This window comes from Shewanella corallii, from assembly GCF_023349125.1.
Classification (GTDB): domain Bacteria; phylum Pseudomonadota; class Gammaproteobacteria; order Enterobacterales; family Shewanellaceae; genus Shewanella; species Shewanella corallii.
In genome coordinates this window covers 1-56,111 of sequence record NZ_JAKIKT010000004.1, presented here as the reverse complement: position 1 = coordinate 56,111, position 56,111 = coordinate 1, and the positions used below count along the sequence as shown (strand labels likewise).

General features: G+C 51.2%; 60 protein-coding genes and 1 tRNA gene (1 of these 61 running past the window's edge). 40 read left to right on the top strand and 21 right to left on the bottom strand.

All coding sequences use genetic code 11. The features are described from left to right. The 6 genes in view from lptB to L2725_RS11745 are tightly spaced (at most 19 nt apart) and all read right to left on the bottom strand, a layout consistent with a single transcriptional unit that may run on beyond the window. Positions 1–220, bottom strand: the start of a protein-coding gene (gene lptB, locus L2725_RS11770) for an LPS export ABC transporter ATP-binding protein (RefSeq protein WP_115137191.1). 512 nt of this gene lie to the left of the window's left edge; only the first 220 of its 732 coding nucleotides appear in the window; its start codon is at positions 218–220; the stop codon falls past the left edge of the window. Next, entirely contained in the window at positions 217–774 is a 558-nt protein-coding gene (gene lptA, locus L2725_RS11765) for a lipopolysaccharide transport periplasmic protein LptA (protein WP_249249126.1), read from the bottom strand. The genes lptB and lptA overlap by 4 nt, the downstream gene beginning before the upstream one ends. Further along, positions 761–1,321 carry an LPS export ABC transporter periplasmic protein LptC gene (gene lptC / locus L2725_RS11760; protein WP_249249124.1) on the bottom strand — a complete coding sequence of 187 codons (561 nt, stop codon included), beginning with the start codon at positions 1,319–1,321 and terminating at the stop codon, positions 761–763. The genes lptA and lptC overlap by 14 nt, the downstream gene beginning before the upstream one ends. Continuing rightward, positions 1,318–1,866: a 3-deoxy-manno-octulosonate-8-phosphatase KdsC gene (gene kdsC, locus L2725_RS11755; RefSeq protein ID WP_249249123.1), complete on the bottom strand. Its 549-nt coding sequence runs from the start codon at positions 1,864–1,866 to the stop codon at positions 1,318–1,320. Before kdsC ends, lptC begins: the two co-directional genes overlap by 4 nt. 2 nt (positions 1,867–1,868) lie before the next feature. Beyond that, the gene (locus L2725_RS11750; RefSeq protein WP_115137187.1) at positions 1,869–2,846 is read right to left on the bottom strand and encodes a KpsF/GutQ family sugar-phosphate isomerase; all 978 of its coding nucleotides are present in this window, start codon (positions 2,844–2,846) and stop codon (positions 1,869–1,871) included. A 19-nt stretch (positions 2,847–2,865) separates the two neighbouring features. Then, positions 2,866–3,828, bottom strand: a complete 963-nt coding sequence (locus L2725_RS11745) for a calcium/sodium antiporter (protein ID WP_248936663.1) — start codon at positions 3,826–3,828, stop codon at positions 2,866–2,868. Between the two features lie 210 nt (positions 3,829–4,038). Between L2725_RS11745 and mlaF the strand changes: the two genes are divergently transcribed. From mlaF to L2725_RS11705, 8 genes are all read left to right on the top strand, one after another. After that, positions 4,039–4,854 carry a phospholipid ABC transporter ATP-binding protein MlaF gene (gene mlaF, locus L2725_RS11740; RefSeq protein WP_249249122.1) on the top strand — a complete coding sequence of 272 codons (816 nt, stop codon included), beginning with the start codon at positions 4,039–4,041 and terminating at the stop codon, positions 4,852–4,854. Continuing rightward, positions 4,841–5,623 carry a lipid asymmetry maintenance ABC transporter permease subunit MlaE gene (gene mlaE / locus L2725_RS11735; RefSeq protein ID WP_248936665.1) on the top strand — a complete coding sequence of 261 codons (783 nt, stop codon included), beginning with the start codon at positions 4,841–4,843 and terminating at the stop codon, positions 5,621–5,623. The genes mlaF and mlaE overlap by 14 nt, the downstream gene beginning before the upstream one ends. Before the next feature lie 37 nt (positions 5,624–5,660). Then, positions 5,661–6,131 (top strand): outer membrane lipid asymmetry maintenance protein MlaD, encoded by a 471-nt coding sequence (gene mlaD, locus L2725_RS11730; protein ID WP_249249121.1) that lies wholly within the window; start codon positions 5,661–5,663, stop codon positions 6,129–6,131. 12 nt (positions 6,132–6,143) lie between these two features. Then, the gene (locus L2725_RS11725) at positions 6,144–6,794 is read left to right on the top strand and encodes an MlaC/ttg2D family ABC transporter substrate-binding protein (RefSeq protein ID WP_249249120.1); all 651 of its coding nucleotides are present in this window, start codon (positions 6,144–6,146) and stop codon (positions 6,792–6,794) included. Further along, positions 6,791–7,072 (top strand): STAS domain-containing protein, encoded by a 282-nt coding sequence (locus L2725_RS11720; protein WP_248936667.1) that lies wholly within the window; start codon positions 6,791–6,793, stop codon positions 7,070–7,072. The genes L2725_RS11725 and L2725_RS11720 overlap by 4 nt, the downstream gene beginning before the upstream one ends. Positions 7,073–7,101: 29 nt before the next feature. Beyond that, positions 7,102–7,359 carry a BolA family protein gene (locus L2725_RS11715; RefSeq protein WP_115137181.1) on the top strand — a complete coding sequence of 86 codons (258 nt, stop codon included), beginning with the start codon at positions 7,102–7,104 and terminating at the stop codon, positions 7,357–7,359. A gap of 9 nt (positions 7,360–7,368) precedes the next feature. Beyond that, positions 7,369–8,628, top strand: a complete 1,260-nt coding sequence (murA, locus tag L2725_RS11710) for a UDP-N-acetylglucosamine 1-carboxyvinyltransferase (protein WP_115137180.1) — start codon at positions 7,369–7,371, stop codon at positions 8,626–8,628. A gap of 198 nt (positions 8,629–8,826) precedes the next feature. Continuing rightward, a complete protein-coding gene (locus L2725_RS11705; RefSeq protein ID WP_162807186.1) occupies positions 8,827–8,982 on the top strand; it encodes a hypothetical protein in 156 nt (51 codons plus the stop codon). 84 nt (positions 8,983–9,066) lie between these two features. Here the strand turns inward: L2725_RS11705 and degS are convergent, their stop codons facing one another. From degS to L2725_RS11690, 3 genes are all read right to left on the bottom strand, one after another. Further along, a complete protein-coding gene (gene degS / locus L2725_RS11700; RefSeq protein WP_249249119.1) occupies positions 9,067–10,149 on the bottom strand; it encodes an outer membrane-stress sensor serine endopeptidase DegS in 1,083 nt (360 codons plus the stop codon). A 99-nt stretch (positions 10,150–10,248) separates the two neighbouring features. After that, positions 10,249–11,604, bottom strand: coding sequence for a DegQ family serine endoprotease (locus tag L2725_RS11695; RefSeq protein WP_249249117.1), 1,356 nt, complete (start codon positions 11,602–11,604; stop codon positions 10,249–10,251). A 149-nt stretch (positions 11,605–11,753) separates the two neighbouring features. Next, positions 11,754–12,089, bottom strand: a complete 336-nt coding sequence (locus L2725_RS11690) for a ZapG family protein (protein ID WP_249249116.1) — start codon at positions 12,087–12,089, stop codon at positions 11,754–11,756. Between the two features lie 100 nt (positions 12,090–12,189). Between L2725_RS11690 and zapE the strand changes: the two genes are divergently transcribed. From zapE to L2725_RS11645, 9 genes are all read left to right on the top strand, one after another. Continuing rightward, a complete protein-coding gene (gene zapE, locus L2725_RS11685; protein WP_249249115.1) occupies positions 12,190–13,299 on the top strand; it encodes a cell division protein ZapE in 1,110 nt (369 codons plus the stop codon). A gap of 323 nt (positions 13,300–13,622) precedes the next feature. Further along, positions 13,623–14,054, top strand: coding sequence for a 50S ribosomal protein L13 (gene rplM, locus L2725_RS11680; RefSeq protein WP_115137176.1), 432 nt, complete (start codon positions 13,623–13,625; stop codon positions 14,052–14,054). Between the two features lie 15 nt (positions 14,055–14,069). Continuing rightward, on the top strand, positions 14,070–14,462 hold the full coding sequence (gene rpsI, locus L2725_RS11675; RefSeq protein ID WP_115137175.1) for a 30S ribosomal protein S9: 393 nt from the start codon (positions 14,070–14,072) through the stop codon (positions 14,460–14,462). Positions 14,463–14,592: 130 nt separating this feature from the next. Continuing rightward, positions 14,593–14,781: a DUF2065 domain-containing protein gene (locus tag L2725_RS11670; protein WP_249249114.1), complete on the top strand. Its 189-nt coding sequence runs from the start codon at positions 14,593–14,595 to the stop codon at positions 14,779–14,781. 66 nt (positions 14,782–14,847) lie between these two features. After that, positions 14,848–16,143, top strand: a complete 1,296-nt coding sequence (locus L2725_RS11665; RefSeq protein WP_115137173.1) for an adenylosuccinate synthase — start codon at positions 14,848–14,850, stop codon at positions 16,141–16,143. Positions 16,144–16,312: 169 nt separating this feature from the next. Next, entirely contained in the window at positions 16,313–16,933 is a 621-nt protein-coding gene (locus L2725_RS11660; RefSeq protein ID WP_249249113.1) for a tetratricopeptide repeat protein, read from the top strand. 40 nt (positions 16,934–16,973) lie between these two features. Continuing rightward, complete coding sequence (gene rnr / locus L2725_RS11655) at positions 16,974–19,421, top strand: ribonuclease R (protein WP_249249112.1); 2,448 nt, start codon at positions 16,974–16,976, stop codon at positions 19,419–19,421. 3 nt (positions 19,422–19,424) lie between these two features. Next, complete coding sequence (gene rlmB / locus L2725_RS11650) at positions 19,425–20,165, top strand: 23S rRNA (guanosine(2251)-2'-O)-methyltransferase RlmB (RefSeq protein WP_249249111.1); 741 nt, start codon at positions 19,425–19,427, stop codon at positions 20,163–20,165. Positions 20,166–20,246: 81 nt separating this feature from the next. Next, entirely contained in the window at positions 20,247–20,771 is a 525-nt protein-coding gene (locus L2725_RS11645) for a hypothetical protein (protein WP_249249110.1), read from the top strand. 17 nt (positions 20,772–20,788) lie between these two features. Here the strand turns inward: L2725_RS11645 and L2725_RS11640 are convergent, their stop codons facing one another. Then, a complete protein-coding gene (locus L2725_RS11640) occupies positions 20,789–21,535 on the bottom strand; it encodes a DUF481 domain-containing protein (protein WP_248936678.1) in 747 nt (248 codons plus the stop codon). Between the two features lie 355 nt (positions 21,536–21,890). Between L2725_RS11640 and rpsF the strand changes: the two genes are divergently transcribed. From rpsF to rplI, 4 genes are read left to right on the top strand one after another with little or no spacing between them, the layout of a single operon-like run. After that, entirely contained in the window at positions 21,891–22,292 is a 402-nt protein-coding gene (gene rpsF, locus L2725_RS11635) for a 30S ribosomal protein S6 (protein WP_115137168.1), read from the top strand. Positions 22,293–22,300: 8 nt separating this feature from the next. Then, positions 22,301–22,606 (top strand): primosomal replication protein N, encoded by a 306-nt coding sequence (gene priB, locus L2725_RS11630; RefSeq protein WP_249249109.1) that lies wholly within the window; start codon positions 22,301–22,303, stop codon positions 22,604–22,606. Positions 22,607–22,618: 12 nt separating this feature from the next. After that, positions 22,619–22,846 (top strand): 30S ribosomal protein S18, encoded by a 228-nt coding sequence (rpsR, locus tag L2725_RS11625; protein WP_025821562.1) that lies wholly within the window; start codon positions 22,619–22,621, stop codon positions 22,844–22,846. Positions 22,847–22,876: 30 nt separating this feature from the next. Continuing rightward, complete coding sequence (gene rplI, locus L2725_RS11620; RefSeq protein ID WP_115137166.1) at positions 22,877–23,329, top strand: 50S ribosomal protein L9; 453 nt, start codon at positions 22,877–22,879, stop codon at positions 23,327–23,329. A 122-nt stretch (positions 23,330–23,451) separates the two neighbouring features. Here rplI and L2725_RS11615 read toward each other — a convergent pair whose 3' ends face one another. Then, the gene (locus tag L2725_RS11615; protein ID WP_249249108.1) at positions 23,452–25,647 is read right to left on the bottom strand and encodes a S46 family peptidase; all 2,196 of its coding nucleotides are present in this window, start codon (positions 25,645–25,647) and stop codon (positions 23,452–23,454) included. A gap of 126 nt (positions 25,648–25,773) precedes the next feature. Here L2725_RS11615 and dnaB point away from each other — a divergent pair, with 126 nt between their 5' ends. The 3 genes from dnaB to L2725_RS11600 all read left to right on the top strand — a co-directional run bounded on the left by dnaB (position 25,774) and on the right by L2725_RS11600 (position 29,590). Further along, positions 25,774–27,186: a replicative DNA helicase gene (gene dnaB, locus L2725_RS11610; RefSeq protein ID WP_115137164.1), complete on the top strand. Its 1,413-nt coding sequence runs from the start codon at positions 25,774–25,776 to the stop codon at positions 27,184–27,186. A 38-nt stretch (positions 27,187–27,224) separates the two neighbouring features. Continuing rightward, positions 27,225–28,307: an alanine racemase gene (alr, locus tag L2725_RS11605; protein WP_249249107.1), complete on the top strand. Its 1,083-nt coding sequence runs from the start codon at positions 27,225–27,227 to the stop codon at positions 28,305–28,307. Between the two features lie 86 nt (positions 28,308–28,393). Next, positions 28,394–29,590 carry a BamA/TamA family outer membrane protein gene (locus L2725_RS11600; RefSeq protein ID WP_249249106.1) on the top strand — a complete coding sequence of 399 codons (1,197 nt, stop codon included), beginning with the start codon at positions 28,394–28,396 and terminating at the stop codon, positions 29,588–29,590. 5 nt (positions 29,591–29,595) lie between these two features. Here L2725_RS11600 and L2725_RS11595 read toward each other — a convergent pair whose 3' ends face one another. Continuing rightward, a complete protein-coding gene (locus L2725_RS11595) occupies positions 29,596–30,060 on the bottom strand; it encodes a chemotaxis protein CheX (protein ID WP_249249105.1) in 465 nt (154 codons plus the stop codon). A 214-nt stretch (positions 30,061–30,274) separates the two neighbouring features. On the opposite strand from L2725_RS11595, the gene dusA reads away from it, so the two are divergent. The 3 genes from dusA (at position 30,275) to L2725_RS11580 (ending at position 32,277) form a co-directional block, all read left to right on the top strand. Beyond that, the gene (dusA, locus tag L2725_RS11590) at positions 30,275–31,297 is read left to right on the top strand and encodes a tRNA dihydrouridine(20/20a) synthase DusA (RefSeq protein WP_249249104.1); all 1,023 of its coding nucleotides are present in this window, start codon (positions 30,275–30,277) and stop codon (positions 31,295–31,297) included. 208 nt (positions 31,298–31,505) lie between these two features. Next, complete coding sequence (locus L2725_RS11585) at positions 31,506–31,802, top strand: hypothetical protein (RefSeq protein WP_249249103.1); 297 nt, start codon at positions 31,506–31,508, stop codon at positions 31,800–31,802. A 127-nt stretch (positions 31,803–31,929) separates the two neighbouring features. Then, positions 31,930–32,277, top strand: coding sequence for a hypothetical protein (locus L2725_RS11580; protein WP_115137158.1), 348 nt, complete (start codon positions 31,930–31,932; stop codon positions 32,275–32,277). Between the two features lie 4 nt (positions 32,278–32,281). Here the strand turns inward: L2725_RS11580 and L2725_RS11575 are convergent, their stop codons facing one another. Then, positions 32,282–33,025 carry an enoyl-CoA hydratase gene (locus L2725_RS11575; RefSeq protein ID WP_249249101.1) on the bottom strand — a complete coding sequence of 248 codons (744 nt, stop codon included), beginning with the start codon at positions 33,023–33,025 and terminating at the stop codon, positions 32,282–32,284. Between the two features lie 32 nt (positions 33,026–33,057). On the opposite strand from L2725_RS11575, the gene L2725_RS11570 reads away from it, so the two are divergent. Genes L2725_RS11570 through L2725_RS11560 form a run of 3 tightly spaced genes read left to right on the top strand, consistent with a single transcriptional unit; the run spans position 33,058 to position 35,254 of the window. Further along, the gene (locus L2725_RS11570) at positions 33,058–33,531 is read left to right on the top strand and encodes a copper chaperone PCu(A)C (protein ID WP_249249100.1); all 474 of its coding nucleotides are present in this window, start codon (positions 33,058–33,060) and stop codon (positions 33,529–33,531) included. An 11-nt stretch (positions 33,532–33,542) separates the two neighbouring features. Next, positions 33,543–34,514, top strand: coding sequence for a DUF2333 family protein (locus L2725_RS11565; RefSeq protein WP_248936688.1), 972 nt, complete (start codon positions 33,543–33,545; stop codon positions 34,512–34,514). A 2-nt stretch (positions 34,515–34,516) separates the two neighbouring features. Then, on the top strand, positions 34,517–35,254 hold the full coding sequence (locus tag L2725_RS11560) for a TIGR04219 family outer membrane beta-barrel protein (RefSeq protein ID WP_115137154.1): 738 nt from the start codon (positions 34,517–34,519) through the stop codon (positions 35,252–35,254). Positions 35,255–35,319: 65 nt separating this feature from the next. Here L2725_RS11560 and tolC read toward each other — a convergent pair whose 3' ends face one another. Beyond that, entirely contained in the window at positions 35,320–36,654 is a 1,335-nt protein-coding gene (gene tolC / locus L2725_RS11555; RefSeq protein ID WP_115137153.1) for an outer membrane channel protein TolC, read from the bottom strand. A gap of 318 nt (positions 36,655–36,972) precedes the next feature. Here tolC and nudF point away from each other — a divergent pair, with 318 nt between their 5' ends. Genes nudF through parC form a run of 7 tightly spaced genes read left to right on the top strand, consistent with a single transcriptional unit; the run spans position 36,973 to position 44,870 of the window. Further along, positions 36,973–37,590, top strand: a complete 618-nt coding sequence (gene nudF / locus L2725_RS11550; RefSeq protein ID WP_249249098.1) for an ADP-ribose diphosphatase — start codon at positions 36,973–36,975, stop codon at positions 37,588–37,590. Continuing rightward, complete coding sequence (locus tag L2725_RS11545; protein WP_249249097.1) at positions 37,583–38,017, top strand: DUF1249 domain-containing protein; 435 nt, start codon at positions 37,583–37,585, stop codon at positions 38,015–38,017. The genes nudF and L2725_RS11545 overlap by 8 nt, the downstream gene beginning before the upstream one ends. A gap of 15 nt (positions 38,018–38,032) precedes the next feature. After that, a complete protein-coding gene (gene cpdA / locus L2725_RS11540; protein WP_249249096.1) occupies positions 38,033–38,872 on the top strand; it encodes a 3',5'-cyclic-AMP phosphodiesterase in 840 nt (279 codons plus the stop codon). A 56-nt stretch (positions 38,873–38,928) separates the two neighbouring features. Next, complete coding sequence (locus L2725_RS11535; RefSeq protein WP_249249095.1) at positions 38,929–39,531, top strand: YqiA/YcfP family alpha/beta fold hydrolase; 603 nt, start codon at positions 38,929–38,931, stop codon at positions 39,529–39,531. A 25-nt stretch (positions 39,532–39,556) separates the two neighbouring features. Continuing rightward, positions 39,557–41,443, top strand: coding sequence for a DNA topoisomerase IV subunit B (gene parE, locus L2725_RS11530; RefSeq protein WP_249249094.1), 1,887 nt, complete (start codon positions 39,557–39,559; stop codon positions 41,441–41,443). A gap of 32 nt (positions 41,444–41,475) precedes the next feature. Next, entirely contained in the window at positions 41,476–42,588 is a 1,113-nt protein-coding gene (locus tag L2725_RS11525) for a PQQ-dependent sugar dehydrogenase (RefSeq protein WP_428985286.1), read from the top strand. 14 nt (positions 42,589–42,602) lie between these two features. After that, positions 42,603–44,870: a DNA topoisomerase IV subunit A gene (parC, locus tag L2725_RS11520; RefSeq protein WP_249249093.1), complete on the top strand. Its 2,268-nt coding sequence runs from the start codon at positions 42,603–42,605 to the stop codon at positions 44,868–44,870. Positions 44,871–44,974: 104 nt separating this feature from the next. On the opposite strand, the gene L2725_RS11515 is transcribed toward parC, so the two are convergent. Further along, positions 44,975–45,166: a (2Fe-2S)-binding protein gene (locus L2725_RS11515; protein WP_115137145.1), complete on the bottom strand. Its 192-nt coding sequence runs from the start codon at positions 45,164–45,166 to the stop codon at positions 44,975–44,977. A gap of 235 nt (positions 45,167–45,401) precedes the next feature. Between L2725_RS11515 and L2725_RS11510 the strand changes: the two genes are divergently transcribed. Next, positions 45,402–46,976, top strand: a complete 1,575-nt coding sequence (locus L2725_RS11510; RefSeq protein ID WP_249249092.1) for a methyl-accepting chemotaxis protein — start codon at positions 45,402–45,404, stop codon at positions 46,974–46,976. A 200-nt stretch (positions 46,977–47,176) separates the two neighbouring features. On the opposite strand, the gene L2725_RS11505 is transcribed toward L2725_RS11510, so the two are convergent. From L2725_RS11505 to rsgA, 6 genes are all read right to left on the bottom strand, one after another. Then, complete coding sequence (locus L2725_RS11505) at positions 47,177–48,103, bottom strand: D-2-hydroxyacid dehydrogenase (protein ID WP_249249091.1); 927 nt, start codon at positions 48,101–48,103, stop codon at positions 47,177–47,179. Between the two features lie 199 nt (positions 48,104–48,302). Beyond that, entirely contained in the window at positions 48,303–48,989 is a 687-nt protein-coding gene (locus L2725_RS11500; protein ID WP_249249090.1) for a glycerophosphodiester phosphodiesterase, read from the bottom strand. Between the two features lie 16 nt (positions 48,990–49,005). Further along, complete coding sequence (locus tag L2725_RS11495) at positions 49,006–52,197, bottom strand: mechanosensitive ion channel domain-containing protein (protein ID WP_249249089.1); 3,192 nt, start codon at positions 52,195–52,197, stop codon at positions 49,006–49,008. Between the two features lie 74 nt (positions 52,198–52,271). After that, on the bottom strand, positions 52,272–53,171 hold the full coding sequence (locus L2725_RS11490; protein WP_249249088.1) for a DMT family transporter: 900 nt from the start codon (positions 53,169–53,171) through the stop codon (positions 52,272–52,274). Next, positions 53,152–54,015, bottom strand: coding sequence for an archaetidylserine decarboxylase (asd, locus tag L2725_RS11485; protein ID WP_249249087.1), 864 nt, complete (start codon positions 54,013–54,015; stop codon positions 53,152–53,154). The genes L2725_RS11490 and asd overlap by 20 nt, the downstream gene beginning before the upstream one ends. 23 nt (positions 54,016–54,038) lie before the next feature. After that, the gene (rsgA, locus tag L2725_RS11480; protein ID WP_249249086.1) at positions 54,039–55,103 is read right to left on the bottom strand and encodes a small ribosomal subunit biogenesis GTPase RsgA; all 1,065 of its coding nucleotides are present in this window, start codon (positions 55,101–55,103) and stop codon (positions 54,039–54,041) included. A 113-nt stretch (positions 55,104–55,216) separates the two neighbouring features. On the opposite strand from rsgA, the gene orn reads away from it, so the two are divergent. Both orn and L2725_RS11470 read left to right on the top strand, forming a co-directional pair. After that, positions 55,217–55,762 (top strand): oligoribonuclease, encoded by a 546-nt coding sequence (gene orn / locus L2725_RS11475; RefSeq protein ID WP_249249085.1) that lies wholly within the window; start codon positions 55,217–55,219, stop codon positions 55,760–55,762. 113 nt (positions 55,763–55,875) lie between these two features. Beyond that, positions 55,876–55,951, top strand: a tRNA-Gly gene (locus tag L2725_RS11470). Positions 55,952–56,111 lie beyond the last annotated feature (160 nt).

Genomic DNA, 56,111 nt, shown 5'->3' with positions numbered 1-56,111 from the left:
TGGGGTCAAGCGTCAGGTCATCATCGTTGATATAGATAGCACCCTTATCACTTTTCACCAGGCCAACAACCATATAAAAGGTGGTGGTCTTACCCGCGCCATTGGGGCCCAGCAGGCCGACAACCTGACCGGTTTTTACCTCCAGGCTGACATCTTTTACCACCTGACGGTTTTTGTAACTTTTTGCCAGGTGTTCGGCTTTCAGCGTCAGTTCACTCATGACTCTGGTTGCTCTTTATCTTGCTGTTGTTCGTCAGACTTCTGCTGCTCTTCCTTCACATCGTTCTGGAAGTTTTCAGGCTTAATAACAGTATGGACTCTGTCATCCGGGCTCTGATTGCCTTCAGCTTTCATCTGTTGTAGCTGAATGTCATACACAATCCGGGGAGCGGTCACTTTACTGCCGTCCTGTTCAATTTCGGCTGCGCCTACAAGGGTCAGTACCCGCTTACTGATGTTGTAGCGGATCTCATTGGCACTGGCAGTCGCAGGGCGGTCATTGTCCAGTGTCTGGGTGTAGGTGGCTGGCTTGCCAGTGGCGATCAGAATCGTTTCGCCATCGCCCTGGCTGGCGCTGAGTTCATCCGCGAGAATCTTGATGCTGCCCTGGGTGACCACTACCGGGCCGTTATAGACAACGCGCTTGTTCTTGATATCGGCTTCCTGGCTGCGGGCCGCAATGTGAACTTCCTTGGTGAGGTCGTCGGTAGCAGCAACAGCACCCAGGCTCAGGGTGCAGAGTAAGGCTGCGATAAGTCTGTTAGTTTGGTTCATAAATTCCTGTTACCTGATTCAGCAGCTCTACAGTCTGCGCATTCAGATCGGCATAGAGGCCTGTGCCTTCCACTTTGAAGTTCATTCCATCCACCTGAATCACCCGGTCGGAGCGCATGATCATGGTGTTTAGATCCAGCTGTAAGTAACTGGTTCTCAACTGCTGCAGTGGTTCATTCGGCGTTATGGCGTCGATGATAACATTATTCTGCAGGGTGACTATGTTGTCCTCTTTATCCAGAGCTCCTTCGACGGCTGAAATGCGCCAATGAGCGGTGCCATCATCCGGATATAGCAGGTACACAGGCTGAGTAAAGCGTGTCAGGTTATTGGCTTCAAAGTGCTCCATATGCTCAGCCGACACCCGGCTTTCCACATCACCTTTTTCGTTGTAGCTGACGCTCTTGAGATTGTCTGCCACGAAATCTGGCTGGACTATGCCAGAGTCTGCACTGGACTGCTGCTCACTTTTTTTCATTTGCACCTGCCAGTAAAGACCCAGCGCAATGGAAAAGAACAGCACAATGGCCAGCGTAATACGGTTCATATGCTCATCCCGTGGGCAGCGTCGAACTTATCCTGACTCATCAACAACAGATCGGTCAGCTCCCTGACCGCACCAAAGCCGCCGGATACATGAGTGATCATATCGGCATGTTGTTTTACATAGGGGTGGCCATCCGCCACACAAACCGCCAGCCCCACCTGCTGCATTACCGGCAGATCAACCATATCGTCACCTATGTAGGCAACCTGATCTGAGGTCAGATCATATTTGGCCAGCAGTTCGTTAAAAGGTTCCAGTTTGTCGTCTACACCCTGATAGATGTCACTGACGCCAAGGGCTGTCATTCTATCTTCTACCAGTTGGGACTTGCGTCCTGTGATGATGGCGATATGGAAATCTGTGGACAGCAAAGAGCGAATGCCAAAGCCATCCCGGGTGTGAAACGCCTTTAGCTCTTCCCCGCTGTTGCTCAGATAGATTCGGCCGTCAGAGAAGACTCCGTCGACATCACAGATAAGCAGTTTGATTTTGGTGGCCTTTTGCCATACTTCGTCGACCACCGGGCCGTATAAGCCTTGTCGCATGTTCAGATTACTCCAGCCTTGACCATATCCAGCATGTTCAGTGCACCCACTGGGCGCTGCTGCTCATCGATGATTATCAGGCCATTGATATTCTTTTCGTCCATCACTTTCAGCGCCTGGGCGGCGAGGACATTGCTGCCAAGCGTAACACAGTTCCTGGTCATCACCTGAGCGATAGGGGTGTTATGCAGATCGACTCTGGCATCGATCACCCGACGCAGATCGCCATCGGTAAATATACCCGCAAGCTTGCCATCATCGGCGATCACGGCTGTCATGCCCAGGCCTTTGCGGGTGATCTCATACAGGGCGTCAGTGATATGCATGGAGTCAGGTACCTGTGGCAGTTCATCACCTGAGTGCATCACGTCAGCGACTTTCAGCAGCAACTTACGACCCAGAGCCCCGCCCGGGTGAGACAGGGCAAAGTCATCTTTGGTAAAGCCTTTGGCTTGCAGGAGAGCCACCGCCAGCGCGTCGCCCAGTACCAAAGTCGCTGTGGTGCTTGAGGTCGGGGCAAGTCCCAGCGGACAGGCCTCTTCCGGTACCCCGATACACAGGTGCAGTTGGGCCAACTTTGCCATATTGGAGGCTGGCTTGCCTGTCACCGCTATCATCTTGATACCCCGACGTTTAATCACAGGCATCAGGGTCAGAATCTCAGAAGACTCTCCCGAGTTGGAGATAGCCAAAACCACGTCGTTGTCTGAAATCATCCCCAGGTCGCCATGGCTGGCTTCACCCGGGTGGACAAAAAATGATGAGGTTCCCGTGCTGGCCAGAGTCGCAGCAATCTTATTGCCGATATGACCTGACTTGCCCATCCCCATGACGATCACCTTGCCGGTGCAACTGAGGATCATGTCGCAGGCATCGGCAAACTCGTCGCTGTCGATAAACTGGTACAGGTTGTCCAGTGCCGCTTTCTCGATGTCTATTACCCGGCTACCCCATTGGCGCCAATTCTGTCTGTTTTTCATTTTGTTTTTCCGGCTGGTGTCAGGCACTTTGGAACAGCAATATCTGGTAAGCCACAAAGCTTACCAGCAGCAGAGCACCGTGCCAGCGTTGCAGTTCACGTTTGCGACCTGTTGTCAGCACCAGGATAGCCAGTGCGCTGCTGCTGGCCAGAACCATATAAAAGTCACGGGTGCTGGCTTGGGAATCTATGGCCGCCGGTGCAATCAAACCCGGGATAGCCAAAACTGCCAGTATATTAAACAGGTTGGAACCTACAATATTGCCGATGGCAAGATCGTCCTCTTTTTTCAGCACACCGGCGACGCAGGCCGCCAACTCTGGCAGTGAGGTACCCACAGCAATAATCGTCAGACCGATAATCAGATCCGACAGGCCAAACGCTTTAGCAATGCCTACGGCGCCATCCACCATAAGGTCGGCAGAAAACGGTAGAAGTACAATACCCACCAGGACCCAGAACACGGCATTCCGGGTGGGCACATCTTTGGGCACTTCGTCATCCGCCTCAGTCTCGAGTGGATCTCTTTGTTTGTTGTTCAGCGCATGCCAGATCAGATATCCCATCACGCTGAAAAAAACAGCCAGCAAAAGCAAACCGTCGTTGCGGGACAAAAAGCCATCATGGATAAGGTAACCGGCCAATACAGTGGCCGCCAGCATCAAGGGGATTTCCCGCATCAGGGTCTGGGAGCTCACTGAAATACTGCCAAGCAGCGCGGTCACACCGAGAATCAAAGTAATATTGGCCACGTTGGAGCCAAGCACATTACCGATAGCAGTATCTGTCATGCCGTTCATTGCGGCGGTTCCGGCGACAAACATTTCCGGGGCGCTGCTGCCCATGGCGACAATGGTCAGGCCGATAAGCATAGGGGGCAGGCCCAGATTGCGGGCGAATGCCGCAGCGCCATAGACAAATTTGTCTGCGCTCCATACCAGCAGGGCCAATCCAGTGGCCAATAAAAAAATGTTAAATAACATGTCCAGGTCAGGTGCTGAATGAGTTCTGGGGCGCATTGTCGCTGGATTTGCGTGAAATTTAAAGTATTGTCGCTGCAGAGCCTTGATTCAGTTGTGTATACTGCAGGGTTTCCGTACAATTTTACCCTTTACTATGCGCCGGGTGGCAGTGATCTATGCCATGAAAATAGCGGCCTTGGCGTGCATTTTTGTTGAAAACCGGATACCTGCATGACGCAACATTCCACACCTCTGGTGGAGGTCCGAAATCTCGGATTCCGGCGAGGGTCAAGAGTCATTTATGACGATATCAGTTTGACGATTCCAAGAGGCAAGGTAACTGCCATCATGGGACCCAGTGGTATCGGTAAGACAACGCTGCTTAAGTTAATCGGCGGGCAACTTGTGCCCGACAGCGGCGAGGTTCTGTTTGACGGCCAGAATGTGCACAGTGCCAGTCGCAGTCAGCTATTTGAGATGCGCAAGCGTATGAGCATGCTGTTTCAAAGCGGTGCACTCTTTACCGATATGAATGTGTTCGACAATGTGGCGTTTGCCCTGCGGGAACATACACAGTTGTCGGAAGAGATTATTCGTACTCTGGTGTTGATGAAGCTCGAGGCCGTAGGTTTGCGCGGTGCTGCGGACCTGGTGCCTAACGAACTGTCTGGCGGTATGCAGCGCAGAGCCGCTCTGGCGCGGGCCATAGCTCTTGAGCCGGAAATGGTGATGTACGATGAGCCTTTTGCTGGTCAGGACCCGATTTCCATGGGGGTGTTGGTGAAGCTCATTCGCGAACTTTCCCACGCCCTGAATCTGACTTCAGTCGTGGTATCCCATGATGTCGCTGAAGTAATGAGCATTGCTGACTATGTCTATGTGATTGCCGAGAAACAGGTGATTGCCCGTGGGACGCCGGATGAACTCCGGGGCGCCACAGATAATGCTCAGCTGATGCAATTTCTTCAGGGTGAGCCCGATGGCCCTGTGCCATTTCACTTTCCCGCAAAGGACTTTTCTGAGGAGTTGGCCAATGGGGCTGGTTGATCGTATTGCCTCCCTGGGGCGCAGCGCCATAGATATGGTGGCGGGATTGGGTCGGGCCGGACTCATGTTATGGGGCGCTGTATTCCGTGTTCCCCGCATTCGCAAAGGTACGCCGCTGCTGGTGAAGCAGATCTATGTGGTGGGTGTACAGTCCATGGTGATTGTGCTGGTATCTGGCCTGTTTATCGGCATGGTTCTGGCGCTGCAGGGGTACACCATCCTGGTGGACTTTGGCACCGAAGAGAGCCTTGGCCCTATGGTAGCGCTGAGCTTGCTTCGTGAGCTTGGACCCGTAGTGACAGCTCTGCTGTTTGCCGGTCGTGCGGGCAGTGCACTAACCGCCGAAATTGGTTTGATGAAAAGTACCGAGCAGTTGTCCAGTCTGGAGATGATGGCAATTGACCCACTCAGACAGGTTATCGCCCCCCGATTCTGGGCCGGTGTTATCAGTATGCCGCTGCTGGCACTGATGTTTACAGCCGTGGGGATTTTTGGTGGACATCTGGTAGGTGTGGAGTGGAAAGGAATCGATCACGGTTCTTTCTGGTCTATTTTGCAGGCTTCGGTCGAATGGCGTCAGGACATAGTGAATTGCCTGATTAAGAGTACCGCGTTTGCGGTGGTGGTGACCTGGATAGCGCTGTACCGTGGATATCAGGTGATCCCCAACCCGGAAGGTATCAGTCGGGCAACGACTCAGACTGTGGTGCAGTCCAGTCTGGCCGTATTGGCATTGGATTTTCTGCTGACTGCCATCATGTTTGGCTAACAGCATTCAGAGTTTCAGGAACAACAGGTAACAGCACATGTTGACAAGGAAAATAGAGATCTTGGTGGGCAGCTTTCTGCTGGTAGGTTTGGCGGCGTTTCTGCTGTTGGTGTTCAAGGTCGCCAATGTCGACGTACAATCGTCAGACAGTAGCTACCAGTTAAAAGCAACCTTCTCCAATATTGGCGGTCTGAAAGTAAGGTCACCGGTAAAAGTGGGTGGCGTGGTGGTCGGCCGTGTCAGTGACATCGAACTGGATCCCACTCTGCTGGAGCCGGTTGTCACCATGACAATCGACAAGCGTTTTAACCAGTTTCCCGAGACCTCCAGTCTGGCCATTCTGACTTCCGGCCTGCTGGGTGAGCAGTTTCTGGGTTTAACTCCGGGCTTTGTTGATGACGATATCGCCATGCTCAAGGATGGTGATGTGATTTCCGATACCCATGGAGCCCTGGTATTGGAAGACTTGATTGGACAGTTTTTATATAGCATGGGCGAAGACAAGTAGGAGAATGAATCCATGTGGAAGCGTGTGATAACAGGTATTATGGGGCTGGTGTTTATGGTCGGCTCTTACACTGTGATGGCCGACGATAAGGTCAACACTGCAGATCCTTACGCCATGATGGAAACTGTCGCCAACCAGACCTTCGACAGATTCAAGGCGGATACGGCCAAAATCGAAGCTGATAAGAACTACCTGAAAGTGGTGGTCGAAGAAGAACTGATGCCGCACGTGGATTATCGCTATGCGGGCCTGAAAGCCATGGGGCGTCATGTCCGTGCAGCAACCAAAGAGCAGCGTCAGCAGTTTGTGGAAGCTTTCCGTGCTTACTTGATTACCACCTATGCTGATGCGCTCGGCAGCTATACAGATCAAACCGTGGAGTTTGGTCCTTCGCGCCCTGTGGGTAATGCCAAGGATGTGCGGGTGTATGTGAAGATTCTCGACGCCAGCCGTCCGGAGATAAATGTCGAGTTCCGCCTGCGCAAGCAGAAAGATAACAGCTGGAAGGCCTATGACCTGAAGGCTGAAGGTATCAGTATTCTGCGTTCCAAAACCGAAGAGTTTGATGGTCTGATCCGTCAGCATGGTCTGGACAAGTTTATTGAGATGCTGAATGAAAAAGCATCTGAGCCGGTAAAAGTTGATGAGAAAGCGGCGGCATGATTGAGTTCAACGCCGAAGCCAATACCTGCAGAGTCAGTGGCACTTTGGATCAGCAGGATGTCGTCAGCCTATGGCCAGACCGGCATAAGCTGCTGAGCCCTCAGATTGACAGGCTGGACCTGTCGGCTCTGAGTTACAGTGACAGCGCAGGCATCGCATTTTTACTGGCATTGTGGCGACTGCACCGGCAGTCCGGCCACACTCTCACGCTTACGGCGCCCTCCGAGCAGGTCGCCCGACTGATTGCCCTATATGATTTACAAGCCTGCTTTGAATAGCGGGTACAAGCTCTTAAGGTAACCAATTCATGGATTGTAAAGAGATCGAAACCCTGTTGATTCAGGCTTTGTCACTGGATGAAGCCCATGTAACTTCCGATGGCAGCCACTTCAAGGTTGTTGCTGTTGGAGAATGCTTTGATGGCATGAGTCGTATCAAGCAGCAACAAGCAGTTTATGCCCCGCTGATGGAACACATTACCAGTGGCGCACTGCATGCCGTAACCATTAAAACTTTCACGCCGACTCAATGGAAACGCGAAAAAGTTTTCAACATGCCAATGTAGAGAGGCGATGTGGATAAATTAACTATTGAGGCCAATGGCGCGCTGTGTGGCGACGTGGTTATCTCCGGTGCCAAGAATGCCGCCTTGCCTATCCTGATGGCTGGTGTGCTGGCTGAAACTGAATTTGTGGTAACCAATGTGCCGCAGTTGCGTGATGTAAACACCAGCTGTGAACTGATCCGTTGTCTGGGTGCAAACGTGACCCAGTCCGATGACGGCGAAATTCGCATCGATACCAGCACACTGAACCACTACTGTGCACCCTATGAGCTGGTGAAAACCATGCGCGCCTCCATTCTGGTGCTGGGACCTTTGCTGGCCCGTTACGGTGAAGCCGATGTTTCTCTGCCAGGTGGCTGTGCCATCGGTGCCCGCCCGGTTAACCTGCATCTGCATGGTTTGGAGCAAATGGGTGCCAACATAGAGGTGAAAGAGGGCTACATCAAAGCCCGCGTTGATGGTCGTCTGAAGGGCGCCCACATCTTTATGGATATGGTTAGTGTAGGTGCTACTGAAAACCTGCTGATGGCTGCTGCTCTGGCCGATGGTGAGACCATTATCGATAACGCAGCCTGTGAGCCTGAAGTTGTCGACCTGGCAAACTGTTTGATTGCTATGGGCGCTAAAATTGAAGGTGTTGGCACCTCAACCATCAAGATTCAGGGTGTTGAGAAGCTGAATGGCTGTCACTACCGTGTGATGCCTGACCGTATTGAAACCGGGACCTTCCTGGTTGCCGGTGCGGTAACCCGTGGCAAAATCCGCTGTCTGAGTGCTGACCCATCTTCTCTGGATGCGGTACTGGCCAAGCTGGAAGATGCAGGTGCGAAAATCACCACAGGTGACGATTGGATCGAGCTGGACATGCAAGGCCAGCGACCAAAGGCAGTGAATATTAAAACTGCACCTTATCCAGCTTTCCCAACCGATATGCAGGCGCAGTTCTGCGTGTTGAACGTGTTGGCTGAAGGCACGGGTACCATCACAGAGACCATCTTTGAAAACCGCTTTATGCACGTACCTGAACTGATGCGTATGGGCGCTGAGATGGAGCTGGAAGGTAACACCTGTATTATCCGCGGCGTTGAGCGTCTGAGTGGTGCCCAAGTGATGGCAACTGACCTGCGTGCTTCCGCGAGTCTGGTAATTGCCGGTTTGATGGCAGATGGTCAGACTCTGGTAGACCGTATCTACCACCTGGATCGTGGCTATGAACATATCGAAGATAAGTTCAAAGGGCTGAACGGTAGGGTAGAAAGGGTTAAATAATCCTGTTTCCGAACTGCAAGGGCATTGGTGATTACCAGTGCCCTTTTTGTTTGGGTACCGCTTTAGACTCAAATCGGTATTGAGGGGCTGTGGAGGACGGATTTGTAACTTGGAGGATTTGGCAGTAGTCTGAAATCAAGTTCGTCGCAGATTAACAAATCTGTAACGGGCATTATCAGGAAGATCAGAGGAGGATTTATGCTGAGACTGATTTGGATACTGGTACTGCTGATGTTGGCCGCATTGACCTTTTCATCCGGTTGGATATTTTCTTCCATCGGACTCTTAATACTGGCCATTGCCACCGAAGTGGGGTTTCGCACCAAAGTACAATGGTACTCTCACCAACACTGACCCACTCAGGTGCACCAAGTCTAATAATATGAAGAAGAAACTGAGGTATGAGGCAAGCCTGATTGGCTTGCCTCAATTGTTTTATCAGTTGTAGTTAATCGGCTTTTCGCCAATGGTGACAGGTAACTGCAAGGTTTCGCCTTTGCGGATAATCGTCAGGTTGATCTCTGTACCTGGCTTGGTCTCAGCGATTCTGTCCATCAACATTTCAACGCTGGGAACATCTTCATTGTTGAACTGAGTAATCACATCTCTGGGCTGCAGGCCAGCTTTGGCGGCGGGACCATTGCGGTCTACACCTGTCACCAGAACGCCCCGAAGATCAGGCAGGTTCAGAATCTGCGCCATAACAGGCACGACGGGCTCACCTGAGATACCCAGAGCCCCGCGAATCACGCGACCATCTTTAATCAGCTTACCCATAATGCTGTGGGCCAGTTTGATTGGAATAGCAAAGTTGATACCGTGGCCGCCACCCTCGCCACCAATCTGGAATGCAGCGGTATTGATACCTATCAGTGAGCCCCGGGTGTTGATAAGCGCACCACCCGAGTTACCGGCATTAATGGCGGCGTCGGTTTGCAGGAAGTCCTGATAACCTGAGGATAGCCCGTTACGGCCCGTGGCGCTGATAATGCCCTGGGTGATGGTTTGTCCCAGGTTATAAGGATTGCCAATAGCCAACACCACATCGCCAACCTGAGCCGGGCTGTTAAGGCTCAGGGGAACCACTGGCAGATTATCACCTTCGATTTTGATGACGGCTAAATCTGTCTCAGGATCTGAGCCCACGACTTCAGAGGTGAACTTACGACCATCCTGCAGTGCAACCACAATCTCATCGGCCTTCTTAATGACGTGATAGTTGGTGAGGATATAACCCTCTTTGCTCATGAGTACGCCGGAACCCAGTCCCTGTAATGAACCTGAATTTAGTGGTCTTTGTCTGTCGATACTCAGGCTGTAGATATTCACCACCGCAGGCGCAGCGCGACGAACGGCACTGGCAAAGGAGAGATCGCTGCGTGATTCATGAGAAAAATTGAGGAACTTACCCAGTTTGGTGTCGGGCTGCGTGAGGTGATTCAGCAGCAAAAACACTCCCGCCATAAACAGGCCAAAGAAGACGGCTTTGGATAAGTAAGCTAGGGTACCTTTTAAGGTCATTGAAGAGGCCTGCAGCGGAAAAAAGTCTTGTTAGATTAGCACGTTTAACATGAAGAAACATCGGGAGCCTAGGCTCCCGAACTTGCTTGCTCCTAAGGCTTAGCCCCTTAACATCAGGTACATGGCCACATCGTCCCGAACTATCTTCAGGGCGACGGTACCACTGGCATCTTTAAGGTAATCGGTCAGAGCTTTAAGGTTAGCCACCTTGCTGCGATTAATGCCGACAATCACATCGCCCTTAAGCAGCCCGGACTGGGCTGCGGGGGAGTTGGGAGTGACTTCAGTAATCTCGACACCTTTTCCTGCATTTTCCAGTGTCGCTCCCTGAAGCATAGGGTGAACGCCACCGGCAGATGCCAGTTTGGATTGGTTTTGAGCACCCAGAGTAACTTTTACCGTCTTCTCATCTCCGTCTCTCACCAGGCCAAGCTTAACCTTGGCGCCGGCCCCAAGGGTCGCGATTTTCGCTCTCAGTTCCTGAAAAGATTTGATCTTCTTGCCATTTACACTGGTGATGATGTCACCGGCCTTAAGACCACCGTCATCAGCAGCACTGTCAGGCACCACTTCGTTGACGAAGGCGCCGTGCTGGGTTTCCAGACCAAATGCCTTTGCCAGCTTGCTGTCCAGGTCCTGACCGGATATTCCCAGTACACCACGGCGAACTTCACCATGCTCAAGGATTTGATCAACCAGGCTATGCATCATGTTGGCGGGGATAGCAAAGCCAATGCCCACGTTACCGCCTCCCGGGGCAACAATCGCTGTATTGATGCCAATAAGCTCACCATTAAGGTTGACCAGGGCGCCCCCCGAGTTGCCTGAGTTAATGGCTGCATCAGTTTGGATAAAGTTCTCCAGCATCTCTATCCCTAGGCCGCTGCGGCCCAGAGCACTGACGATGCCTGAGGTTACTGTTTGGCCCAACCCAAAGGGATTACCAATAGCAACGGCAAAGTCACCCACCCGCAGTGCATCGGAGTCGGCAGACTTGACCGCGGTCAAACCGTCGGCTTCGATCTGCAGCAGGGCAATATCTGAGTCTTCGTCACGCCCCACCAGTTTTGCAGTAAACTCACGACCATCATGAAGACCGATAAGAATTTCATCAGCGTTATCAATAACGTGATTGTTGGTGACTATGTAGCCTTCGCTGGCGTCAATGATCACCCCTGAACCCAGGCCACGGAAGGGACGCTCTCGTACCTGTTCCTGCGGTGCATTGGGGCCGAAGAAATAGCGGAACATGTCCGGCACTCTCTGTTTGGAGACATGGGTACCGGATACGGCAACGGATACGACAGCCGGGGTAGTGCGTTCAAGCATGGGCGCCAGACTGGGGAGCTGTTGCCCTTCTACTGACATGGGCAAGGCCGCGGTAGCTGTGGCAGGCATCAGACTGAGGCTGGTGCTGAGGATAGCGGCTGAAAGTAATGTAATCTTTGTTTTCATAAATAGTTGGCTCCTCAAAAGGGGTCAATATTCAAACGCAATTATTCAATTTCACCTGGAGTATGGGTTTCCAGGTCCCTATGTATCCTTCGACTTGGCTTTCCTGGCTAAGTTTCTATTTCATTGGCAGAAAGTCGTAACTTTGTGTGTCAGGACACAATTCCTTTTGCGGTCTCATCTTTGGCTGAGTGAGACTCCTGTTCAAGCTGTGGCAGCGGTTTGCTCTCATCAAGATGCAGGTGACGGACTGATTCGTTCCACTGTTGATTAACCTTATTCACCTGCTCGGCCAGCAGAGATAGTTGCTCTCCCTGTTCCTGGTACAAGTCCGCCACCGATTGCTTATACTGGCTCAATTCCAGCATCGCCTGTTCGGCCTTTTTTTCATTATCCTTACCCGAATCATTACGGGCAATAAGGGTTCGGGCTACATAACCCAATACCAGGCCCAAAATGAATGCGGCCAGCGCCAGTGTCCAATCCATAAAAATCTCCTGTCAACCTCCGACTGCGGGCAGTGACCCCAAAGTGGCAGGCGTGATACTATTTTTATACTCATATATGGACAATTTGACAGGAATTCAAGTGGATCGACTAACTCCCTGGGAGCATTATCAGGCGGACCTCAAACGTGACGACTTCAGTCATGACCCGGCACAGGAAAATGCCGTCAAAGCCCTGCAGAGGTTGTATGACGATCTGACCAGGCCCAGTGAGACTCAGTCGGTGCTGACACGCTTTAAGCAGGTGTTGGGATTCGCTAAGCCTGAGCCGGTTGTTGGTCTTTACCTTTGGGGTGGTGTTGGGCGTGGTAAAACCTACCTGATGGACACCTTCTATGATGCCCTGCCTTTTGACGACAAACTCAGAGCTCACTTTCATCGCTTTATGCACAGGGTGCATGGCGAACTGGAGTTGCTGAAAGGGACTCAGGATCCGCTGCCGAAAATCGCTACCAAGATGGCTGCGCAATATAAGGTTATCTGTTTCGACGAGTTCTTTGTGTCGGACATTACCGATGCCATGTTGCTGGGCACCTTGTTTGAAGCCCTGTTTGTCGAAGGGGTCGTACTGGTGGCCACCTCCAATATTATTCCGGATGAGCTCTACCGTAATGGTTTGCAGCGGGCCAGGTTCCTGCCGGCGATTGCGTTGATCAACAAGCACTGTGAAGTGATCAATGTGGACTCCGGAGTGGATTATCGACTCAGAACGCTTGAGCAGGCAGAGATCTATCACTTCCCGTTGGATGAGCAGGCCGATTGCAATTTACTTAAGTATTTCGACCAGTTGGCGCCTGAGTCTGAAATCTCCACCGAGCCACTGGAAATAGAGGGACGACACTTCCCTATCCGGCAGCAGGCTCAGGGGGTGCTGCTGGCGGATTTTCGTGCTCTATGTGATGGCCCGAGAAGTCAGCGGGACTATATGGAGCTGGCGCGGCTTTACCATACTGTGCTGCTCAGCGGTGTTGAACAGATGGGCGCGGCGCAAACCGGTGATGACATTGCCCGGAGATTTCTTGCGCTGGTAGACGAATTTTATGAGCGCAATGTCAAACTCATTATTTCATCAGAGGTTTCCTTGGAAGCTCTGTATACCAATGGTCAGCTGGAGTTTGAGTTCCGTCGTTGCCGATCCCGCCTCACAGAGATGCAATCTCATGACTATTTGGCACTTGAACATTTGCCATAAATCACTAGACTGCGCGATCCCGGATCAATGTTGTAGAGATCCGGGATCTCCGACAGTGAAATTGACTTGATTCCACTGGGCTGGCTCCTTCTGCAAGCCAGGCGGGGCAAGGTGTGGATATTGAGTTAACAAGTGCTAAAAAAACAGGTGATTTTTAGCTCAGTGTTGGCTATAATCCGCCACCTGCCCACGTTACTACCACCGATGAGGTGGAATTTGTAAAGCTTGCTTCTTTGCTCGAAGGGGCACAGAACGGCATTTTTCGTGTTATTTGCATTTGGCAGATAACAGGTGAGACAGAATTTAACTTTGGGTTTTTCTAAATGAAAACTACTTTTACTGCTAAGCCAGAATCTGTATCTCGTGACTGGTATGTTGTTGACGCTGAGGGTAAGACCCTGGGTCGTATCGCCACTGAAATCGCACTGCGTCTGCGTGGCAAGCACAAGGCTGAGTACACTCCACACGTGGATACCGGTGATTACATCATCGTTATCAATGCTGAGAAAGTAACTGTTACTGGCAACAAGGCCAAGGGCAAGACTTACTACTCGCACTCAGGCTTCCCAGGTGGCATCAAGCAAATCAGCTTCGAGAAGCTGCAAGCTCACAAGCCAGAAATGATCATCGAGAAAGCAGTTAAGGGTATGCTGCCAAAAGGTCCTCTGGGCCGCGCCATGTTCCGTAAGCTGAAAGTTTACGCTGGTGCCGAGCACAACCACGCTGCACAACAACCTCAAGTTCTTGATATCTAATACGGGATAAAGCAAATGGCTGCAACTCAGTACTACGGCACTGGCCGTCGCAAAACCTCTACCGCTCGCGTATTCGCGAAAACTGGTACTGGTAACATCATCGTGAACAAGCGTCCTCTGGACGTTTACTTCGGTCGTGAAACTGCTCGCATGGTTGTTCGTCAGCCACTGGAGCTGGTTGAAATGACTGAAAAGCTGGACATCTATGTAACTGTTAAGGGCGGTGGTATCACCGGTCAAGCAGGTGCTATCCGTCACGGTATCACCCGTGCTCTGATGCAACTGGATGAAGCTCTGCGTCCTTCTCTGCGCGCTGCTGGTTTCGTTACCCGTGACGCTCGTCAGGTTGAACGTAAGAAAGTTGGTCTGCGTAAAGCACGTCGTAAGCCACAGTTCTCCAAGCGTTAATTTTCGCTTCACGAGTATTTTCAAAAAACCCAGCATTATGCTGGGTTTTTTATTGGCTTTTTGATACTAAAACAGAGCTTTTGATAGTAAATTTCGTTCAACCACTGAAAACACCTGGTAGGAAAGTGATATGACCTTTGAGGTATGGATGCTGGCATTGGCGTTAGTTTTGCTGATAGAGGGCGCTGGGCCGCTGTTTTTTCCAAAAAAATGGCAGGCGTATATGAGCGAACTAGCCAAGTCAGATCAGAACCTTATTCGCCGCATTGGGGGATCTTTAGTCACCGCTGGAGTGGTACTGATGATTATTTTTTCATAAATTTATTGGCTCTTGGTCCCTTAAATCTGTTAAGATTCTGCTTTAACCGCAACCTTGCAGCAAACAATGGGCAAAAACGTAGTTGTTCTCGGCACTCAATGGGGTGACGAGGGAAAAGGTAAGATTGTCGACCTTCTCACCGAACAGGCAAAATATGTAGTTCGCTACCAGGGCGGCCACAACGCTGGTCACACTCTGGTTATCGATGGTGAAAAAACCGTTCTTCATCTCATCCCGTCCGGCATCCTGCGTGATAATGTAAAATGCATTATCGGTAACGGCGTAGTGCTGGCTCCAGATGCGCTGATGAAAGAGATCAACATGCTCAAAGAGCGTGGCGTTCCTGTAGAAGAGCGTTTGTTGATTTCTGAAGCGTGTCCTCTGATCCTGCCATTCCACTGTGCACTGGATATTGCTCGTGAAGCCGCCCGTGGTAATAACGCTATCGGTACTACCGGTCGCGGTATCGGCCCTGCTTACGAAGACAAGATCTCCCGTCGTGGTCTGCGTGTTGGTGACCTGTTCAACGCTGAACTATTCGCTGAGAAGCTGAAAGAAGTGATGAAGTATCACAACTTTATGCTGACCGAGTTCTACGGTGCTGAAGCGGTTGACTACCAGAAGACTCTGGAAGATGCGCTGGCGATTGCTGACTATCTGAAGAGCATGTGCGTAGACGTAACGGAGATGCTGGATCAGGCTCGTAAGGCCGGTGAAAACATCCTGTTTGAAGGTGCACAGGGTACTTTGCTGGATATCGACCACGGTACTTATCCGTTCGTGACCTCTTCCAACACAACTGCAGGTGGCGTTGCTACCGGTAGTGGTTTTGGCCCACGTCATATCGACTATGTTTGCGGCATCATCAAAGCTTACACCACTCGTGTAGGTGCGGGCCCATTCCCAACTGAGCTGGATAACGAGATCGGCGAATATCTGGGTACCAAAGGCCACGAATTTGGTGCGACCACTGGTCGTAAGCGTCGTCCAGGCTGGTTGGATGCAGTGGCTATGCGCCGCGCGGTTCAGATCAACAGCGTAAGCGGCTTCTGCCTGACCAAGCTGGACGTTCTGGATGGTCTGGAAGAAGTTAAGATCTGTGTGGGTTACCAGTACCCAGATGGTACTGTTGCTACCACGACTCCAATGGCAGCTGAAGGTTATGAGCAGGTCACTCCTGTTTACGAATCTATGCCAGGTTGGAGCGATAACACCTTTGGTGCGACTTCTCTGGAGCAACTGCCTCAGGCTGCTATCAACTATATCAAGCGCATTGAAGAGCTGCTTGAAACGCCAGTTGATATTATCTCTACCGGTCCGGATCGGAATGAAACCATGATTTTGGTTAATCCATTCAACTGATGAGATGAAAAAAGGCCGCCCAGCGGCCTTTTTTAATAGCTATACCCCGACGGTTATTTACCGTTAGCCCGGAACGACATGGTGCCCTGGGTAATCCCGAAAATTGCCCCCTTCAGAATTGGGTTATACTGCCGATGAAGTGGTATTCAATCTTCTGGGAATAAACAAGATGACACGGATTCTGATATCGCTCTTACCTCTGATGATGCCGGTGTTTGCCCATGCCGACTCAATTGCAGTGGATATATACAGTCAGGAGCGATTACGGGATCTCATTAAACAGGACAGATACCTGGAGCAGGTCAAAGCCGATGACTGCCAGTTGGTGCAGGATATCGAAGCAAGGGCTTTGGTGCTCAAGCAGCCCCTCTATCAATATCTCTGGGGGGAGATGCTGAATTACGGTGTATGTGTCCCGGCGAATCCATCCTCGGGGATGGAGCAATTACAAAAGGCTGCCGAGCAGGGTAGCCCTGAGGCCATGGTACTATTGGCCGAGTATTATCAGGACGGTCGGTTTGTCGTACAGAACAAAGACAGGGCCGTTCAATATGTGCTTCCGGCTGCCGCCAATGGTCATCAGACCGCCCGCATGATGCTGGCTCGTTTGATGGCTCAGGGGTATGGCAGTCCAAGAGATTATGAGTTGGCCTATCACTGGCTGTTTAACGAAGTGTTCAGTGATGAGGCAACCAAATTGGAAGCGTTGACTTTATTACAGGGATTAGAGGCCAAGATGCCGGCAAGTGTGGTGAAAAGAGCCCGCAAAGCATCATTGAATGGCCGTTGATCCCGCCCTCCAAGGAGGGATCAATCTATGTGGAAAGTGAATGATAAAAGACCCTCATTTTGAGCGTGAACAAACCAAATACGAAAACCCAATTCCCAGCCGTGAGTACATATTGGAGTACTTACGCTCACAAACCTCACCTCTGACCCGGGATAAAATCGCCCAGGCCCTGAAAATTACCGACGAAGAGCAGCTTGAAGCCCTGCGCCGCAGATTGCGTGCCATGGAGCGTGATGGCGAGTTGGTGTTTACCCGTGGCCAGTGTTATGGCCTGCCAGAACGTATGGATTTGATCCCTGGCACTGTATTGGGTCATAGAGATGGTTTCGGCTTTTTCCGCCCCGACGAAGGTGGCGATGACCTGTATATCTCCAGCCGCGACATGCAGCTGTATTTCCATGGTGATAAAGTGCTGGCCCAGAAGGCTGGCAGTGATCGCAAGGGACGCCGGGATGCCCGCATTGTACGCCTGATTCAGGAACGCAGCGCGGCGCTGGTAGGGCGCTTCTATGTAGATTTCGGTATGAGCTTTGTGGTGGCTGATGACAAGCGTATCACCCAGGAGATCCTGGTGGACAGTGCCGATCGCAATGGCGCCCGTCATGGTGATGTGGTGGTGGTTGAACTGACCCGCCGTCCCGGCCGATACGTGAAAGCTGCCGGTAAGGTGACCGAAGTGCTGGGTAAGCAGATGGCGCCGGGAATGGAGATAGAAATCGCCCTGCGCAATTATGATCTGCCCCATGAATGGTCTGCGGTGATCGAGAAAAAGCTGCGACGCATTCCGGACGAAGTGACCGAAGCGGACAAGAAAGACAGAATTGATCTGCGCAGTTTGCCGCTGGTAACCATCGATGGTGAAGATGCCCGCGACTTTGATGATGCCGTGTATGCCGAGCGTAAGAAAAGCGGCGGCTGGCGTTTGTGGGTGGCGATTGCCGATGTGAGCCATTATGTACGCACCGGCTCTGCCTTGGACGTTGAAGCCAGATCCCGCGGTAACTCTGTGTACTTCCCGTCGCAGGTTATCCCTATGCTGCCGGAGAAACTGTCCAACGGCCTGTGTTCTCTGAACCCTGGTGTAGACCGCCTGTGTATGGTGGCTGAGATGACCATCTCTGCTAAAGGCGGTCTGTCCGGTTACAAGTTCTATCCTGCAGTGATGCACTCTCATGCCCGTTTCACCTATACCCAGGTGGCGGCGATGTTGGAAGGTGAGCCAGGCCTGCCTGAGCACGAAGCCCTGCTGCCAAATCTTAAGGTGTTGCAGGAGCTGTATCTGACTCTGGACGAGCAACGTGCCCAACGCGGCGCTATCGGCTTTGAGACGGTAGAAACTCAATTCATCTTTAACGAGCAGCGCAAGATCGACAAAATCGTGCCGAGAATGCGCAACCAGGCACACAAAATCATCGAAGAGTGTATGATTCTTGCCAACGTGGCTTCGGCCAGGTTTGTGAAGAAGCATAAAGGTGAAGTCCTGTACCGGGTGCACGAAGCACCATCTGAGCAGAAGCTGACTCAGTTCAAAGAGTTTCTGTCCGAGCGTGGTCTGAGCCTGGGTGGCGGCCTTGAGCCTCAGCCTATCGACTTCCAGCTGTTAATGGAATCCATTGCAGACAGACCGGATGCTGAGCTGATCCAGGTGATGTTGCTGCGCTCCATGCGTCAGGCAATTTACACCGCGGATAACGAAGGTCACTTTGGTCTGGCGTTGGAAGCCTATTCGCACTTTACTTCGCCCATCCGTCGTTATCCGGATCTGGTGCTACACAGGGTGATTCGTTACCTGCTTGCCAAAGAGCGTGGCGACAGCGATGAGAAGTGGACTAAAGATGGCGGTTATCACTATCAGCTGGACGAGCTGGATCAGTTGGGTGAAGAATGCTCCAACACCGAGCGCCGTGCTGATGAAGCGACCCGTGATGTCAGCGATTGGCTTAAGTGTGAGTTTATGCAGGACCATGTGGGCGACACCTTCGATGCGGTAATTGCCTCGGTCACCAGCTTTGGTCTGTTTGTTCGCCTTAATGATCTGTTTATCGATGGTCTGGTACATATCTCCAGTCTGGGCAGCGACTATTACCAGTTTGACCCTATGCGTCAGCGCCTGATTGGTGAAGCCTCAGGCCAGATCTATCAGGTGGGTGACCCGGTTACGGTAAAAGTAGCAGCGGTAAATCTGGATGACAGACAGATCGACCTGCTGATGGTGGGTGACGAAGGTGGTCGCCGCAAAGGCCGTGGGCGTCGTCCCTTGACCGCCAGAGAAAGAGTTAATCTTGAAGGCGCCAAACAGCGGCGTGGTGATCGGGAAGCACCAAAAGAGGATGCTCCCCGACGTGGCGGCAGCAAAAAGGGCAGCGTGCGTGAAGAGCTGCGAGGTGCCACCAAGCCTGCCAAAAAAGCCAAGAAGAGTTCAGTGAAAAAGCGCACTTCCAAAAGCGGGCCGAAAAAGCCAGTGAAGAAGAGCGGTAAGAGAAAGTAACAGATGAAAAAGCAAGAGTTTATTTTCGGTATCCACGCAGTGGAATCAGTGCTGAAGCACAGCCCAGAGCGGATCCTGGAGCTGTTTTTAATGCAGGGACGTTTGGATGAGCGTGTAGCGCCTTTGATCCAGCTGGCCCGTGAGTATGGCATCTCCATGCCACAGACCTCTCGCAAAGTGCTGGATGAGAAAGCCGGCAGTACTCAGCATCAGGGCGTTGTTGCCCGGGTGAAACCGGCCAAGGCGCTGACTGAACATGATCTGGATGACTTGCTGGACAAACAGGACACGCCATTTTTGCTGATCCTGGATGGCGTAACTGACCCTCATAATCTGGGGGCCTGTTTGCGTAACGCAGATGCTGCTGGTGTGCATGGCATTATCGTGCCCAAAGACAACTCAGTCAGCCTGACCGCCACTGTGAGTAAAGTCGCCTGCGGTGCTGCTGAGACTGTACCTCTGTTCCAGGTGACCAACCTGGCTCGCTCCATGCGTCACCTGCAGGAGAAAGGCGTGTGGATTATCGGTACTGCCGGTGAAGCTGATTGCGACCTGTATCAGGCGCAACTGAAAGGCCCTCTGGCGATAGCCATGGGCGCTGAAGGTAAGGGACTGCGCCGCCTTAGCCGCGAATGTTGCGATACCCTGGTGTCTATTCCCATGGCGGGCAGTGTATCCAGCCTGAACGTGTCAGTGGCCACAGGTATTTGTCTGTTTGAGGCTGTGCGTCAGCGACTGGGCTGATCCGACCGGTCGATAAAAAAGGTGCCTTCGGGCACCTTTTTTGGTTTTATAGGCTCTAATTGACTCTGGATTGGAATAACCATGTCTGACGGCTCTCTGAACCTGGAAACCTCACCCGAAGTCCTGCTGGCGCAGTTGGCAGGGGCCTTCCGTGGTGAAGTTTATGGTATCGCTTTTTTTACTCATATGCTGACCCATTATCAGGGATATACAGATGAAGCGGCGCAGCGGCCTGCATTGGAGTTGTTGCTGAAGGTCGAGCAGATTACTGCGGCCATTATGGCAGCTCACCTGCCGACGCTTGAGGTGCCTTGTGACCTGGATGATCCCTTAATGCGGGCTCAGGGGATTAAAGATGCTGATGTCTGGCTCAATCTTGGCTGGCCTGAGTTGATAGACACCCTGGTCGACTGGGTTGAGCCTTATCAACAGCAGTATCGGGATCAGTCTGAGCGTGCCGGTGGGTTCTGGCCTCTGTTTTATCTGGTAGATAAGCATGAGACGGCGATCTTTGATTATTTGCAGGCTGAGCAGCAGGGAGAAAAAAACGCCACAGCTGTGCTGCAGCGTTTTATTGATGCTTACCCAAACTCCGGGCTTGTATAGGGCAGCAGCCCACAGTCTTACTGGAAGGTATAAAGCAGGTTAAAGGTTGAGATGGTGTCGGTTTGCTTGGTGCCAACCGGGACTATCTCTGTGTATTTGATGTTGAAGCCTACTTTAAATGCCCAGTTCAGGAAGATGGTGTTCTTGTACGACATATCCAGAGACACAGTATTGTTGTTATCTCCCACTTCTGTGGTGATATCGGCAGTCAGGCTGGTGTACTCATGAATCCTTTGTTCGAACTTGGCTGCCAATCGCAGGATCAGATCTTTTTCGGCGATAGGGTCAGGTTGTTCATCATTCTCCTGAGGCAGGTTATATCGGTAACCCGGACCGACTTCCAGACTTAACTTGGTATCCTCGTCTGAGATAGCGTCAAAACCATAACCGGAAGAAACAGTGAAGATCTCGGTATAGGAACCAAATTGGTCCCAGGTGAAGTCACCCCGTCCATACACATATCCACCATTGAGTTTGTAGTTTGACTGCAGCTGCAGATCATACTTCTCAGATGTGGTTTTTTCAGAATCCGACGCAAAATAGGCTTTCAGCGTACCTTCCTGTCTGGCATTGCTGGTGTCATACACCAATTTGGTGCGGCCGTTAAAGCTGGTTGATTCAGTGTTACCTGTGTTGAGCTGAAATCCGGTTTCTACTTCGGCTTTGAAGTCACTTGGGGGTTCCTGATAATCGGGGGGAACCAGTGCCATCGCCGGAGCGGCCAGCAGTGTTAAAGTCAGTAGAGAATAAGCAAGTCTTGGCATTGTTGTTCTTGTTCTGTCGGAATGCTTGGTGAATCATATTTGGCGCCCTACATCATACAAAGAATGCCGTGTAGCGCAAGGCTGTAGCGGCGTGTCACTGGGGCTGAGTTATTGAATGTTTACCAGCTGCTTGTAAAACAAAGATTTTGTTCCACACTTGCTGATGGTTTTTACCTGCTTAGATAATAGTGGGAGTGACGGATGTGGGAATCTGCGGGGAAAATGCTGCAGGCTATTGAGTTTCCTGTCGGGTTTATGTACTATCACGCGCCTTAATCAGTCACTTTCTCGTTCCTTGCCTCCATTTGGTCTGACTGAGCCAATACCGAGGCTACAAACCCGTAAGGAGCAATAAATGCGTCATTACGAAATCGTATTCATGGTTCACCCAGATCAGAGTGAACAAGTACCAGGTATGATTGAACGTTACACTGGTATCATCACTGAAGCGAATGGCACCATTCACCGTATGGAAGACTGGGGTCGTCGTCAACTGGCTTACCCAATTCAAGACCTGCACAAGGCTCACTACATTCTGATGAACGTAGAAGCTACTGCTGAGTCTATCGAAGAGCTGGAGACTGCTTTCCGTTTCAACGACGCTGTTCTGCGTAGCATGGTTATGCGCACTAAAGCTGCCATCACTGAAGCTTCTCCAATGGCTAAGGCAAAAGACGAGCGTGATTCACGTCGTGCAGCTGCCGCTGAAAAAGCTACTGAAGAAGTTAAAGAAAACGCTGAAGAATCTGCTGAGTAAGTTTATCTGTGACCACCAATCGCCTGGTGCTGTCTGGGCACATTCTTAGGTCCAGACAATTTGACAGTCCTGCGGGTATCGCGCATTGCGTACTCACAATTGAGCATAGGTCTCAACGCTTCGAAGCAGACATGCTGAGGAATGTGTACTGTCAGATTCAGGTGGTATTGAGTGGTGATCGCTTTAAAGGCGTAACAGACAAACTGAAAACCGGTGTGGAAGTTGAAGTTGAAGGGTTTATTGCCCTGCAGCAGAGTCGAAACGGTCAAAACCGTTTGATTGTCCACGCTGAAAATGTCGAATTGAAAACTTAGGAGACTGTCAAAATGGCACGTTATTTCCGTCGTCGCAAGTTCTGCCGTTTCACCGCTGAAGGTGTTACTGAGATCGATTACAAAGATGTTGCTACTCTGAAGAACTACATCACTGAGAGTGGCAAGATCGTTCCTAGCCGCATCACTGGTACTTCTGCAAAGTATCAGCGTCAGCTGGCTCGCGCTATCAAGCGTGCTCGTTATCTGTCACTGCTGCCATACACTGATCTGCATCAGTAATCGGCACTGTTCTAGCTAGAGGAATTGATAATGAACGTTATTCTGCTTGATAAAATCGCTAACCTGGGCAACCTGGGTGACCAAGTTTCTGTTAAAGCTGGCTACGCTCGTAACTACCTGCTGCCTAAAGGCAAAGCAGTTGTAGCTAACGCTGCTAACACTGAAGTGTTCGAAGCTCGCCGCGCTGAACTGGAAGCCAAAATGGCTGCTGAACTGGGTGCTGCCAACGAGCGCGCTGAGAAGATTGCTGCTCTGGAAGCTGTTGTAATCGCTTCTAAAGCTGGTGACGAAGGCAAACTGTTTGGTTCTGTAGGTACTCGCGACATCGCTGATGCAGTTACTGCTGCTGGCGTTGAGCTGAGCAAAGCTGAAGTTCGTCTGCCACACGGTGCTCTGCGCACTACTGGTGAGTTCGAAGTTGAAGTTGCCCTGCACACTGAAGTTAAAACTATCGTTAAAGTTTCTGTTGTTGCAGAAGCCTAATTACGATTGGTTTTGAAAAACACCGCCGACCGGCGGTGTTTTTTTATGTCTGAAATTTAGCGTAATAGCCTCTTCAGGCAATAAAAAACCAGCCCGCAGGCTGGTTTTGTTATTTGGGGGGCTTAGTCCCTGACCACATCCAGTTCTTCAATCAGGTTCTGAGCGTTATCCACCTTGTCCATCATCCAGAGTACGTAGCGGATATCTACGTGCACTGCGCGAGTGATGGTGGGGTTAAAGAACCAGTCCTTGGTAATGGCTTCATAGGTGGAATCAAAGTTAAGACCCACAAGTTCGCCTTTACCGTTGAAAACCGGTGAGCCCGAGTTGCCACCTGTAGTATCTACGCTGGAGAGGAAGTTAACCGGCACTGAGTTGAACTCCTCCGGCTTATCAAGGCAGGAGAACAGACGACAAATCAAGCCGCGGCCATCCGCGTACACAGACTCTACCTTATGCTCACCCATATCGCCTTTGGCAATGGCATCCAGGACCTTTTGCGGTGCATTGAAAGGCTCTACACCTGTGTGCTTGGCGGTGATACCTTCGAGGCGGGTAAAGGGTTGTTTGTACAGGGCGTCACGGGACTGATAGCCATCTACCATGCCATAGGTGATACGCAGAGTGCCGTTGGCATCCGGATATACCGGCCAATCATTGGCTTTATAGTAATCGATCACTGCAGCCATATAGTCAGGGCGTGCCATGGACAGTCTGCCTGCCAGTTCTTTTTCCGCTTTCTCCAGCGCCATGTTTTCATCGTACAGGGCGACAGCCAAACGGATAAAAGGATCTGCGCTGTTTTCGAAATCTTCCGGTGACTTATCCATCCACTGCAGACGGGTGTCGGCGTCGGTTAATCCCGTCAGTGAGTACATACCAGCGATCTTGTCTTGCAATGAGGCATGGTTGTCGTAGGTAAGCAGTTCATCCAGTACCGCGACTTTATGGGATTGGCCTTGATAAGCCTGGATATCCTGCAACCACAGGGTTTTATCCACTGATTGCTCGAAGCTGCGATTGATACGCTTGAGGCTGGCCTCAAACAGCTTCATATCCCGCTCCTGGTAACCTGATTCGCGCTGCGCATCCGGCTTTTGTTTCTCTTTCGCCAGTCGATACAGACGATTGGCTGCATTCAGCAAGGTGCTGGACTGGGCATTCTTGAAGTAGAAGCTGGTTTGAATCGCCTCCTGGTTTTCAGCAATCAGGGACTCGAGCTCCTGTACCAGCTTGGGGTTCATTGCCGGGCTCTGTTTGAGCCAATCGACAAAGGCATCTTCTCTGGATTGCTTGATACCGGCAATGTCAGTGGCACGGAAGCCGTCCAGCAGACCATTCAGTTTCTTCATACGGTTGGCATTGCCCGCCAGGGTACCTGCGTACTTGATACTGATATCTTCATTGTCGGCGCCCATGGCTTCAATGGTATCTATTTGACGCTGGTATCTGTCGGCCAGAACCGGATACAGCCAATCAGAGGCAAACTCCAGCTCTGACGTCAGGCGGTAGCGGCTGGTTGAGCCCGGGTAGCCCGCGACAAACACACCGTCACCGGCTTTCACGCCGTCAGCATTTACCTTGAGGTAGCTCTTGGGCACATAGGGGACGTTATCTTCTGAGTAAGGAGCAGGTTTGCCATCCTTGCCTACATAAGCACGCAGGAAGGTAAAGTCACCACTGTGGCGTGGGAACTCAAAGTTATCGATATCACCGCCATAGCCGCCAACGCTTTCCGGTGGTGCGTATACCAGGCGTACGTCGCGAATGATCAACTGTTTGATCAGATAGTATTCCAGGCCATTGTGGAAGCTGCGAACTGAGCAGCGATAGTTGTCATCGGCCTCGCACTCTTTGATCAGGGCTTTCTTGTTGGCTTCAATGGCTTCATAGCGGGCCAGGGGCTCTGTTGGCAGGTTGGCGGTGACTTTAGCGGTCACGTCAGTAACGGCCTCAGTCACATAGAGGCGTTCATTCGGACCTGCGCTGGGCTCCTTATCCAAAGTGCTTGCCAGAAAGCCAAGCTCCAGATAATTGTGTTCAGGTTTAGTGTTGTACTGGATGGCGCGGTAGGCACAGTGATGATTGGTGACAACTAAGCCTTTAGGAGACACAAAACTGGCGGTACAATACCCCAGTCCTACTACCGCATTCATCGGATACTGACTCAGGTCAGCCAGTTGTTGTGCCGGGATATCTATCCCTCTCTGCTTCAGTTTGTCTGCAATAGCAGGCATTTGGTAGGGTTGCCATTGTCCCTCATCGGCGAGGGCGGCGCCGGATGACAGCATCAGGGCTGCGACCAATGCGTTACGCATGTTCATTCCTTATTGTTGATTTTTATGTCAGTTTTGTAGGGCAAACGGAAAGTTTTTTGTAATCCACAGGTGTAAGGCCTGTGGGGTTATATCATATTTGTAATGCTGTTGTAATCGGGAGAGTCAATGTCTCAGCAAGGTGCATTTAAGGCCAAAAAGAAACCCAGGGATCCTCAGGTTGAAGCCCTGAAGCTGCCTCCACATTCGCTGGAGGCGGAGCAGTCTGTATTGGGTGGTCTGATGTTGGACACCGAAGCCTGGGATAAGGTCGCAGAGGCTATCGTCCGGGAAGACTTCTATTCCCGCTCCCACAGAATGATCTTCTCCTCCATGGAGAAACTGGTTGAGTCCGGTCAGCCTATCGATTTGGTGACAGTGTCTGAGCAGCTGGAGCTGGAAAACGAGCTGGAAGATGCCGGTGGCTTTGCCTATTTGGGTGAGATTGCCAAGAACACCCCAAGTGCCGGCAACATTGTTTCCTACGCAGAGATCGTGCGCGAGCGCGCGGTAGTCCGCGAGTTGATCCGGGTTGCCCAGGAGATCGCTGACTCAGGTTATAACCCGGAAGGCCGCGACTCGAGCGCTTTGCTCGACTTTGCCGAAACCAAGGTATTCAAGATTGCTGAGCAAAGAGCCAACAGTGCCGAAAGCGGTCCTGAAGGTATCAAGTCGATTCTGGAAAAGACGGTTGACCGTATTGAGCAGTTGTACAACAACCCACACAATGGTGTGACCGGTGTGTCCAGTGGCTTCCAGGACCTGGATGGCATGACTGCCGGTTTCCAGTCCGGTGACCTGATTATCGTGGCGGCCCGTCCTTCCATGGGTAAAACCACCTTTGCCATGAACCTGTGTGAGCAGGCTGCCATGAATGAAGACAAGCCTGTGCTTATCTTCAGTCTTGAGATGCCCTCGGAACAGATCATGATGCGTATGCTGGCCTCTCTGGGCCGGGTTGACCAAACCAAGATCCGTACCGGTCAGTTGGATGATGATGACTGGGCCCGCGTTTCCTCCACCATGGGACTGATGCTGGAGCAGGGCAAGATGTATATCGATGACAGCTCTGGTCTGACGCCAACAGAAGTGCGCAGCCGTGCCCGTCGTATTGCCCGTGAGTACGGCGGCCTGTCTATGATCATGGTCGACTACTTGCAGCTGATGCAGGTGCCGGCTCTGGCAGATAACCGTACTTTGGAGATTGCCGAAATCTCCCGCTCTCTCAAGGCGCTCGCCAAAGAGCTGGAAATTCCAGTGATTGCACTGTCCCAGCTTAACCGCTCGCTTGAACAACGCGCCGATAAGCGCCCGGTAAACTCGGATCTCCGTGAATCCGGTTCTATCGAGCAGGATGCCGACCTCATCATGTTTATTTATCGTGATGAGGTGTATAACGATGACTCTTCTGACAAGGGAACGGCTGAAATCATTATCGGTAAGCAGCGTAACGGCCCAATTGGTCGTGTGCGTTTGACCTTCCAGGGTCACTTCTCCCGCTTCGACAACTATGCTGGTCCACTGGTATTTGAAGAAGATTAATCGCTGCAAAGCCCAATCATTTATTACAGGGTGCGTTTTTGAAACCTTTTCCCCGAGCCGAGATCCGTCTTGGCGCACTGACCCATAACCTGAGCAGACTTAAGGTCCTGGCTCCGGCAAGCAAGGTGCTTGCTGTGGTCAAAGCCAATGCCTATGGTCATGGGCTGCTTAATGTCGCTGGCCACCTGGATGGTAAAGCAGACGGCTTCGGTCTTGCCCGACTTGAAGAGGCGCTGGCGCTGCGTGACGGCGGTGTTAAGGCCAAACTACTTTTGTTGGAAGGCTTCTTCCGGGCCGAAGATCTGCCATTGCTGGTGACTCATGGTATCGATACAGTTGTGCACCATGAGTCTCAGCTGGAGATGCTGGAGCAGGCACAACTGGATAAACCGGTCACAGTGTGGATGAAAGTCGACTCGGGTATGCACAGGCTTGGCTTTGTGGCTGAGCAGTTTGAATCTGTGTATCAGCGTCTGTTGGCTTGTCCAAATGTGGCTAAACCTGTGCATCTGATGACACATTTCTCCCGCGCCGATGAACCAGAGCAGGATTACACAGGATATCAGCTCAAGGTGTTCGATACGCTGACGTCAGGGTTGATTGGCGAGCGCTCTATTGCCAATTCCGCCGGTGCTCTGTTCTGGCCGGACAGTCGCAGAGATTGGATACGCCCGGGCATCGCACTTTACGGTATCTCTCCTGTGACCGGCGATCTGGGTACCAACCATGGCTTGAAACCTGCGATGGATCTTAAGTCGCGCCTGATCTCAGTTCGGGAGCACAAATCTGGTCAGCCTGTTGGCTATGGCGGATACTGGCATGCTGACCGCGATACCCGTCTGGGCGTGGTCGCTATTGGCTATGGTGATGGTTATCCACGCAATGCGCCGGAAGGCACTCCTGTTTGGATCAATGGCCGCAGGGTACCTGTGGTTGGCCGGGTGTCCATGGATATGCTGACTGTGGATTTGGGGCCCGATGCCACTGATGTTGTGGGCGATGATGTGCTGTTGTGGGGCGAAGCTCTGCCAGTAGAGGAAGTTGCTGAGCATATTGGCACTATTGCCTATGAGTTAATGACCAAGTTGACCCCCAGGGTGGCAGTGTGTCTTGAGCTCTGATTAAGCTGCCAGTCAGGCAGTGACAGATAGAATCATGAAACGGCAGAGAGTCTCTGCCGTTTTTTTGTGTGTGGAAGTTGGAAATAATGATAATAAAAACCAGAGTTCTCCTATCCGTGTTGGCGTTTGTCAGCGCGGGAGCCGTGGCTGGGCAGTCGTCCCAGTCCCAAATGCCTGAGCCGGAATTTGCGGCCGTTCCCTTTGTTTTCTCCAGTGAGAATCTGAGCACAGCCTTTGGTGGTGCAGCTGTCCTTAAGCATGCCGGTCAGCCGCAGGCCAGCCTGTTTGGTTTTGGTTTGTATACCACCAATGAGAGTTGGGTGGGGTACCTGGGCGTTAACAACTACCAATTGCCCGGACTGGAGCAATGGCTGTTCAGTGGCGAATACTATCAGGGCCTGTTTCAGGAAGGGGTTTACTATCTGCCGGATGCCGTTGGCAATGATGTCAAAACCATTACCCGTGGCGAAGAGCGATTTGCCAAGTTTCATGCCGAGTATGTGTTGCCGATAGGCTGGGGAAGCCAGGGCGCTGTGGCATCGATGCGGCCACGTCAGGACGTTAGCTGGAATCCGCTGGAGTCGGGAACGACCAGTCTGCGCTTTACGCCTTTTATGCAATCCCGACATCTACAGCAAACTGACTCTCAGCCCCAATACGCTAGAGGTATTGAGCTGCTGCTTGACTGGGATAACAGGGATAATGGCCGTAACAGTACCCAGGGTGGACAAACCATGCTGAAACTTCGTCACGGCGTTGAAGCTGACGGCAGTCAGGATTGGAATACCTGGGAGTTTGAGCAGAGCCTGTTCTTCTCTGTGGGTAAGAATGACCTGTTCCGACAACAGATTATTGCGGCCAACTTCTATTTGGCTGATACGCCGGGCTGGAACAGCCAGACTGACGGCGAATATCACAGGCCACCGGATTTTGCAGGTATCTCTCTGGGCGGTTTTGAGCGGCTGAGGGGCTACAGTGCAAGGCGCTTTACTGGTCGCAGCGCGGTGCTTTACACCCTGGAGTATCGGGTTCAGCCTCACTGGCAACCCCTGCAGGAGCTGCCTGTATTCAACCTTTATGATGTGCCTTGGTGGCAATGGGTGGTATTTGCCGAAGCAGGCAAGGTTGCCGATCATTTCTCAGCTTCGGCTTTACACCAGGAGATGGAGTGGTCTGTTGGGGCTGGCGCCCGATTTGAGGTCGAAAGCGTCGTAGTGCGGGCAGAGTTCGGCGTCAGCGCCGAGTCCAGCCAGTTTTGGGTGATGGTGAGTCAGCCCTTCTAAACTGGTTACTCTTCGAAGCAGATCTCAATAAAAGCCCTGCCATAGAGGCTATTGAAGGGAATGATAATCTTCTTGCCGCTGCTGACATGGGAAATATGATGTTCTTTGCCGGCCACCACAACCGGGGTGGCCATATCAAATTCAAACCCCTGTTCTCCCAAAGATTTTTTTGCGCCACCTGACACCATATTGGTGAGCTCGCCCACCATATCCGTCACCTCTTCGTCGATAGCGTCGGGCGCTTCTCCAAGCATATTCTCCATCACTTTGAGTGCCAGTCGCTTCTCAAAGGTCAAAGACAGAGAGCCTTTCGCTTGCTCGCCTACCATGCCGATCAACCCTGAGACATCCCCTTTGGCCAATTCATCCTCTTTCAGCATGGGTTTTCCCGGCGTCAGGGTTATGGTGGCCATAGTGCCAATAACATTAAGAAAAGAATCAAGAAATGGATTGATAAATTGAACGTTCATAGAGCGTGAAATTTCCCCTTTCCGGATTCAGGCATTAGTCCTGAACCTGCAGCAACGAGTATTGATAAGCTTAGGCGAAAATATTCAAACTTACTGAATAGTTTCAAAACCTCATGGGGCCAATGTCGTGACATGGCACTGAGCCCCTGTGGCAGTGTATAATTCCGCCTTTGTCCCGACACCCAGTGTCCTGTCCAACCCAAGGTTTACCTGAATGTCTGTTTCTGAACTGAGTCAGTCCCAAAAGATTACAGCGACCAATCGCCGCTTTTCTGTTGCTCCAATGCTGGATTGGACTGATCGTCATTACCGCTACTTTGCCCGACTCATGTCTTCTGAGGCGTTGCTGTATACCGAAATGGTAACTACCGGGGCAATTCTGCACGGTAAGGGTGACTACCTGGCTTATAACAGTGAAGAGCACCCATTGGCTTTGCAGCTGGGCGGTTCAAATCCTGCAGACTTGGCGGCCTGCGCCAAAAAAGCGCAGGAGTATGGTTATGATGAGGTCAACCTGAATGTGGGATGTCCATCAGATCGGGTACAAAACGGTATGTTCGGTGCCTGTTTGATGGGTGAGGCTGCGTTGGTGGCAAACTGTGTGGATGCAATGCGTCAGGTGGTGGATATTCCGGTCACGGTGAAAACCCGTATTGGTATCGATGATCAGGACAGCTATGAGTTCCTGACCCAATTTATCGATACCGTTAAAGGTGTTGGCTGTGACACCTTTATTGTGCATGCGCGTAAAGCCTGGCTGCAGGGTCTGAGTCCAAAAGAAAACCGTGAGATCCCACCGCTGGATTATCCTCGTGTGTATCAGTTGAAGCAGGATTATCCGGATCTGCATATTTCCATCAATGGTGGTGTTACCAGTATTGAGCAGGCTCAGGCACATCTGCTGCACCTGGATGGAGTCATGGTGGGGCGTGAGGCATATCAGAATCCCTATATTCTGTCCCGGGTGGACAATGAGCTCTGTGGCCACTCTCTGCCCTTAATGAGCCGGGAGGAGGTTATCGGGAAAATGATTCCTTATATCGAGAGACATCTGGCTGATGGCGGGCGTTTGAACCATATCACCCGTCATATCATAGGCTTGTATCAGGGATTGCCGGGGTCGCGAGCCTGGCGCCGTCACCTGAGTGAAAATGCTCACAAGCCTGGTGCGACGGTACAGGTAGTGCTGGATGCGCTGGAAAAAATGCAGCAGCAAGCGGCTTTGCAGGCCGTATAATCGTCAATGTTATCTGTTGGTGAAAAATACAACATCTGTAGTGTTTTTCACCAACTGCCGATTTACCTTCTCCTGTCTGTTTTTCCTTATCTCACCTTTAAAAAGTAAATAAATTCTTATTAAACAGTTTCTTGTGCTTATTTTTTCAAAGTTGGCACAAGCCTTGAAATACCCTCTGTGTCATTTAACACAATCAGAGGGATTTATTATGTTTACCACTCAATTCAAATCTATCATCGTTGCCGCTGCCCTGACTTCAACTGCAACTATGGCAACCACTTCAGAAGCACAGGCTGTTGAGTTGTCAGACCTTACCGGTCAGATTGAACAGGTCATCAGCACTCAGACTCAACAAATGCTGCAATCTGCACGTCAGGAACTGGTTTTATCTCTGCGTCTGCAGGTAGCTGAAGCGATGACTGACCTTGAAGGCCAGGTAGCTGCTAGCAAGTCCGAAGAAGATGCAGAAGAGGCTGTCATCCTGACTACTCAGAAGCCGGAGTAACAGATGTGGATCTCAATGCAGACCATAGCACTGCTTTGGTTACTTCCGGTCATCAGCTTTGTTATCGCGGCCTTCCTGGTATGTCACTGGCAGGCACCATGGCGAAGACATCTGTAAGGTGCAGGGCATGAAGTTAAAGAAGAACAATCATAAGTGGATTGTCATAATGACGGCATTGGTGCTTTGCACCTGGTGGGGAATCTCAGACAGTCATTGGACGTGGACAATCCACCTGGATCAGGATTGGCAGCTTGGTGGGTACCTGGGGCAGAGCGTTATACTGCTTGCAGGCATAGCACTGGCATTACTGCTGGCCCTGGTCATCGCCGTCAGCATGACGCTGATAGTACCTTGCCTGGCGATATTGGCCACCCTGGCTATTTTATATTGGGGATTATCCCTGCTGTGGCTTCCCCTGGTATTGGTGCTTGCTGTATTGGTATTAGCTGCCCATACCGAGCAGCAAAGTCATTAAGCCACTATTGGCTCTTTCCTAAAAAGGCCTGAAATCTTTCTCTGGCTTCTTCACTCTTTAACTGACTGCTGAAATGTTCCAACTCGAGGTACATCTGATGCTGCAGCTTATTTCGGTTTACCTTCATCAGTTTTTTAGTCAACTGCACGGCACTGGCCGGTTTGTCAGCGAGTTTGAGGCTCACTGCCAGGGCATGTTCAAACAACTCCCTCTGCCCAATGACACCATTGATCATGCCCAACTGTTTGGCCGTGTTGGCGTCGAATGGTTCGCCCAACAACAAAAGTTCTGCGGCTTTCTGATAACCGACCAATTGCGGCAACAGCATGCTAGCGCCCGCCTCCGGGACCAAAGCCAGATTAACAAAGGGAAGTTGGAACTGGGCGCTTTCGTCTGCATAGACAAGGTCGCAGTGCAGCAACAAAGTGGTACCTATACCCACAGCAGCACCACTGACGGCGGCGACCATGGGCTTTTTCAGCTCCAGCAGACAAAACAGAAAACGGACCGCGGGGTGTGTTGCACCCAGCTCACCATTGGAGAGGAAATCCTTAATGTCGTTTCCAGAAGTAAAACAGTGGTTTTCACCACAAATCAGAAAAGCCCTGATGCCGTTGTCTGCCTCACCTTCGATAAGGTATTCTGTCAACTGCCGATACATGTCAAGCGTCAGAGCATTGCGCTTGTCCGGCCGATTAAAGCGGATGATGCGAACACCTTTGTCATCCTTTACCTCGATATTGCTCATGGGTTGATCCTTGTATCGACTTTGGGCTCTCAATGGAGTTTATGACATTGAAGTTAATATTCAAACAGCTGTTTGGTGCCATTTTGGCCTGTTTTTCGGCCTTTTCACTGGCGCAAGAGGTGCAGGTTGACGATGGATTTGTCAGAGCCATGCCTCCCACGGTTCCAAATAGCGCCGCCTATATGACCCTGAAAAACCCGGGTAAAGACAAAGTCTTGGTGGGTGTCCGGACTCAGGCCGCAAAAGAAGCTCAGCTGCATACCCTGATAGAAGAGCAGGGTATGGTAAAGATGCGCCAGGTGTCAGAGTTCAGCTTGCCTGCAGAGGGTGAGTTAGTGCTGGCTCCATCGGGCGACCATATTATGTTGTTGGGACTGACTCAGCCATTGAAAGAGGGTGAAGAGGTCGGGCTGACACTGATTTTTGCCGATGAAAGTGAGCAGCTTATCTCCCTGCCGGTCCGTAAGGGGGCCAGCCAGAATCATCACCATCATCACCATCACTGAGGAAAACCAAGATGAAAATTGCCTGGAAACCGGTGGCCGGTGTACTGGTCGGTGTCGCACTGCTGCTTTATATCGTCAGCATATGGTGGAGTATTGAGCCGGATGCACTGGAACCACAAACTCTGACCAATAACTCGGGTAAGCCTGTTGTCGGTTACGCCACCACTACCGCGCTGATTGACACAATGGATACCCTGATGAACAAGCCCGGAGGCTGGCAATCCAATGATGTCATGCCGCCGACACTCTTCATGGATAATATGAAAGCGTTTGAGTTCGGAGCCCTTGAGCAGGCCAGAGATTTAGCCTTGGTTATGCGTAAAGAGTTCAGCCGTTCTCAGTCACAAAGTGCGGCAGATAAGGATCTGCTGGATGCTCATTCCAAGCTGAATATCGACCACACCAGTTGGTTGGTGCCAAAAGCTGAAAGTGAATACGCGGATGCGGTCGTCTTATTAGAGATGTACAGAGCCAGGATTGCTGATCCTGCCAATACAGATGCGCAGTTTTATGCCCGTGCAGATAATCTGAATGAGTGGCTGAAAGAGGTGCAAAAGCGTCTTGGCAGTATGTCACAACAGTTGTCAGCCAGCGTAGGACAGGAGCGAATTAACACAGATTTGGCAGGCGACTCAGCTGCCCGTCAATCGACCCCTGGTTTGTCTCAGCAGTCGGTGAAGACCAGTTGGTGGAAGATTGATGATGTGTTCTACGAAGCCCGGGGTGCGTCCTGGGCTCTGTTGAATTTTATGAAGGCGATTGAAGTAGATTTCGCCGATGTACTGGAAAAGAAGAACGCCGAGGTTAGTTTGCGGCAGATTATCCGTGAGCTGGAAGCGACCCAGCAACCGGTATGGAGCCCAATGATCCTCAATGGCAGTGGATTTGGTTTGGTAGCTAATCACTCTTTGGTGATGGCGAACTACATCTCCCGAGCCAATGCGGCGGTAATTGACTTAACTAACTTGTTATCTCAGGGATAATTATGAAAAAGACATGGTTGGCTGGCTCCGTGCTAATGGGGCTGATGGCGTCGTCTGCTCAGGCAGATACTCTGCTGGGTTTTAAGCTGGGAGCTGATTTCTGGGCTGCTGATACCTCCGGCACTTTTGCCCAAAGTGGTAATCCACAACAGGAGTTTGATTATGACTCCTCTACTCAGGGCAGCATCTGGGTATCGCTTGAACACCCAATCCCTTTTGTGCCTAATGTGGCCATTCGTGAAAACCGTTTGAAGGAAAACGGCTCCATGACAGGGGCTGATTTCACTTTTGGTGGCAAGCAGTTCACCGGGGATGTGTTTTCAGAAGCTGATTTGAGCAACACTGACTTTATCCTTTACTACGAGCTGCTGGACAACGATCTGGTGTCTCTGGACGTGGGTGGCGCATACAAGCAGATGCACGGCAGCTACATGGTCAGCATGAACAACCTGCCTACCGAGATCGATCTGGATGATGGTGTAGTGATGGGTTATGCCAGCGCTATGGTTGGCATCCCAGGTCTTGGCCTGTTCGGTTTTGCCGATGTGATGGCTGGTCTGGATGAGTCCAAGGTGTATGACTATCAGCTGGGCCTCGGCTGGCAGTTTGACGGCATTGCGCTGGACACCCGCGTTCGCGCCGGTTATCGCGAGTTTAACTTCGATGCCAACAACTTCTCCGGTCTGACTTCCAATATGAAGTTTGATGGCTTCTTTGCCGGTGTGGAAATCGATTTTTAATTGTCGGTTTTCAGGCATAAAAAAACCGCCCGGGAGGCGGTTTTTTTGTACTTGCTAAACCCGGGTTATGGCTGCTGAGATGCAGCTGCTTCGGTTAGACCCTGGTTAATCATCACGATATCTTCTTCAGTCAGTGTGCCGGCAGCCTGCTTCAGTGCCACGACTGACTGGATGTAAGCATAGCGGGCATCAGACAGCTGACGTTTGGAGTTGTACAGGTTACGGGTGCTGTTCAGTACGTCAACAATGGTACGGGTACCTACTTCAAAACCAGCCTGGGTTGCTTTCAATGCACTCTCAGAGGAGATTACAGTCTGCTCGTAGGCTTTAATAGAGCTGATAGACGCTGCTACGTTGTTGAAGTTATTACGGATATCCTTGGATACACCTCTGTGTGTCTGTTCCAGTTTTTCACTGGCAGCCACATAGTCATACTGGGCCTGATTAACCTGAGAGCTGACTTTGAAGCCCTGAAAAATTGGAATGCTCACATTCAGCGCTACATTACCTGTGCCTGTATCGTTCAGGTTGTCACTGCGCTCAAACTGCGAGGTGTAACCTGCCTGCAGACCTACAGATGGCATGTGTCCCGCTTTAGCCAGCGCGATCTGCTCATTAGCGATATCTTTGGCGATACGTTGCACCAAGAGGTCCAGTGAACTGTCTTCTGCCAATTTCAGCCACTCTGATGAGCTGGCAGGAGCTGGCATGCTGGCTGAGAAGCGCTGAGTGTCCAGTACTGCCAGTTGATCATATGGCAGACCAGTGATCTCCTGCAGTGCCTGATAGTTGTTTTGTACTGTGTTTTCAGCCTGAATTTCCTGAGCACGGGCCAGATCATACTGAGCCTGAGCTTCGTGCACGTCGGTAATTGCTGTCAGACCCACGGCAAAACGCTGTTTGGTCTGTTCCAACTGGCGGCCAATTGCGGCAACCTCAGCCTTTTGGAATTCCAATGCGTCCTGAGCACTCAGTACATCGAAATAGGCGGTGGTCACACGGATAATCAGTCCCTGCAGAGAGGAAGCGTAACTGGCGTCAGCCTGAGAAGCTGCCAGTTCAGCCAGATCCAGGCCAACCCAGGCGCTGTGATCATAAATCAGCTGGTTCAGTGTCAGGCTGCCATTGAAACCATCAGAGTCAAAGACACCTCGGGTATCATTGTTCTGATCTGTCCAGGATTTGCCGTAACCGACGCTGGCACTCAAACTGGGTAACAGGGGAGCACGGGTTTCTTCAATCTTTTCGTACAGGGAATTACGTTGAGCCTGAGCCTGCAGCACTACAGGGTCGTTGGTCAGAGCCTGCTGATAGATCTGCAGCAGGTCTTCTGCATGTACCGCAGAGCTCGCTGCGGCAAGTGTCATTGCGGCGCAAAGAGAACGAATTCTGAATTTCATTGGCTGTCCTTTCTTAAGACAAAATCCCCGTGGGAGGGGATACAAATTGGTAGAATGGAGTGAGGCAGGCATGTCAAAAATATACCAGCCGGTTCGCGCTTCCCGACGCTTCCCAATACTGTGTAAAGTTAATTGTTTAGATACTAAGAAATCAACCGAATTCAAGTCAAATTTCAAGTGTAACCAATTTTATTTTACCGGACAGTGTAACCGGATTGATATTATTGGCAAAAAAGCCCTGAGATTCCGAGCCGGAAACAGGGGGAACAGCGGGCAAATATTGCTTCGAACCGGAATAAACAGGCGTGGAGAAAACTCATGAGTAACAAGCTGTTTGGCAGGGATGATGTTGAGATCATAGAGACAAAGCCATTATATCAGGGCTTTTTCAAAATGAACCTGTACCGTTTTCGCCACCGTTTGTTTGTCGGAGGCTGGAGTGATGTCGTCAGCAGGGAGGTGTTTGAAAGGGGCCATGCTGTGGTGGTTTTGCCCTATGATCCCGTCACAGATAAGGTGGTATTGATTGAGCAGCTCAGATTTCCTGCGCTGGAAACCTGTGATAACCCCTGGTTGCTTGAGCTGGTAGCAGGCATGATTGAAGAGGGAGAGACACCTGAAGATGTCGCTCGTCGCGAACTGATCGAGGAAGCGGGTATTGAAGCCCTGTCTTTGCAGCCTATTAACAGCTATCTGGCAAGCCCGGGCGGCAGTACCGAAAGATTCTATGGGTATCTTGCGACTGTGGATGCGGATAAAGCCCATGGCCTGCATGGTCTGGACGAGGAGCATGAGGATATCCGCGTGGTAGTGATGGACCGGCAGGATGCGTATAATGCTCTGCAGGCGGGAAGAATAGATAATGCTTCCACCCTGATCGGTTTGCAGTGGTTACAATTAAACTATCAAACTTTGTTAGTCAGTAAGAGTGAGTAGAATTATCGAGACGCCAAGATATCAGCCAAATGTGTCCTCCTTTTTATCTCTATGTGGACGCAACTATGCCCATATCGTTAACCTGTTACCCGAAGAGGGTGGCCAGGGTGACAAGTGGCGGGTAGAGGGCGGCTTTGGCATTCTGGACTTGGCGCTGCTGGAAAATACTCCTTACACCCAGTTATTGGAGATCTCCCGACCATCAGAGGTGTGTAATATCATTCCTGCTCCAAGAATTCTGGTCAGGGTTTACCACGACGCTAAATTAGCAGAAGTGTTAAGTGGCCAGCAGATTTCAAATTTTAAGGCAGTGTATGATTATCCTAATATGCGTATGTATCAGCGCGATGAGAAGTACCAGGTCAATGTTTTCCTGGAGGAGCTGTTAAAGATTGGCCGACAGGCAACCCGGGTTTGCCTGTCCTGACGTTCGGGATGATTAATGCTGCAAGAGGCTATCTCTTATTCCATTGCTGCCGGTGAAAGTGTGCGTTTGGTTCAGGTAACTGATCCGCACCTGTTCGCCGATGATGAAGGTCAACTGTTGGGGGTGAATACCGCCAACAGCCTTAATGCTGTGGTTGATACTATTGCCGCTTGCCGCTACCCCGCCCATTTTTTGTTGGCGACGGGAGACATCAGTCAGGATTACTCTCCTCAGTCTTATCGCAATTTCGTCAAGGCGATTGAGCCGTTAAATCTGCCCTGCCATTACCTGCCCGGTAATCATGATGACCCCAAAGTCATGCACTTGAATATGCAGGGTGAGCAGGTATATGGTCATCAACGTATTCTGGCCGGTGACTGGCAGATTATTCTTTTGGATTCCACCGTATACGGTAAACCGGGCGGGCACCTTGCTGAGTCTGAGTTCAACTTGATTGAGCAAGCGGTGGCAGCCTGTCCTGAGCATCACACTCTGCTGGTGATGCACCATAATCCGATTTTGGCGGGGTGCGCCTGGCTGGATCAGCATTGCCTTGCCAATGGTGATGAGTTTATGCAGCGAATGGCTGAAATTCCTCAAGTCAAAGGTGTGCTTTGGGGCCATATCCATCAGCAGCTGGATCAGACCTATTCCGGGCGCAATCATGAAATTCAGCTGATGGCGACGCCATCCACCTGCATTCAATTTAAACCTCAGTCTGATTATTTTGCTCTGGATGCACTGCAGCCGGGCTATCGTTTGCTGGAGTTACGAGCGGATGGTAGCATGCTCACCAATGTATTTAGGGTACCGGGTGAGCGATTCTCTCCCGATAAGGACGCCAGCGGTTATTGATTTTGTCCGGGTTTAATACCGGGTTGAGTTACCAGCCGACCGCAGCGTGAGGACTTATGCTGCTATATATCCACGGATTCAACAGTTCTCCCCAGTCTGACAAGGGACGGCAGACGGCTGACTATATTCAGCAACATTTCCCCCATGTAAACCTGATTGCGCCGCAGTTGCCCACTGAGCCTGTAGCGGCCATGGCTTTGCTGGAACAATTGACCTGTGATGCCAAGGCCAGGGGGGAGCCTCTGTGCTATGTTGGTTCATCGCTGGGGGGATACTTTGCCAGTTATCTGGCTGAAAAGTATGGTGGTCGGGCTGTGTTGATCAACCCGGCAGTCAAGCCCTATGAGTTGTTTGCTGAGTTTATCGGTAGCCAGCACAACCCTTATACCGGCGAGACTTACCAGGTTCTTCCTCAACATCAGGCACAGTTGCAGGCGCTGGATACCAGTGTGATTCGGCATCCGGATCGGTTTTTTGTATTATTGCAAAGCGGTGACGAAGTGCTTGATTATCGTCAGGCAGTCAGCAAGTATCATTGCTGCAGTATGTGTCTCGAGGCTGGCGGAGACCATAGTTTTATCGGCTACGCCTCGCACTTATCAGATATAGGTCAGTTTCTGGCGCTGTCTGAATATAATAACGCAGGGCAAAGACTCTGAATTTTAATACTAATTTGTGTGCGCTATGACAAACCAATACACCTCTGATGCGATTGAAGTGTTAAATGGCCTTGATCCGGTTAAACGCCGCCCTGGCATGTACACGGACACCACCCGCCCCAACCATTTGGGTCAGGAGGTGATAGATAACAGCGTGGATGAGGCGCTTGCGGGCCATGCCAGCAAGATTGAAGTGATCCTCCACGATGACAACTCTCTGGAAGTGATCGACGATGGTCGGGGTATGCCAGTGGATATTCACCCTGAAGAGGGGATTCCCGGGGTAGAACTGATCCTGACCAAGCTGCACGCCGGTGGTAAGTTTTCCAATAAGAACTACCAGTTTTCAGGTGGTTTGCACGGTGTTGGTATCTCGGTGGTAAACGCCCTGTCGACCCGGGTTGAAGTGACAGTACGCCGTGATGCCAAGGTATTCGATATTGCGTTTGAGCACGGCGAACGGGTAGAAGCGCTGCGGGAAACCGGTACCTGTGGTCGGCGCAACACGGGAACCCGGGTGCGATTCTGGCCCGATGCCAGCTATTTCGATTCTGCCAACTTTTCTATTGGCAAGCTCACCTATTTGCTGAAGGCCAAAGCGGTACTTTGCCCAGGCCTGCGTATCAAGTTCGTCAACAAACAGACCAATGAAACCCAGGAGTGGTTTTATGAAGATGGTCTGACCGACTATCTGAGAAGCTCCCTGAAGGATGCGCTGGCTTTGCCGGAAGAGCCTTTCGTAGGCAGTTTTGCTGGTGCGATTGAGGCTGTTGACTGGGCGATTACCTGGTTGCCTGAAGGTGGTGAGTACCTCGGGGAAAGCTACGTTAACCTTATCCCAACGCCTTTGGGCGGAACCCATGTGAATGGCTTTCGTCAGGGGTTGCTTGAGTCTATGCGGGAGTTCTGTGAATTCCGTAATCTGACCCCAAGAGGCGTGAAACTCTCAGCCGAAGATATTTGGGATAAAGCCAGTTTTATCCTGTCGGTTAAGATGCAGGACCCTCAGTTTGCCGGTCAGACTAAAGAGAAGTTGTCCAGCCGACAGTGTGCAGCTTTTGTGTCCGGTATTGTCAGAGATGCATTCTCCCTTTGGTTGAACTCAAACACAGCTCAGGCCGAAGCATTGGCAGAGTTGTGTATCAGTAACGCCCAGCGACGATTGCGTTCTGCCAAGAAGATTGCCCGTAAAAAGGTAACCTCAGGCCCTGCATTGCCGGGCAAACTGACCGACTGTACCGGTCAGGACCCTGCCCGTGCAGAACTTTTCCTGGTGGAGGGGGACTCGGCAGGAGGCAGTGCCAAACAGGCTCGTGATCGCGAGTTTCAGGCGATCATGCCGCTGCGGGGTAAGATTCTGAACACCTGGGAGGTGGATGCATCTCAGGTGCTGGGTTCTCAGGAGGTACATGATATCTCCGTGGCTATCGGCTGCGATCCGGACAGCGAGGATATTGCTGAGCTGAGATACCACAAGATCTGTATTCTCGCCGATGCTGACTCAGATGGACTGCATATTGCCACACTCCTGTGCGCGCTGTTCCTGCGTCACTTCCGTCCTTTGGTTGAGCAAGGTCATGTCTATATTGCTATGCCACCTCTGTTCCGAATCGATATCGGTAAAGAGGTGTATTACGCCCTGGATGAGCAGGAAAAGACAGGGGTGCTGGACAGGATTGTTGCCGAAGGCAAAAAAGGCAAGGTTCAGGTCACCCGATTTAAAGGTCTGGGTGAAATGAACCCGCTGCAGCTCAGAGAAACCACCATGGATCCCAATACCCGTCGCCTGGTTCAGCTGACCATAGATGATGCTGAAGAGACGCTGGCACTGATGGACATGTTGCTGGCCAAGAAGCGCTCAGCAGATCGCAAGACCTGGCTGGAGAGCAAAGGGGACCTGGCGGTTATCTAATCTGCCAAACCCACAGGATGTAAGGGCCCGAAATGAAACCGAAAGGAAATATCACAAGATGTGTCGGTTTGCTGTCATTGCTTATCGCCAACCTGAGCATAAGTGCCCAGGCTTCGGTGATGCTCACTGTCAGCAAAGGCTTTGGAATGAGTCTTTATGCTTCGGGCCTTGGCGATGTCAAACAGATGGCATTGGGCGATAAGGGCACTCTGTTTGTCGGCACTGGTGACACAGGTCACCTGATGGCGCTGGTTGATGAAAACCAGGACGGCAGGGTTGACCGGCGTTATGTGCTGGATCGTCATATGAAGCGGCCTGAGGCCCTGGCGTTTTATCAGGGCGATCTGTATGTGGCCGAGGATGACAAAATCCTGAAGTTTCTGGATATTGAGACCAGACTCAAGCGACCGGGACGCCCCAAAGTGGTTTACTCAGGGCTGCCGCCAGTTGAGAAAGGTGCCACGCGCTCTATGGCATTTGGGCCCGATGGCCGACTTTATCTGGCGTTGGGTGTTCCCTGCAATGTATGTGATGCCAGAGCGCCCTACGGCAGTATTTTAGCCATAGACCCTGACACAGGTAACGCTGAGCAGGTTGCGACAGGCGTTCGTCGGGTGCTGGGGATGGACTGGTCTCCGGATAAGCAGGAGCTTTGGTTCGGCGACAACAGCCGTGAATGGATGGGAGACAATCTGCCTGCTGATGAGATCAACAGGTTGGCAAAGCCCGGCGAACATTTTGGCTTTCCCTATATGCATGGCGAAAGCACCCGGGAGCCAAGTTTCAAGCTGCCATCTCAAATGAATATTCGAAAGCCTGAGTATGAGCTGCCGGCTCATGTATCTCCGGCGGGTGTACATTTTTATCGGGGCGAGTCATTTCCGGTCAAGTTCAGACAGCAGTTGTTTGTGGCTGAACATGGCTCTACCAATCGCTCAAGCAAAGTAGGGTATCAGGTGGTGGTATTGTCTCTGGACGGTAACAGAGTTACTGAACGTACCACCCTGGTGAGTTTTCTGGATGGAGAGTTTCCGGTAGCCAGACCCTATGCCTTAGTAACGGCGCCGGATGGTGCCTTATATATTTCCGACGACCTGAAAGGCAATATTTACCGCCTTTATTACAAGGGTTTGGAAGCAGAATAACAGGAATTGAAATAATGAGTGATTCAATAGATTTGAGTCTGGATGGTGTAGAGCAGATGCCATTGCGGCGCTTCACCGAAGACGCATATCTGAATTATTCCATGTACGTCATCATGGACCGGGCTTTGCCTCATATCGGTGACGGCCTGAAGCCGGTACAGCGCCGTATTATTTATGCCATGAGCGAACTGGGTCTCAGTGCGCAGGCTAAATATAAGAAGTCGGCCCGTACTGTAGGTGACGTGCTGGGTAAATATCACCCCCATGGTGACAGTGCCTGTTATGAAGCCATGGTATTGATGGCGCAGCCATTCTCTTATCGCTATCCGTTGGTGGACGGTCAGGGCAACTGGGGTGCGCCTGACGATCCCAAGTCATTTGCGGCAATGCGTTATACCGAAGCCAAGCTGTCCAGGTTTGCCGATGTATTACTCGGAGAGCTGGGACAGGGGACAGTCGATTGGGGTGCCAACTTTGACGGCACCATGAAGGAGCCATTGGTACTGCCTGCCCGACTGCCACACATTCTGATTAACGGCATTACCGGTATTGCCGTAGGTATGGCGACAGATATTCCGCCTCACAATGTTCGCGAACTGGCATCTGCCTGTATCGAGTTGTTGGAAAACCCAAAAGCGGATTTACCCCGTCTGATGGAGTTTGTGCCGGGACCTGATTACCCAACAGAAGCGGAAATCGTGACCCCAGCGGCTGATATTACCAAGATTTATCAGTCCGGGCGTGGCAGCATTAAAATGCGTGCTGTGTACAGTGTCGATAATGGCGAGATCGTCATTACAGCTCTGCCTCATCAGACAGGTGCTGCAAAGATTCTTGAGCAGATTGCTGCCCAGATGCAGGCCAAGAAGTTGCCTATGGTGACAGACCTGCGTGATGAATCGGATCATGAGAATCCGGTCAGATTGGTCGTGGTTCCTCGCTCCAATCGCATTGACTGCGATCAGCTGATGGCACATCTGTTTGCCACTACAGATCTGGAAAAGAGCTTCCGGGTTAACCTCAATGTATTGGGGCTGGATGGGCGTCCAAAGGTCAAAGGTCTGCGAGAGCTGTTGACAGAATGGCTGGAGTTCCGCTTAACCACAGTCAAGCGCCGATTGGCATTCCGCCTGGATAAGGTGCTGGCCCGCCTGCATATTCTTGATGCTTTGATGATCGCCTTCCTCAACATTGATGAAGTGATAGAGATCATCCGTTTCCACGACGAACCCAAGGCTGAACTGATTGCCCGTTTTGGTCTGACAGATAAACAGGCCGAAGCGATTCTTGAACTTAAGCTGCGCCACCTGGCGAAGCTGGAAGAGATGAAGATCAAGGGCGAGCAGAGTGAGCTGGAAGCTGAGCGTGAGAAGCTTGAGCAGTTGCTTGGTTCTGAACGTCGTCTGAAGACGCTGATCAAGAAAGAGCTGACCAAGGATGCTGAGCAATTTGGTGATGACAGACGTTCTCCTTTGATTGAACGCGGAGAATCCAAGGCGCTGACTGAACAGGAGCTTATCCCTGCAGAAGCGGTAACTGTAGTGCTGTCAGATAAGGGCTGGGTGCGTTGCGCCAAGGGTCATGATATTGATGCCGAAAGTCTGTCTTACAAAGCCGGTGATAAATATCTTTGTAGTGCCCAGGGACGAAGTAATCAACCCTCGGTATTCCTGGATTCCTCCGGGCGCGCGTTTGCCACAGAAACCCATACTCTGCCGTCTGCCAGAAGTCAGGGCGAGCCTATTACGACCCGCTTCAATTTAGCGCCAGGCGCCTTGATGGAGCATGTGGTATTGGGTGATGAGTCGCAGCATTACCTGTTGGCCAGTGATGCTGGATATGGCTTTATCTGTAGCTTTGGTGACATGGTATCCCGTAACAAGGCGGGTAAAGCCCTGTTGAGTTTACCGGCCAATGCCAAGACGCTGCCGCCTGCAAAAGTGGACATGGGAGCCAACCCATCGATTCTGGCTGTGACCAACGAAGGCCGTATGCTGGTGTTTGGAGTTGATGCACTACCTCAACTGAGTAAAGGCAAAGGTAACAAGATCATAGGTATTCCTTCCGAAAGAGCTAAAAACCGTGAAGAGCTGCTGCTGCATTTGCAACTGGTGCCGGAAGGAAGTGCAGTCACTCTGTGGGCAGGAAAGCGTAAGCTGACACTCAAGGCATCAGATCTTGAGCACTATCGTGGTGAAAGGGGACGCCGAGGGGCTAAGTTACCACGGGGCCTGCAAAGAGTCGACAAGGTTGAACTGGGAGAATCTCTCGGCGGCCTGTAAACCCAAACAAAAAACCGACATCCAGTGTGTCGGTTTTTTTATGCCTCTGCAGTTATTTCTGAGTTGGCTTGCCGCTGTTCACGGAAAGATAGTCAGCAACAAGGTCAGGCTACTTCGTAGTAATTGGCTTTGGCATTTGCCTCGGCCTTTATCATCTGCCCCGTTTGTTTAAGGCATTTACCGCAGGAACCACCCATACCCAATTTCAGGCGCAGCTCAGCCATACCGGTAACACCTTCGGCAAGCGCCTGTTTGACCTGACTCTCTGTCACCCCATGGCAAACACATACATACATCAGTGAATAACTCCAGCTTAAATACGAGAGGAAGTGTAATTGAGAATTGTTATCATGTCCAATATCGGGTGGTTCTAATTAATAGATACTTATTTATCCGGCGTTATAAAAAAGTGTGATCTACACTTAAATCTGCCGGGCGGTGCCACAAACTGAAGTTTGTCCGGAACAAATGCCTTTTTCAGGGCGCTGGCTCAGCGCTCTTTATGAAATTGAGTTGCTTTCGGGAGCGAGTATGAGAAACAACCAACCTGTTACCCAAAGAGAGAATGATTATCCTTCGGATTGGATACTGCTCTCGACAACTGATACCAAAAGTATCATCAAATATGCTAATGACTCCTTCTGTCAGGTGGCAGGATATAAGTTGTCTGACCTGGAGGGGAATCCCCATAACATGGTGCGGCATCCGGACATGCCGTCGGCGGCCTTTGCTGATATGTGGAGCACCATCAAGAAAGGTAATCCCTGGAAAGGTTTGGTCAAAAACCGGTGTGCCAATGGCGATCACTACTGGGTGGATGCATTTGTCACTCCAATCTCTGAAGGTGGCAGGGTCGTCGAGTATCAATCTGTCAGGGTAAAGCCGAAGCGGGATCAGGTAACACGTGCAGAAGCGGCTTATAAAGAGCTGAATGAAAAAGGTTCTGTCGCTGCTTTGAAGCGTCGTATCAGCACCCAGACCAAGCTGACTGCTGTCAGCATTGTGGCGCTACTTCCTATGTTGTTTCTTGCTGCGCAAACCGGTGTCGCTGGCTGGCTGGCATTTATTGTCAGTGCAGCTGTGCTGTTTGGTGGCGGCTTCGCCGTGATGTCTCATTTCCGAAACATGGTTGCCAAGGCAAAAGATATTTATGACAGCCCTTTGATGACCTATTTGTATACCGGGCGCAACGATGATGTGGCAGATATTGAGTTGGCAATGCAGATGCAGGCTTCTGAGCTTAAAGCTCTCTTGGGGCGGGCATTGGACTCATGTGAGCAGTCGAGTGAAAATGCCGTATCGTCCAGTGCGATGAGTGAGGATGTACAGGGCAACAGTGCTTCCCAGCAAGCGGAAATGGATCAGGTTGCAACTGCTATGCAGGAAATGACGGCGACCCTGGCAGATATGGCATCCAACTGTTCAGATGCGGCGACCGCTTCCGAACAGGCTTCGGGAGAAGCGGTTAACGGCGATCAGATAGTGGCACAGACTGTCAGTGCCATTGAGTCCATGTCAGGTCAGCTAAAGGAAACCTCAACCTTTGTTGCGGATCTTGAAGAGCACAGTAAAGGCATTGGCACAGTTCTGGATGTTATTCAAAGTATTGCAGAGCAAACCAATCTGTTGGCACTGAATGCCGCCATTGAAGCAGCCAGAGCCGGCGAGCAGGGGCGTGGTTTTGCTGTGGTAGCAGATGAGGTGAGGGCGCTGGCACAGCGAACCCATGAGTCCACCACTGAGATCCAGGGCATTATCAATTTGCTGCAGCAGGGAACCGATAAAGCGGTCAGAAGTATGCAGCATGGTGTGGATGCCGCTTCAAACTGTGTAGACAAAGCCAATGAGGCTGGTGAAGCCCTGAGGGTGATTCGTGAAGCGGTGGCCTCCATTACCGATATGACTCACCATATTGCCAGTGCAGTTGAAGAGCAGTCGAGTGTCTCCAATGAAGTGAATCGCAATGTGGTGAATGTTTCCCAGTTGACGACTGCCAGCAATCAGTTGGGCCAGGAGATGGTGGTACTTAACCGCGGCGTGCTGGATAAGATCAGTTCACAGAAAGTGTTGGTCGAGCAGTTCCTTGAGCGAAGTCTCAAACACTAATTAGGTTTCCATGACACGAACCGGCGCAGCAGCGCCGGTTTTTTATGGCTGATACGGCTATGATGAGATTAACCTTCTATGGGGATAGGTATTAGCGGACTTGAAACATTGTGGGAATCAAGCTGGCTATATTCTCGTGCCGGATGACAGACAAAAAAGCCGGTGCATTTGCACCGGCTTTTTGGCACTTTCCCTACTTCTCAATACCCCTGTTGGAAACAAACCTGATGGGTCAGGCTTTGCCCCGTAAGGTAACGCTTATAGTTCAGGAAGAAGATCTCCATCACCTGTTCAGGGAAACTGGGTGCAGCAATATGCGGGGTGATTGTCGCATTTGGCCTGGCCCAGATGGGATGGTCGTAGGGCAGGGGTTCCTGATTAAACACATCCAAAATGGCCTGCTGATCAGGCTGGCGTGACAGCTGAGCGTCAAGCGCTTCCAAATCCATGACGTCGCCTCTGCCAAGGTTAAATAAAGCGGCATTGGGTTTGATCAAGGCCAGAACATCTGCGTTAAGGATACCCCGGGTCTGCGGCGTACTTGGTAATACGTTGGCGATAGCGTCTGCCTGAGCGATAAAGTCCGGCAGGTCATCCATATTGCCAACCCGGTCAAAGCCGTCAACAGGTGTTCCGCAGCGATTGATACCGGACACCAGCATGCCAAAGTGCTTGGCTGTGGTGGCGATATGGCGGGCAATCGAACCGGTTCCAAGCAGCAACAGGTGTTGTCCCTGGAGGGTTTTGTAACTTCCGGGGCGCCAGACCCTTTGTTCCTGCTGTTGGCGATACTTGGCGTGTTGGCGTTTGTGAGCCAGCAGATATCCAAACAGATATTCGCTCATCAGCGGCCCAAATATGCCTTTAATATTGGTCAGTAAATAGTCCTGCCGCAGGCGTGGTCGCATTAAGGCATCAACGCCTGCATAGGTAGATTGCAACCATTTAAGTTTGGAGGCATGTCCGAGAAGTGGAGCCGCCAGAGCAGGCTCGGCCAACCAGATGTCAGCTTCTTTAATGTTGCTTGGTTCTTCTCCAAGCAGAATTAAACCCGAAGGAGCGCTGTTTTCCAGTATGCTGCGATACTGATCGTTGTCTCTGGTTAACAGCAACAACTTGTGTTCCATAGTAATTTCCGTAAGTTCCGATTACAGAGATGGACCGGTGACCGCCTTTGAATATTGCAAGGTGTCACTCTTCTAATAATGGCAAAGATCCGCCCGCTTGCTGCAGTTATGGCTTTAGGTTGTAGCGGGGGCGTACTTTTTTATTAGTATCATGCATTAGACTGATGTTGCCATAGCTGCGGCGAAATGATTAATTTTTCTACTGTAAAATCTGCTGGGCACGGTCAGGATAGTTGGTAAATATGCCATCTACACCCATTTGCTGCATCCATAGTATGTCCTGCTCTCGGTCGACTGTGTACACATAGACCTTGAGTCCCCGGCTATGGGCATCGGATACCATCTCTTCGGTGATAAAGTTGACATCCAGGTGAATAGAGAAAGCGTCGAGCTTATCGCCACAAGCTGCAAAATCCAGTGGTACACCCTCTACCAGTGGTGCGACCAGAGCTTCGGGCAAGGCCTGTTTCACCTCAAGCAGGTATCTGTGATTGAATGATGAGATAAGCAGTTGCTGACTGGTGTACCCCAGTTCACTGATCAAGCGGGGATAAAGTACTATCAGTGGCTCTGCAGTGTTTTCTCCCTTCAGTTCAATATTGACCAGCGGTCTTGGTTGCATTGCGGCCATAAGTTGCCACAGCGTTGGAATGGGTTCCCCATCCAGACTAACCTTTGCCAAAGCTGCTTTACTGTGGCCGGAAATCAGTCCCTTTCCGCTGGATTTAGGATCCAGCCAGCGGTCGTGAAAAACATAGAGTTCATCCTCAACCAGATGAATATCCAACTCAACGGCGCTTGCTCCCATATCGAGTGCCAATTGCATGGCTTTAACTGTATTTTCAGGGGCGTAGCCACTGGCTCCCCGGTGGGCAAATATCAACATAACAAGTTACCTTTGATCAGCGTATCAGCCCCTGCCCCGAATCGCGTTGTTGCGGGCTGAGGTGGATCTCCAGCTGAGGGTAAGCCAACTCAAGGTTGTTTTCTTTCAGCTTCTTGCTGATGAGTTTATGCAGCGCATGGCGAAGTGGCCAGCGGGCATTCATATCTCTGGCGTACGCTCTGACCTCATAGTCTTGAGTATGCTGACCAAAACCGGCAAACCAAACCTCTGGTTCTGGTATCTCCAGTGCTTCATTGCACTCTTTTACTGCCTGGTACAGTGAAGCTTCTACTTTGGCCGGGTCTGAATCCCTGGAAACTGCGACATTAATAATGACCCGGGTGATAGGGTCTGACAGGGACCAGTTAATCAACTGCTCGGTAATAAAGGCTTTGTTGGGAACAATAATCTCTTTGCGGTCCCAGTCGATAATGGTGGTCGCACGGATTTGGATCTTGCTGACAGTGCCGGTCAGATCCCGAATAGTCACTGTATCGCCAATTCTTACCGGCTTTTCAAACAGAATAATCAAACCGGAAATAAAGTTGGCGAAGATCTCCTGCAGACCAAAGCCCAGACCAACCGACAGAGCCGCAATCAGCCACTGCAGCTTGTTCCACTCCATTCCTAGAGTTGAGAATCCCACCAGGGTGCCGAACAGCACCACCAGATAGCGACTGACAGTGGTAATCGCAAAGCCTGTGCCCGGAGACAGTTCCAGCCGTTGCAATATCATCAGCTCCAATAAGCCTGGCAGGTTGGTGGCAATCATCAGCGAGAAGGCAAAGATAATCAGTCCGAAGAATACTGACTTCAGGGTTACAGGAACCTGTTGCTCAATACCATTGATACTGGTGTTGCTGGTCCACAGGGTTACACCATCAAGGAAGGAGAACAGCGCTGTGTGGGTTTGGCTCCATAAACCAATTAAGCTTGCCAGCAGAGCGAGTAACAGCAGTGATCGAACCAATCCCAGTGACTGACTGGATATGGTTTCCAGATCCACAACCGGCTCTTCGTAGGTATCCAGCTGCTCGCTGCTTGGGGTCTCGCCCTTCTCACGTTGGGCCAGGATCTCTGCGCGTCGGGCTTTAGCACGGTCGAATGCGATTCGACGACGTTCAATCAGCATCCAACGTCGGATAAGCTGGTAGATAAGCAAGAAACTAAGACCCAGTACCAAAGACAACTGCAACTGCAGCAACATCTGGAAGGCGGTGAAGTAGTAACCCAGTAGTGCCAGTACGGCACTGACTAAGGGGACCAGCAGTAATGCCAGCCATAGCACTCTGTGGAGCAGCTTCTTGTTCTTGCCATCTTCATCACCACTTTGGCGGAATCGGCGTGAAATGGTTAATGCATCCTTGTACAACATAAACAGCTGAATACAGAAGATGATAAATGCTCCCCGGCCCAGACTGTTACGTAAAGGTGATGAGTCCAGCACTTCGGTAAAGCCCATTAGACCCAGCAGCGGAGTGGCTAACCAGACAAAGCGATGCAGTCTGGCACTGACATCCTGCATCACCTGAGGCGGGCGTCCGAAGTGGGCAATAAGCACCCCTTTATCCTGCGCCAGCAGAGTGTAGAAGCGGTACAGCAACTGCAGACAGCCCATTGCCACAATGCCCATGCCTACTGCCTGAACAAAGTTGTGGGATGCGCCATAAAAGATAAGGCCGGCAGCAATAATCGGCATAGGCCAGATCAATGAATACCCGGCGGAGACCAGCAGCGCCTTGAAGGTATAAATAAAGTTGTCCTGGGTTACATTGCCCACATTGGCGGCGTAGCCATTGAGGGTGTTGGTATATTTGGGGGCCAACAGATCCTGAACCATCAGACAAAGTACCAGCAGGATGATCCACCAGGCCCACAGGTGCTGTTGTTCATCCAATGCTTTTGGCAGCTGTTGCCAGGGTGCTTGCTCAGCCAGCCAAACTGTCGAACTGTGCAGCTCGGTGAGCCACAGCTTGCCGATAGCATTGGCGTTCGGCACCCAGAACAGATGTTCATTGAGGGTACTTTTCAGGGTTTCATATTGCTGGGTCAGCTGCTCATAGCTGAGTTTAAGCTTGGCCAACTCCGCCAGATAAAGATCGAAGGCCTCCAACAAGCGTCCAATCAGTACCTGCTGAGAGTTCAATAACTTCTGCTGTTCGGGAGTAATAGCTGTTTCGCTGAGATCCTGTTGGTTGAGTACCTGTAGCTGCTCTACGTGGTAGCGTGCCAGACGGGTATCGGCGATCTCCCCCTGCAGTTTTTCAGGGCTGGGGGGCTTGGGCAGGGCCTGCAGCATCTGCAGGAAACGGTCACCAAAGGCTGAGTTTACTTTTACCCAGGTGATCTGCTCCTGAATATTGGTTAGTTGCTTGGCCTGCTGTTGGTATTGGGTCTCAGCTTTCGCCTGGGCTTTCAGTGTCTGATTAATATCGCTGGTCAGTGCTTTGAGCTGATCTCCCAGCTCAAGATTAACCTTGTTGATCTCGATGGCAATGGGGTCTGTCAGTTGGTCATCAGCGACAATATTGCTGGCCAGAGTCGCATCAGTGTTGGATTGTTGCCGGGCACTGATAGCCTGATTCAGAGTTTCGATTTGCAGTTCCTGCTGATGCAACTGTGCTCTGACCAATTGCAACTGCATTTGTGCCATTTCGAGTCGCGCCGGACTGCTATCCAGCTCAGCTTCCAGAGTGAGGAGTTGCTGCTGGTATAGTTGTCTCTGAGCGTGTTGCAGGGCACCGGCGGGAGAGTCCGCAGGTAACAGGCTTGTTCTTTGATTCTGCAGAGCGGTGTCTCTGGCATCCCGGATCAGCCGGGGCAACTGTTTTTGTCTCTCAAGTTGGGTGCTTATTTGCTTACCCAGCAGGGACTCACTCTCTTTTAACTCCGAAAGACGAAGATGTGCCAAAGAGGCCTGCTGACGTAGATCTACCTCTCTTTCTACCTGCAGAGGCTGTTGAGTTTGTCTTTGCTGCTCCGCCAGGTTGAGACGTTGGGATGATAACTCCATCAGGGAGCGGTTATAGTTGTCCGCCGCCTGTTTCAACAGGGCGATTTTCTCCTGCAACTGAGCCAGTTTTTGTTGCTGAGTCAGCTCCTGAGTTTGATTGCTGTTCATGCCAAGGCGCTTGTCGAGGCCAAGCGTTGGATTGGCTTGGGCCAAAGCAGGGAGTAAACACAGCAGCAGGAGGAGTATTCTAGTCATGGGAGTGGTGGAAAGCCGTATCGTTCGAGAAGGATCTTAACTAAGTTACCTGCTGAATGATACGGGGTATATGGTTATTTCAACGCGTTTTTTGAGCGATGACTCTGGGCTGTTTCAAACAGGGCCGTGGCGACGATAAGGGTACCACCGATAAGGGTTGTCAGCTGCAGCTTCTCGTCCAGAAACAGATAGGCGAGCAGTGCACCGTAAAAGGGTTGCAGACAGGCGACCAAACCCACGGTTTTTGCTTTGAGGTGGCCAAGTGCTGAGGTAAACAGCGCATGGGGCATTGCGGTAAATACAACTCCAAGCAGCAGGAACAGCCACCAGATGTTTGCAGACAGTTGTGCCGGGTTAACCTCAAGAAATGGTAACAGCATCAGGGCCGCAACCAGTGTTTGGTAAAACATGGCGTGGGACCCTGAGTAACCGCTGAATCTGTATTTGTGCAGCAAGTTACGGGCAGTAAACAGCATGGCAGACAAGATCCCCAGTATAATGCCCAGAGTGACCTTATTGCCTAGGCTGGCTTCAGGTATCAGCAGATAGACGCCGAAAAGTACTACCAGACCGCTGACTATGTCCCGAATGGCTGGCTTGTCACCGTGCAGCAATGGTTCAATCAGTACCGTCATTACCGGATAACAGAAGAAGGCGATCATACCTATTGCCACCGATGATAACTGCATGGCGCCAAAGTAAGTAACCCAGTGCAGTCCCACCAGAACGCCAAGCAAAATGGCGATTCCATAATCTCGCAGGCTTTTGAGTCTGATTGGCTTGCGACTGGCTTTAACCAGCAGCGCCAGAGCGACAGCTGCAATAGCGGCACGGATCATGGTGATGTCCAGCGCATTTAACGGCAGCAGGCGGGAAAACAGGGCGGTGCCACCAAACAGCAGTGTGGCGAGGTGAAGTTGCAGCAGCCCCTGATGGGGCGCTGCAGTATGAAGATCAGTCGCGGATCTTGGCAAAAGGGCGTCCCATCCGTGTGACGGCTTCAGGCGCAACGCCATCGGCAAATGCTTCCAGTGCATTTTCAGCGAACAGCATGACTACAGTGCTGCCAAGTTTAAAGCGACCCATTTCGGCGCCTTTTTCCAGAGTGATAGCTTCAGGGCCTTCGGTTGGGTAATCCCAGGTGAACACCTGCTTGCCTGTTGGCGGGGTGACTGTACCTGCCCAGACAGTTTCGATACTGGCGACTATGGTTGCGCCGACCAGCACCATGGCCATTGGGCCAATCTCTGTTTCGAAAATAGCGACTACACGCTCGTTGCGGGCAAACAGCCCAGGAACATTTTGTGCGGTTAACGGGTTGACTGAAAACAGTTCGCCCGGCACATAAGTCATTTTCGATAAGGTGCCTTTAAGGGGCATATGGATTCTGTGGTAATCCTTGGGTGCCAGGTAAATCGTTGCGAAGTCACCGCCTGCAAAGCGTTTGGCATCATCTTCCTGATTACCCAACAGGGCCAGAGAAGTAAAATGGTGACCTTTAGCCTGAAATATACGACCTTCTTCTATTGGTCCGCATTGGCTGACAGCACCATCTACCGGGTGCACAATCATCTCTTCATCATCGCACAGCGGACGCACCCCGGCTTTCAACTCGCGGGTGAAAAAGTCATTGAACGTCTTATAAGCTTCCGGCTCGCTTTGGGCTGCCTCGCTCATATCGATTTTGTACTGCTTGATAAACCACTTGATCCCATTGGTGGTCAGTGCGCCCGCTTCCGCGGCGGCAAGTTTGCCCACCAGACGGGACAGCAGGTGTTTGGGCATTACATATTGCAAAGCCACTTTCAATTTATCCAAGGTAAGTTCCTCAACAAGGTTGATTATTCTCTCTCGTCCATACCGGGACGGAAATGGCGAGCGTGCCTTTGCTCGTCCAGGCTGGCGATTATTCTGTGATAGTTCTGGAATCTGTCCTGCGCAATTTTGCCTTCTTCTACTGCATCCCGTAAAGCGCAGCCCGGGTCATCCCCATGTTTGCAGTCACGGAACTTACAGGAACCAAGGTAATCTCTGAACTCGACAAAGCACCAACCGACTCGCTCAGCTGGCAAATGCCACAGGGCAAACTCCCGCACCCCGGGTGAGTCGATAAGATCGCCTCCAGAGGGGAAATGCAGCAGTTTGGCTGTCGTTGTTGTGTGTTGACCAAGGCCAGATACGCCAGAGACTTCACCGGTCAGCAATTCGGCATCCGGCATCAGCGCATTAATCAATGATGACTTGCCCACACCGGACTGACCGGCAAACACACTCACTTTATCTTGCAACAGGTTCTTCAGATCTTCGATGCCTTCACCGGTTTTCGAGCTGACCTGATAGACCTGATAGCCAATATCTCTGTACCTTTGCAGCGCGGCTTCAATCTCGGGTCGACTTTGGTCATCCAGCAGATCTACCTTATTAAGGACAATAACCGGCGGGATCTCAGTATCTTCAGAGGCAACCAGATAGCGGTCGATAATCTGAGTCGTAAAGCTGGGCAATACAGACGAAACAATCAGGATTTGATCAATGTTGGCAGCGATGATTTTCACGCCGTCATAAAGGTCAGGTCGACTCAGTTGAGATGTACGTGGGTGTACAGCCTCAATGACACCTGCCACGACAGCTTGCGTATCTTTATTCAGACGTACGACGACCTTGTCGCCGCAGACCAGACTGCCAATTGTACGTCGCATATTGCAACGGGTGATCTGACCATCCTGGGTTTCAATATCAGCATGTTGGCCATATCGGGAGATCACTGTTCCAAGCTGTTCGGCTTCAAGTGAACTATCCTGTATGTCAAGAGACTGATTTTGTTGATCAGCTTTTTGCAATCGTTTTTGATGGTTGGCGCGCATCCGGCGCAACTGACCACGACTAAGGGGTTTCTTTTTACTCACAGATGCGTCTCATCTACAAAGATGATTTTGTGTCGTTTAAAAAAGCAGTATGATACACGGTCTTGAAGAAAAAAGCCTGAGTTTGGGGCGAAACGAGGAAGATAGGCAGATCTATGACTGCAGATGTAAAGAACCTGATTTGGATTGACCTTGAGATGACTGGCCTGGAGCCGGAAACCGACCGTATTCTCGAGATCGCGACCATGGTGACTGACGAGAACCTGAATGTATTGGCTCAGGGACCGGTTATTGCAGTTCACCAATCCGATGATGTCCTTGCTGGCATGGATGACTGGAACCAGAAGCATCATGGTGAGTCAGGCCTTATCGACCGAGTGCGTGCCAGTGAACACTCAGAGCAGCGCGCCATGGAAGAAACCCTGGCGTTCCTGCGTGAGCATGTACCTGCGGGCAAATCACCTATGTGTGGTAACAGCGTGGGTCAGGACAGACGCTTCCTTAATAAATACATGCGTGAACTTGAAGATCACTTCCATTATCGCAACCTTGATGTGAGCACCATTAAGGAACTGGTACGTCGCTGGCAACCTGAATTGCTGGACGGTTTTGTGAAGCAAAATACCCACCAGGCGCTGCAGGATATCAAAGAGTCTATCGGTGAAATGCGCTATTACCGTGAGACAATATTCAAAATTTAACCGCTTGGAAGATTATTCCGAATGTAGGGGTTGCAGGGATAGCAAATTTGCATATAATGCAGCCTCACTTCTACGGCGGTCCCTGTTTCAGTTGTACTTCCGATAGCAAGAATGCGACATTAGCTCAGTTGGTAGAGCGATACCTTGCCAAGGTATAGGTCATCGGTTCGAACCCGATATGTCGCTCCAAATTCTGACCTCACAGTCATAAAACGTGAATGCGACATTAGCTCAGTTGGGAAAGTGAAGGAACGATACCTTCTTTCTTACCAATAGGGTGAAGTCCTTAAAAACTGTGATGCGACATTAGCTCAGTTGGTAGAGCGATACCTTGCCAAGGTATAGGTCA

Excerpts from the sequence above, each read along its gene's own strand:
- lptA (WP_249249126.1), bottom strand. The coding sequence starts at position 774 with ATGAACCAAACTAACAGACTTATCGCAGCCTTACTCTGCACCCTGAGC.
- lptC (WP_249249124.1), bottom strand. The coding sequence starts at position 1,321 with ATGAACCGTATTACGCTGGCCATTGTGCTGTTCTTTTCCATTGCGCTG.
- kdsC (WP_249249123.1), bottom strand. The coding sequence starts at position 1,866 with ATGCGACAAGGCTTATACGGCCCGGTGGTCGACGAAGTATGGCAAAAG.
- L2725_RS11750 (WP_115137187.1), bottom strand. The coding sequence starts at position 2,846 with ATGAAAAACAGACAGAATTGGCGCCAATGGGGTAGCCGGGTAATAGAC.
- L2725_RS11745 (WP_248936663.1), bottom strand. The coding sequence starts at position 3,828 with ATGTTATTTAACATTTTTTTATTGGCCACTGGATTGGCCCTGCTGGTA.
- mlaF (WP_249249122.1), top strand. The coding sequence starts at position 4,039 with ATGACGCAACATTCCACACCTCTGGTGGAGGTCCGAAATCTCGGATTC.
- mlaE (WP_248936665.1), top strand. The coding sequence starts at position 4,841 with ATGGGGCTGGTTGATCGTATTGCCTCCCTGGGGCGCAGCGCCATAGAT.
- mlaD (WP_249249121.1), top strand. The coding sequence starts at position 5,661 with ATGTTGACAAGGAAAATAGAGATCTTGGTGGGCAGCTTTCTGCTGGTA.
- L2725_RS11725 (WP_249249120.1), top strand. The coding sequence starts at position 6,144 with ATGTGGAAGCGTGTGATAACAGGTATTATGGGGCTGGTGTTTATGGTC.
- L2725_RS11720 (WP_248936667.1), top strand. The coding sequence starts at position 6,791 with ATGATTGAGTTCAACGCCGAAGCCAATACCTGCAGAGTCAGTGGCACT.
- L2725_RS11715 (WP_115137181.1), top strand. The coding sequence starts at position 7,102 with ATGGATTGTAAAGAGATCGAAACCCTGTTGATTCAGGCTTTGTCACTG.
- L2725_RS11705 (WP_162807186.1), top strand. The coding sequence starts at position 8,827 with ATGCTGAGACTGATTTGGATACTGGTACTGCTGATGTTGGCCGCATTG.
- degS (WP_249249119.1), bottom strand. The coding sequence starts at position 10,149 with ATGACCTTAAAAGGTACCCTAGCTTACTTATCCAAAGCCGTCTTCTTT.
- L2725_RS11695 (WP_249249117.1), bottom strand. The coding sequence starts at position 11,604 with ATGAAAACAAAGATTACATTACTTTCAGCCGCTATCCTCAGCACCAGC.
- L2725_RS11690 (WP_249249116.1), bottom strand. The coding sequence starts at position 12,089 with ATGGATTGGACACTGGCGCTGGCCGCATTCATTTTGGGCCTGGTATTG.
- rplM (WP_115137176.1), top strand. The coding sequence starts at position 13,623 with ATGAAAACTACTTTTACTGCTAAGCCAGAATCTGTATCTCGTGACTGG.
- rpsI (WP_115137175.1), top strand. The coding sequence starts at position 14,070 with ATGGCTGCAACTCAGTACTACGGCACTGGCCGTCGCAAAACCTCTACC.
- L2725_RS11670 (WP_249249114.1), top strand. The coding sequence starts at position 14,593 with ATGACCTTTGAGGTATGGATGCTGGCATTGGCGTTAGTTTTGCTGATA.
- L2725_RS11665 (WP_115137173.1), top strand. The coding sequence starts at position 14,848 with ATGGGCAAAAACGTAGTTGTTCTCGGCACTCAATGGGGTGACGAGGGA.
- L2725_RS11660 (WP_249249113.1), top strand. The coding sequence starts at position 16,313 with ATGACACGGATTCTGATATCGCTCTTACCTCTGATGATGCCGGTGTTT.
- rnr (WP_249249112.1), top strand. The coding sequence starts at position 16,974 with ATGATAAAAGACCCTCATTTTGAGCGTGAACAAACCAAATACGAAAAC.
- rlmB (WP_249249111.1), top strand. The coding sequence starts at position 19,425 with ATGAAAAAGCAAGAGTTTATTTTCGGTATCCACGCAGTGGAATCAGTG.
- L2725_RS11645 (WP_249249110.1), top strand. The coding sequence starts at position 20,247 with ATGTCTGACGGCTCTCTGAACCTGGAAACCTCACCCGAAGTCCTGCTG.
- L2725_RS11640 (WP_248936678.1), bottom strand. The coding sequence starts at position 21,535 with ATGCCAAGACTTGCTTATTCTCTACTGACTTTAACACTGCTGGCCGCT.
- rpsF (WP_115137168.1), top strand. The coding sequence starts at position 21,891 with ATGCGTCATTACGAAATCGTATTCATGGTTCACCCAGATCAGAGTGAA.
- rpsR (WP_025821562.1), top strand. The coding sequence starts at position 22,619 with ATGGCACGTTATTTCCGTCGTCGCAAGTTCTGCCGTTTCACCGCTGAA.
- rplI (WP_115137166.1), top strand. The coding sequence starts at position 22,877 with ATGAACGTTATTCTGCTTGATAAAATCGCTAACCTGGGCAACCTGGGT.
- L2725_RS11615 (WP_249249108.1), bottom strand. The coding sequence starts at position 25,647 with ATGCGTAACGCATTGGTCGCAGCCCTGATGCTGTCATCCGGCGCCGCC.
- dnaB (WP_115137164.1), top strand. The coding sequence starts at position 25,774 with ATGTCTCAGCAAGGTGCATTTAAGGCCAAAAAGAAACCCAGGGATCCT.
- L2725_RS11600 (WP_249249106.1), top strand. The coding sequence starts at position 28,394 with ATGATAATAAAAACCAGAGTTCTCCTATCCGTGTTGGCGTTTGTCAGC.
- L2725_RS11595 (WP_249249105.1), bottom strand. The coding sequence starts at position 30,060 with ATGAACGTTCAATTTATCAATCCATTTCTTGATTCTTTTCTTAATGTT.
- dusA (WP_249249104.1), top strand. The coding sequence starts at position 30,275 with ATGTCTGTTTCTGAACTGAGTCAGTCCCAAAAGATTACAGCGACCAAT.
- L2725_RS11585 (WP_249249103.1), top strand. The coding sequence starts at position 31,506 with ATGTTTACCACTCAATTCAAATCTATCATCGTTGCCGCTGCCCTGACT.
- L2725_RS11580 (WP_115137158.1), top strand. The coding sequence starts at position 31,930 with ATGAAGTTAAAGAAGAACAATCATAAGTGGATTGTCATAATGACGGCA.
- L2725_RS11575 (WP_249249101.1), bottom strand. The coding sequence starts at position 33,025 with ATGAGCAATATCGAGGTAAAGGATGACAAAGGTGTTCGCATCATCCGC.
- L2725_RS11570 (WP_249249100.1), top strand. The coding sequence starts at position 33,058 with ATGGAGTTTATGACATTGAAGTTAATATTCAAACAGCTGTTTGGTGCC.
- L2725_RS11565 (WP_248936688.1), top strand. The coding sequence starts at position 33,543 with ATGAAAATTGCCTGGAAACCGGTGGCCGGTGTACTGGTCGGTGTCGCA.
- L2725_RS11560 (WP_115137154.1), top strand. The coding sequence starts at position 34,517 with ATGAAAAAGACATGGTTGGCTGGCTCCGTGCTAATGGGGCTGATGGCG.
- tolC (WP_115137153.1), bottom strand. The coding sequence starts at position 36,654 with ATGAAATTCAGAATTCGTTCTCTTTGCGCCGCAATGACACTTGCCGCA.
- nudF (WP_249249098.1), top strand. The coding sequence starts at position 36,973 with ATGAGTAACAAGCTGTTTGGCAGGGATGATGTTGAGATCATAGAGACA.
- cpdA (WP_249249096.1), top strand. The coding sequence starts at position 38,033 with ATGCTGCAAGAGGCTATCTCTTATTCCATTGCTGCCGGTGAAAGTGTG.
- L2725_RS11535 (WP_249249095.1), top strand. The coding sequence starts at position 38,929 with ATGCTGCTATATATCCACGGATTCAACAGTTCTCCCCAGTCTGACAAG.
- parE (WP_249249094.1), top strand. The coding sequence starts at position 39,557 with ATGACAAACCAATACACCTCTGATGCGATTGAAGTGTTAAATGGCCTT.
- L2725_RS11525 (WP_428985286.1), top strand. The coding sequence starts at position 41,476 with ATGAAACCGAAAGGAAATATCACAAGATGTGTCGGTTTGCTGTCATTG.
- parC (WP_249249093.1), top strand. The coding sequence starts at position 42,603 with ATGAGTGATTCAATAGATTTGAGTCTGGATGGTGTAGAGCAGATGCCA.
- L2725_RS11515 (WP_115137145.1), bottom strand. The coding sequence starts at position 45,166 with ATGTATGTATGTGTTTGCCATGGGGTGACAGAGAGTCAGGTCAAACAG.
- L2725_RS11510 (WP_249249092.1), top strand. The coding sequence starts at position 45,402 with ATGAGAAACAACCAACCTGTTACCCAAAGAGAGAATGATTATCCTTCG.
- L2725_RS11505 (WP_249249091.1), bottom strand. The coding sequence starts at position 48,103 with ATGGAACACAAGTTGTTGCTGTTAACCAGAGACAACGATCAGTATCGC.
- L2725_RS11500 (WP_249249090.1), bottom strand. The coding sequence starts at position 48,989 with ATGTTGATATTTGCCCACCGGGGAGCCAGTGGCTACGCCCCTGAAAAT.
- L2725_RS11495 (WP_249249089.1), bottom strand. The coding sequence starts at position 52,197 with ATGACTAGAATACTCCTCCTGCTGCTGTGTTTACTCCCTGCTTTGGCC.
- orn (WP_249249085.1), top strand. The coding sequence starts at position 55,217 with ATGACTGCAGATGTAAAGAACCTGATTTGGATTGACCTTGAGATGACT.